54 protein-coding genes are annotated in these 48,464 nt (G+C 69.9%); 22 read left to right on the top strand and 32 right to left on the bottom strand.

All coding sequences use genetic code 11. The features are described from left to right. Positions 1 to 208 precede the first annotated feature (208 nt). From AB0M73_RS41075 to AB0M73_RS41065, 3 genes are read right to left on the bottom strand one after another with little or no spacing between them, the layout of a single operon-like run. On the bottom strand, positions 209 to 1,090 hold the full coding sequence (locus tag AB0M73_RS41075; RefSeq protein WP_363903432.1) for a diiron oxygenase: 882 nt from the start codon (positions 1,088 to 1,090) through the stop codon (positions 209 to 211). Further along, the gene (locus AB0M73_RS41070; RefSeq protein WP_363903429.1) at positions 1,087 to 1,992 is read right to left on the bottom strand and encodes an alpha/beta fold hydrolase; all 906 of its coding nucleotides are present in this window, start codon (positions 1,990 to 1,992) and stop codon (positions 1,087 to 1,089) included. Before AB0M73_RS41070 ends, AB0M73_RS41075 begins: the two co-directional genes overlap by 4 nt. Next, positions 1,965 to 2,864, bottom strand: a complete 900-nt coding sequence (locus AB0M73_RS41065) for a diiron oxygenase (protein ID WP_363903426.1) — start codon at positions 2,862 to 2,864, stop codon at positions 1,965 to 1,967. The genes AB0M73_RS41070 and AB0M73_RS41065 overlap by 28 nt, the downstream gene beginning before the upstream one ends. A gap of 69 nt (positions 2,865 to 2,933) precedes the next feature. On the opposite strand from AB0M73_RS41065, the gene AB0M73_RS41060 reads away from it, so the two are divergent. Both AB0M73_RS41060 and AB0M73_RS41055 read left to right on the top strand, forming a co-directional pair. Continuing rightward, positions 2,934 to 3,704, top strand: a complete 771-nt coding sequence (locus AB0M73_RS41060) for a TetR/AcrR family transcriptional regulator (protein ID WP_198047265.1) — start codon at positions 2,934 to 2,936, stop codon at positions 3,702 to 3,704. After that, positions 3,682 to 3,996 carry a DUF4873 domain-containing protein gene (locus AB0M73_RS41055; protein ID WP_363903423.1) on the top strand — a complete coding sequence of 105 codons (315 nt, stop codon included), beginning with the start codon at positions 3,682 to 3,684 and terminating at the stop codon, positions 3,994 to 3,996. The genes AB0M73_RS41060 and AB0M73_RS41055 overlap by 23 nt, the downstream gene beginning before the upstream one ends. 69 nt (positions 3,997 to 4,065) lie before the next feature. On the opposite strand, the gene AB0M73_RS41050 is transcribed toward AB0M73_RS41055, so the two are convergent. Next, on the bottom strand, positions 4,066 to 4,287 hold the full coding sequence (locus tag AB0M73_RS41050) for a DUF3107 domain-containing protein (RefSeq protein WP_363903420.1): 222 nt from the start codon (positions 4,285 to 4,287) through the stop codon (positions 4,066 to 4,068). Positions 4,288 to 4,458: 171 nt separating this feature from the next. Further along, positions 4,459 to 5,115, bottom strand: coding sequence for a ferritin-like fold-containing protein (locus AB0M73_RS41045; protein ID WP_363903417.1), 657 nt, complete (start codon positions 5,113 to 5,115; stop codon positions 4,459 to 4,461). Between the two features lie 324 nt (positions 5,116 to 5,439). Between AB0M73_RS41045 and AB0M73_RS41040 the strand changes: the two genes are divergently transcribed. Genes AB0M73_RS41040 through AB0M73_RS41030 form a run of 3 tightly spaced genes read left to right on the top strand, consistent with a single transcriptional unit; the run spans position 5,440 to position 9,421 of the window. Beyond that, complete coding sequence (locus AB0M73_RS41040; RefSeq protein ID WP_363903441.1) at positions 5,440 to 7,095, top strand: DEAD/DEAH box helicase; 1,656 nt, start codon at positions 5,440 to 5,442, stop codon at positions 7,093 to 7,095. A gap of 5 nt (positions 7,096 to 7,100) precedes the next feature. Continuing rightward, positions 7,101 to 8,486, top strand: a complete 1,386-nt coding sequence (locus AB0M73_RS41035; RefSeq protein WP_363903414.1) for a hypothetical protein — start codon at positions 7,101 to 7,103, stop codon at positions 8,484 to 8,486. Positions 8,487 to 8,530: 44 nt separating this feature from the next. After that, the gene (locus AB0M73_RS41030) at positions 8,531 to 9,421 is read left to right on the top strand and encodes an alpha/beta fold hydrolase (RefSeq protein WP_363903411.1); all 891 of its coding nucleotides are present in this window, start codon (positions 8,531 to 8,533) and stop codon (positions 9,419 to 9,421) included. A 76-nt stretch (positions 9,422 to 9,497) separates the two neighbouring features. Here AB0M73_RS41030 and AB0M73_RS41025 read toward each other — a convergent pair whose 3' ends face one another. The 7 genes from AB0M73_RS41025 to AB0M73_RS40995 form a co-directional block, all read right to left on the bottom strand. After that, positions 9,498 to 9,803 carry a hypothetical protein gene (locus AB0M73_RS41025; RefSeq protein ID WP_363903408.1) on the bottom strand — a complete coding sequence of 102 codons (306 nt, stop codon included), beginning with the start codon at positions 9,801 to 9,803 and terminating at the stop codon, positions 9,498 to 9,500. Between the two features lie 23 nt (positions 9,804 to 9,826). Continuing rightward, positions 9,827 to 10,633 carry a PD-(D/E)XK nuclease family protein gene (locus AB0M73_RS41020; protein WP_052396641.1) on the bottom strand — a complete coding sequence of 269 codons (807 nt, stop codon included), beginning with the start codon at positions 10,631 to 10,633 and terminating at the stop codon, positions 9,827 to 9,829. A 46-nt stretch (positions 10,634 to 10,679) separates the two neighbouring features. Further along, on the bottom strand, positions 10,680 to 11,297 hold the full coding sequence (locus AB0M73_RS41015) for a MarC family protein (RefSeq protein ID WP_363903406.1): 618 nt from the start codon (positions 11,295 to 11,297) through the stop codon (positions 10,680 to 10,682). Next, a complete protein-coding gene (locus tag AB0M73_RS41010; protein ID WP_363903403.1) occupies positions 11,294 to 12,154 on the bottom strand; it encodes a PHP domain-containing protein in 861 nt (286 codons plus the stop codon). Before AB0M73_RS41010 ends, AB0M73_RS41015 begins: the two co-directional genes overlap by 4 nt. A 124-nt stretch (positions 12,155 to 12,278) precedes the next feature. After that, positions 12,279 to 12,950 (bottom strand): class I SAM-dependent methyltransferase, encoded by a 672-nt coding sequence (locus AB0M73_RS41005; protein ID WP_363903400.1) that lies wholly within the window; start codon positions 12,948 to 12,950, stop codon positions 12,279 to 12,281. A 153-nt stretch (positions 12,951 to 13,103) separates the two neighbouring features. Next, positions 13,104 to 13,664, bottom strand: coding sequence for a PH domain-containing protein (locus AB0M73_RS41000; protein WP_043719044.1), 561 nt, complete (start codon positions 13,662 to 13,664; stop codon positions 13,104 to 13,106). Positions 13,665 to 13,689: 25 nt separating this feature from the next. Continuing rightward, positions 13,690 to 13,848 carry a hypothetical protein gene (locus AB0M73_RS40995; protein WP_198047267.1) on the bottom strand — a complete coding sequence of 53 codons (159 nt, stop codon included), beginning with the start codon at positions 13,846 to 13,848 and terminating at the stop codon, positions 13,690 to 13,692. A gap of 148 nt (positions 13,849 to 13,996) precedes the next feature. Between AB0M73_RS40995 and AB0M73_RS40990 the strand changes: the two genes are divergently transcribed. After that, the gene (locus AB0M73_RS40990) at positions 13,997 to 14,419 is read left to right on the top strand and encodes an NUDIX domain-containing protein (RefSeq protein WP_363903437.1); all 423 of its coding nucleotides are present in this window, start codon (positions 13,997 to 13,999) and stop codon (positions 14,417 to 14,419) included. A gap of 90 nt (positions 14,420 to 14,509) precedes the next feature. On the opposite strand, the gene AB0M73_RS40985 is transcribed toward AB0M73_RS40990, so the two are convergent. Both AB0M73_RS40985 and AB0M73_RS40980 read right to left on the bottom strand, forming a co-directional pair. Next, positions 14,510 to 15,571 (bottom strand): DUF2332 domain-containing protein, encoded by a 1,062-nt coding sequence (locus AB0M73_RS40985; protein ID WP_363903395.1) that lies wholly within the window; start codon positions 15,569 to 15,571, stop codon positions 14,510 to 14,512. A 159-nt stretch (positions 15,572 to 15,730) separates the two neighbouring features. Continuing rightward, positions 15,731 to 16,234 carry a MaoC family dehydratase gene (locus tag AB0M73_RS40980; RefSeq protein ID WP_363903392.1) on the bottom strand — a complete coding sequence of 168 codons (504 nt, stop codon included), beginning with the start codon at positions 16,232 to 16,234 and terminating at the stop codon, positions 15,731 to 15,733. Between the two features lie 296 nt (positions 16,235 to 16,530). Between AB0M73_RS40980 and corA the strand changes: the two genes are divergently transcribed. The 8 genes from corA to AB0M73_RS40940 all read left to right on the top strand — a co-directional run bounded on the left by corA (position 16,531) and on the right by AB0M73_RS40940 (position 24,437). Continuing rightward, positions 16,531 to 17,616, top strand: a complete 1,086-nt coding sequence (corA, locus tag AB0M73_RS40975; RefSeq protein ID WP_043719046.1) for a magnesium/cobalt transporter CorA — start codon at positions 16,531 to 16,533, stop codon at positions 17,614 to 17,616. 269 nt (positions 17,617 to 17,885) lie between these two features. Continuing rightward, complete coding sequence (locus AB0M73_RS40970) at positions 17,886 to 18,881, top strand: hypothetical protein (protein ID WP_363903389.1); 996 nt, start codon at positions 17,886 to 17,888, stop codon at positions 18,879 to 18,881. Between the two features lie 182 nt (positions 18,882 to 19,063). Continuing rightward, positions 19,064 to 20,095: a hypothetical protein gene (locus AB0M73_RS40965; protein WP_363903387.1), complete on the top strand. Its 1,032-nt coding sequence runs from the start codon at positions 19,064 to 19,066 to the stop codon at positions 20,093 to 20,095. A gap of 34 nt (positions 20,096 to 20,129) precedes the next feature. Further along, entirely contained in the window at positions 20,130 to 21,131 is a 1,002-nt protein-coding gene (locus AB0M73_RS40960; protein ID WP_363903384.1) for a hypothetical protein, read from the top strand. Between the two features lie 117 nt (positions 21,132 to 21,248). Continuing rightward, complete coding sequence (locus tag AB0M73_RS40955; RefSeq protein WP_363903381.1) at positions 21,249 to 22,268, top strand: hypothetical protein; 1,020 nt, start codon at positions 21,249 to 21,251, stop codon at positions 22,266 to 22,268. A gap of 64 nt (positions 22,269 to 22,332) precedes the next feature. Continuing rightward, the gene (locus AB0M73_RS40950) at positions 22,333 to 23,307 is read left to right on the top strand and encodes a hypothetical protein (protein ID WP_363903378.1); all 975 of its coding nucleotides are present in this window, start codon (positions 22,333 to 22,335) and stop codon (positions 23,305 to 23,307) included. Between the two features lie 4 nt (positions 23,308 to 23,311). Continuing rightward, entirely contained in the window at positions 23,312 to 23,458 is a 147-nt protein-coding gene (locus tag AB0M73_RS40945) for a hypothetical protein (protein WP_363903375.1), read from the top strand. Position 23,459: 1 nt separating this feature from the next. Further along, entirely contained in the window at positions 23,460 to 24,437 is a 978-nt protein-coding gene (locus AB0M73_RS40940) for a hypothetical protein (protein WP_363903372.1), read from the top strand. Here AB0M73_RS40940 and AB0M73_RS40935 read toward each other — a convergent pair whose 3' ends face one another. The 10 genes from AB0M73_RS40935 to AB0M73_RS40890 form a co-directional block, all read right to left on the bottom strand. Further along, positions 24,438 to 25,493: a DUF2332 domain-containing protein gene (locus tag AB0M73_RS40935; RefSeq protein ID WP_363903369.1), complete on the bottom strand. Its 1,056-nt coding sequence runs from the start codon at positions 25,491 to 25,493 to the stop codon at positions 24,438 to 24,440. It lies immediately after the preceding gene. A gap of 77 nt (positions 25,494 to 25,570) precedes the next feature. Continuing rightward, a complete protein-coding gene (locus tag AB0M73_RS40930; protein ID WP_363903366.1) occupies positions 25,571 to 26,536 on the bottom strand; it encodes a hypothetical protein in 966 nt (321 codons plus the stop codon). A 126-nt stretch (positions 26,537 to 26,662) separates the two neighbouring features. Next, the gene (gene ugpC, locus AB0M73_RS40925; RefSeq protein ID WP_363903363.1) at positions 26,663 to 27,847 is read right to left on the bottom strand and encodes a sn-glycerol-3-phosphate ABC transporter ATP-binding protein UgpC; all 1,185 of its coding nucleotides are present in this window, start codon (positions 27,845 to 27,847) and stop codon (positions 26,663 to 26,665) included. Positions 27,848 to 27,854: 7 nt separating this feature from the next. Further along, entirely contained in the window at positions 27,855 to 28,688 is an 834-nt protein-coding gene (locus AB0M73_RS40920) for a carbohydrate ABC transporter permease (protein WP_363903360.1), read from the bottom strand. Then, complete coding sequence (locus tag AB0M73_RS40915; RefSeq protein ID WP_363903357.1) at positions 28,688 to 29,626, bottom strand: sugar ABC transporter permease; 939 nt, start codon at positions 29,624 to 29,626, stop codon at positions 28,688 to 28,690. Before AB0M73_RS40915 ends, AB0M73_RS40920 begins: the two co-directional genes overlap by 1 nt. After that, positions 29,623 to 30,900, bottom strand: coding sequence for an ABC transporter substrate-binding protein (locus AB0M73_RS40910; protein ID WP_363903354.1), 1,278 nt, complete (start codon positions 30,898 to 30,900; stop codon positions 29,623 to 29,625). The genes AB0M73_RS40915 and AB0M73_RS40910 overlap by 4 nt, the downstream gene beginning before the upstream one ends. Positions 30,901 to 31,103: 203 nt before the next feature. Next, positions 31,104 to 31,631: a general stress protein gene (locus AB0M73_RS40905; RefSeq protein WP_363903351.1), complete on the bottom strand. Its 528-nt coding sequence runs from the start codon at positions 31,629 to 31,631 to the stop codon at positions 31,104 to 31,106. A 77-nt stretch (positions 31,632 to 31,708) separates the two neighbouring features. Beyond that, the gene (locus AB0M73_RS40900; protein WP_363903348.1) at positions 31,709 to 32,905 is read right to left on the bottom strand and encodes an acyl-CoA dehydrogenase family protein; all 1,197 of its coding nucleotides are present in this window, start codon (positions 32,903 to 32,905) and stop codon (positions 31,709 to 31,711) included. A gap of 97 nt (positions 32,906 to 33,002) precedes the next feature. Further along, entirely contained in the window at positions 33,003 to 33,164 is a 162-nt protein-coding gene (locus AB0M73_RS40895; RefSeq protein ID WP_363903345.1) for a hypothetical protein, read from the bottom strand. A gap of 238 nt (positions 33,165 to 33,402) precedes the next feature. Continuing rightward, a complete protein-coding gene (locus tag AB0M73_RS40890; RefSeq protein WP_363903342.1) occupies positions 33,403 to 34,317 on the bottom strand; it encodes an aldo/keto reductase in 915 nt (304 codons plus the stop codon). Positions 34,318 to 34,435: 118 nt separating this feature from the next. On the opposite strand from AB0M73_RS40890, the gene AB0M73_RS40885 reads away from it, so the two are divergent. Beyond that, entirely contained in the window at positions 34,436 to 35,308 is an 873-nt protein-coding gene (locus AB0M73_RS40885) for an AraC family transcriptional regulator (RefSeq protein ID WP_363903339.1), read from the top strand. Here the strand turns inward: AB0M73_RS40885 and AB0M73_RS40880 are convergent. Together AB0M73_RS40880 and AB0M73_RS40875 are read right to left on the bottom strand one after the other, a co-directional pair. After that, positions 35,305 to 36,258: an aldo/keto reductase gene (locus AB0M73_RS40880; protein WP_363903336.1), complete on the bottom strand. Its 954-nt coding sequence runs from the start codon at positions 36,256 to 36,258 to the stop codon at positions 35,305 to 35,307. The genes AB0M73_RS40885 and AB0M73_RS40880 overlap by 4 nt on opposite strands. 192 nt (positions 36,259 to 36,450) lie before the next feature. After that, positions 36,451 to 37,401, bottom strand: a complete 951-nt coding sequence (locus AB0M73_RS40875; RefSeq protein ID WP_363903333.1) for a CoA ester lyase — start codon at positions 37,399 to 37,401, stop codon at positions 36,451 to 36,453. 130 nt (positions 37,402 to 37,531) lie between these two features. Between AB0M73_RS40875 and AB0M73_RS40870 the strand changes: the two genes are divergently transcribed. Together AB0M73_RS40870 and AB0M73_RS40865 are read left to right on the top strand one after the other, a co-directional pair. Continuing rightward, positions 37,532 to 37,897, top strand: a complete 366-nt coding sequence (locus tag AB0M73_RS40870) for a hypothetical protein (RefSeq protein ID WP_363903434.1) — start codon at positions 37,532 to 37,534, stop codon at positions 37,895 to 37,897. Then, the gene (locus AB0M73_RS40865) at positions 37,845 to 38,690 is read left to right on the top strand and encodes an aminoglycoside phosphotransferase family protein (RefSeq protein ID WP_363903330.1); all 846 of its coding nucleotides are present in this window, start codon (positions 37,845 to 37,847) and stop codon (positions 38,688 to 38,690) included. The genes AB0M73_RS40870 and AB0M73_RS40865 overlap by 53 nt, the downstream gene beginning before the upstream one ends. Before the next feature lie 119 nt (positions 38,691 to 38,809). On the opposite strand, the gene AB0M73_RS40860 is transcribed toward AB0M73_RS40865, so the two are convergent. Beyond that, a complete protein-coding gene (locus tag AB0M73_RS40860; RefSeq protein WP_363903328.1) occupies positions 38,810 to 39,631 on the bottom strand; it encodes a PhzF family phenazine biosynthesis protein in 822 nt (273 codons plus the stop codon). Between the two features lie 22 nt (positions 39,632 to 39,653). Here AB0M73_RS40860 and AB0M73_RS40855 point away from each other — a divergent pair, with 22 nt between their 5' ends. The 3 genes from AB0M73_RS40855 (at position 39,654) to AB0M73_RS40845 (ending at position 42,394) form a co-directional block, all read left to right on the top strand. Next, entirely contained in the window at positions 39,654 to 40,928 is a 1,275-nt protein-coding gene (locus AB0M73_RS40855; protein WP_363903325.1) for a CBS domain-containing protein, read from the top strand. Next, positions 40,921 to 41,490 (top strand): DUF1003 domain-containing protein, encoded by a 570-nt coding sequence (locus tag AB0M73_RS40850; RefSeq protein ID WP_363903322.1) that lies wholly within the window; start codon positions 40,921 to 40,923, stop codon positions 41,488 to 41,490. Before AB0M73_RS40855 ends, AB0M73_RS40850 begins: the two co-directional genes overlap by 8 nt. A 139-nt stretch (positions 41,491 to 41,629) precedes the next feature. Then, entirely contained in the window at positions 41,630 to 42,394 is a 765-nt protein-coding gene (locus AB0M73_RS40845) for an aminoglycoside phosphotransferase family protein (protein WP_363903319.1), read from the top strand. 24 nt (positions 42,395 to 42,418) lie between these two features. Here AB0M73_RS40845 and AB0M73_RS40840 read toward each other — a convergent pair whose 3' ends face one another. Then, a complete protein-coding gene (locus tag AB0M73_RS40840) occupies positions 42,419 to 43,564 on the bottom strand; it encodes an Mrp/NBP35 family ATP-binding protein (protein ID WP_363903316.1) in 1,146 nt (381 codons plus the stop codon). A 98-nt stretch (positions 43,565 to 43,662) separates the two neighbouring features. Here AB0M73_RS40840 and AB0M73_RS40835 point away from each other — a divergent pair, with 98 nt between their 5' ends. Next, positions 43,663 to 44,142 carry a MarR family transcriptional regulator gene (locus AB0M73_RS40835; protein WP_363903313.1) on the top strand — a complete coding sequence of 160 codons (480 nt, stop codon included), beginning with the start codon at positions 43,663 to 43,665 and terminating at the stop codon, positions 44,140 to 44,142. Positions 44,143 to 44,354: 212 nt separating this feature from the next. Here AB0M73_RS40835 and tatB read toward each other — a convergent pair whose 3' ends face one another. Genes tatB through sigE form a run of 4 tightly spaced genes read right to left on the bottom strand, consistent with a single transcriptional unit; the run spans position 44,355 to position 47,565 of the window. Further along, a complete protein-coding gene (gene tatB, locus AB0M73_RS40830) occupies positions 44,355 to 44,747 on the bottom strand; it encodes a Sec-independent protein translocase protein TatB (protein WP_043719078.1) in 393 nt (130 codons plus the stop codon). Positions 44,748 to 44,757: 10 nt separating this feature from the next. Next, positions 44,758 to 46,317 (bottom strand): trypsin-like peptidase domain-containing protein, encoded by a 1,560-nt coding sequence (locus AB0M73_RS40825; protein ID WP_363903310.1) that lies wholly within the window; start codon positions 46,315 to 46,317, stop codon positions 44,758 to 44,760. A gap of 31 nt (positions 46,318 to 46,348) precedes the next feature. After that, on the bottom strand, positions 46,349 to 46,966 hold the full coding sequence (locus AB0M73_RS40820; protein WP_363903307.1) for a zf-HC2 domain-containing protein: 618 nt from the start codon (positions 46,964 to 46,966) through the stop codon (positions 46,349 to 46,351). Next, positions 46,963 to 47,565 carry an RNA polymerase sigma factor SigE gene (gene sigE / locus AB0M73_RS40815; protein ID WP_043719082.1) on the bottom strand — a complete coding sequence of 201 codons (603 nt, stop codon included), beginning with the start codon at positions 47,563 to 47,565 and terminating at the stop codon, positions 46,963 to 46,965. Before sigE ends, AB0M73_RS40820 begins: the two co-directional genes overlap by 4 nt. Positions 47,566 to 47,755: 190 nt before the next feature. Between sigE and AB0M73_RS40810 the strand changes: the two genes are divergently transcribed. Beyond that, positions 47,756 to 48,373: an O-methyltransferase gene (locus AB0M73_RS40810; protein ID WP_363903303.1), complete on the top strand. Its 618-nt coding sequence runs from the start codon at positions 47,756 to 47,758 to the stop codon at positions 48,371 to 48,373. The last annotated feature ends 91 nt before the right edge of the window (positions 48,374 to 48,464 follow it).

The raw sequence follows: 48,464 nt of genomic DNA, 5'->3' as shown, positions 1-48,464 counted from the left end.
CCGGGTCATGCCCTCGGGGATCCGGTCACGGTGTCGTCTGGTCATCGTTGCGTCTCCTGATCACTCAGGTGTTGCAACGACCCCTAGAAACCACCATCCCAAGGGGGCGCACCCAGCTCCATTCTACCGCCGCGAACCCGATGGCGATCTTGGAAAGGATGGGGCTGTGGATAGATGCCCGGGGTGTGGATAACCGGGAAAGGGCCGGTCAGACCAGGTGGACGGCCTGCCAGAGCTTGCGGCTGGGGCCGTCGATGAGGGTGTTCTCGTCGAGGAACGACACCAGCTTGGAGCCGGCCCAGCGCAACGTCTCCTGGTAGTGGGGATTGGCCCACGCCACCCGGCGCGCCTCGTACGGATCGAGCCCGACGGAGCGGTACACCCGGGGATGGATCAGGGACCGGGTGACGATGTACGCGGTCCGGGCGAGCATGAAGCGGTGGTAGGCCAGCGCCGCCCGCGACAGGCCGGGAGTGCCGCGGAGGACCTCCTCGCGGGCGTAGCGGACGTGGCGGGCCTCCTCGATGACGTGGATGCGGTTGACCATGCGGACCAGCGGCTGCACGGAGGGGTCGTTCATGGACTCGCGCTGGAGGGCGTCCGTGATCTCCTCGGCGACGAGGATGCCGGCGAACATGGAGGGGCCGAAGGCGATGTCCTTGAAGATGCGGCCGAGGCGCAGGGCGGTGTGGCCGGGGCCGTAGGCGGGGCAGCCGACCTTCTCGATGAGACGGGCGAACATCACGGAGTGGCGGCACTCGTCGGCGACCTCGGTGAGGGCGTACTGGGTGTGCCGCGTCAGGGGATCGGCGTTGTAGGCGTGGCGGACGAGCAGCTCCATGAGGATGACCTCGAACCAGATGCCGACGCTGGCGATGCTGGCCAGCTCGTGCTTGGTGAGCTCGATGCGCTGCTCGACGGATAGCCCGTCCCACAAAGGGGTTCCGTAGAGGGAACAGCGGTGCGCGGGCAGGAAGTACTTGTCGGGCGCGAGGTCGGCGTCCCAGTCGATGTCGACGTCGGGGTCGTAGGACCGGTCGGCCGACGACTTGAGCAGGCGCTCGGCGGTGCGTTCCCGGTCGGCGATCATGCGAGTCCTCCGATCCTGGCGGTCACTTCGAGACTGCGTTCGAGCGGGAGCATGTGCCCGGCGCCGGGATAGATCACGAGCTCGGACGAGGGCAGTTCCCCCGCTATCACACGGGAATGTCCGACGGGCGTGAGACGGTCGGCGCCGCCGGCGAGCACAAGCGTTGGGATGTCACGGAAAACGGCCAGCGCGGCGCGGCGGTCGTGGTCGCCGAGGGAAGCCCGGAGGCCGACCATGGACGCGGGATGCACGCGGGCGACCTGCTCGGCGGCCGAGGCGACGTCCTCACGTCGGGGATGCCGACCGAACAGGAGCCAGCGCAGGCCGGGTTCGGCCAGCCGGGGCTTGGCCAACAGCGCCCGGTGCTCGACCCGAGCCAGTCTGGCGTTCACGGCACGTTCGCCGCGCATGACGACCCGGGCGACCGGCGCCGGCAGGCCCAGCGTCAATGCGTTCAAGCCGCCGGAAGACGTCGCCACGAAAGCGGCCCCGGTCACACGAGACGCAACCAGGTCCGGGTTTCGTTCGGCCAGGGCCATCATGGTCATGCCGCCGATGGAATGCCCGGCCAGCACGACGGGACCGGTGGGAACCCGGTCGGCGATCAACTCCGCCAGGTCGTCGGCCAACTGCGCGATGGTGGCCGTGCCGAAGGGAGCGGGCGCCGAACCGCCGTGCCCACGATGGTCGAAGCGCAGCACCCGGACGGTCCGAGACAGCGTCGACGCGACGCGGTCCCACGACGTGTGGTCCAGAGTCCAGGCGTGCACCAGGACCACGGTCGCCAAAGCGTCCCCCGGCCCCTCGTCGACCACGTGCAACGCGGTGCCGTCCGAGGTGACGAACCGGCCGCGGGCGGCCGTGTCCCACGGCGTCACCGAACGAGGAACGACTTGCGCCACAACGACATCCCCGGGTGACCGACGAGACCCACCTCGCCGAGGAAGCTCATGATCCGCTCACCGGCCCACTCGATGGTGTCCCGGTACTGCGGGTTGTTCAGCGCGGCCTCGGCGCCGACCTTCGGATCGATGCCGACGGAGGCGTACACCCGCGGGTTGATGATGCTGCGGCAGATGAAAAAGCCGACCAGGGCGGTGAGTTCGCGCTGGTACGCCAACTCGGTGCGCCCCATGCCCGCCATGCCCCGAACGACCTCCTCCCGGGCGAACCGGACGTGCCGCGCCTCCTCCAGCACGTGGATCCGGTTGACCATGCGGACCAGCGGCTGCACCGACTCGTCCTGCATGGCCTCGCGCTGCATGCGGTCCAGCACCTCCTCGGCGACGAGGATGGAGCCGTACATCGCCGGCCCGTAGCCGATGACCGGCAGCAGCTTGCCCAGCCGGTGCACGTGGCGCCGCGGCCCGTAGGCGGGGCAGCCGATGCGCTCGACCATGCGGGCGAACATCGTCGAGTGTCGACACTCGTCAGCGACCTCGGTGAGGGCGTACTGTGCGTGCCGCGTGGTGGGGTCCGCGTTGTAGACGGCTTTGACCAGCATCTGCATCAGCAGCACCTCGAACCACAGGCCGACGCTGGCCACACTGGCCACCTCGTGCTTGGTGAGTTCGATGCGCTGCGGCACGGTCAGGCCGTCCCACAGCGCGGTGCCATACAGCGAACTGCGGTGCTGCGGGAGGAAGTACTTGTCCTCGGCCAGCGGCGCCGCCCAGTCGATGTCCACCTCGGGGTCGTAGAACTTGTCGGCCGAGGAGTTGAGCAGCCGTTCGGCGGTCTTCTCCCGGTCGGCGACCTTCAACGATCGAGCCATCGCTCCTCCGCTCGGTCCAGTCGGATTAGTGTTACCGGAAGTAACGGTAACTCTGGTAGCGTGGGTCACATGGGTCGAGCTGTCAAGAGGTCGCCGGACGGCGGGGACGCACGCCGAGAGCGGTGGCGGGCGCACCGCGAGGCCAGGCGCGAGGAGTTCGTCGACGCCACCATCCGGGCCCTGACCAAGCACGGCCCCGAGGTCGGCATGGACGAGATCGCGGCCGAGGCCGGCGTGACCAAACCCGTGCTGTACCGGCACTTCGCCGACAAGTCCGACCTGTATCTCGCGGTCGGCCAGCGCGGCACCGACCTGCTGATGAACCGGCTCAAGCCGGCCCTGGTCGACGACGGCACGCCGTACGAGCGGATCTACCGCGCGGTGGACTCCTATCTGGCCACCATCGAGGAGTTCCCGGAGCTCTACCACTTCGTCGTGCGGCGCTCGTTCACCGACAAGCCGGTCGAGACGGACATCGCCACCGAGGACAAGCGGATCATCGCCAACACGTTGGCCCGCCTGCTCGGCGACTACCTGCGGGCGTTCGACATGGACTCCGGCGGCGCCGAGCCGTGGGCGCACGCGGCGGTGGGCATGGTGCAGAGCGCCGGCGACTGGTGGCTGGAGCGGCAGTCCATGACCAGGCAGGGCCTGAGCGACTACCTGACGAAGATCATCTGGTTCGCGGTGGACGGCCTGCTGCGCTCCGGCGGCATCACCATCGACCCGCAGACGCCGCTGAGCCTGGAGGCCAACCCGCCGCTGCGGCTCGTGCCGGGCAAGACGCCGCCGGCCAAGACACAGGGAGAGACCGGGGATGACCGACGAGCACGGGGATGAGGGCTACACCGGGGACGCCGTGCTCGTGGCCGGCGACCGCGAGGTGACGGTGCGCGCGGTGCTGCGCGGCTACTTCCAGCCGATCGACGGCCGGTACCACTGGTACGGCCGGCTCGACGCCGACCAGACGGTCACCGACCTGGTCGAGGGCGGCCGCAAGGAGTTGCTGCTGCGCACGCCCGAGGGCGAGGCCAAGGCGCTGCTGTCCGATCCGGACCCGTGGCAGCGCTACCGGGTCACCGGCACGTCCCGGCCGCCGTTCGCGGTGGAGACGGCGCCGGCGCACGACTGAGCACACGACAACGGCCCGGTCGGCAGCTGCCGACCGGGCCGTTGGCTGGTGCCGGCCTCGGCGGTCGACCTAGGCGAAGCCGACCTTGCGCGCGTCGGACGCGCCGATCTCGACGTAGGAGATCCGCGTCGACGGGACGACAAAGCGGCGGCCCTTGTCGTCGACCAGCGTCAGCACGGACTGCTTGCCCGCGAACGCGTCGGCGACGAGCGCCTCGACCTCGTCCGGCGACAGGTCGCTGTTGACGAGGAGCTCCCGTGCGCTCTCGACGACGCCGATCTTGATCTCCACGCTGACCTCCGGTCTGGAACATGCTCTCGTCGACCAGGCTAGTAGAGCGGACGACAACGGGCCGCCACCGACCCTCAGCCGGTGGCGAACACCCCCACCTTCCGCCACATGTGGCGCACATGTGGCCTCAGGAGTCGAATGTGGGCCACATGTGGCATTGAAGCGGGGGTGTCAGCCGAGGCCGAGGGCGGACATGCGCTTGGTGTGGGACTGCTGGAGGCGCTTGAACAGGGCGCCGATGCCGGTCAGGTCGCCGGAGCCGCGGATGATCAGCTCGGCCAGCGCGTCCCGCTCGGCGGCCACGTACTGGGCCTGGGTCAGGGCCTCGCCCAGCAGGCGGCGGCCCCACAGGGTGAGGCGGTCGCGGACCTTGCGGTCGTCCTCGCAGGCGGCCTTGACCTCGCGCTCGGCGAAGGCCGAGTGCCCGGTGTCGGCCAGCACCTCCAGCACCAGCTTCTGGGTCGGCTCGTCCAGCCAGCCGGCGACCTCCCGGTAGAAGTCGGCGGCCAGGCCGTCGCCGACGTAGGCCTTCACCAGTGATTCGTGCCACGTCCGCGGCGCGGTGGAGGCGTTGAAGGCGTCGAAGGCCTTCGCGAAGGGCGCCATCGCGTCCTCCACGGCCACGCCGTGCTCCCCCAGGTACCGCTCGAGCAGCTGGTAGTGGCCGATCTCGGCGGCCGCCATGCTGGACAGCGCCGCCCGCCCCGCCAGCGTGGGCGCGCTGCGGGCATCCTCGGCGAGTCGGTCGAACGCCGAGAGCTCGCCGTATGCCAACACCCCCAACAGATCCGCGACGCCGTCAGCCAGAACCTCGTCCGCCTCGCTCATGTCCGCAGAGCGTAGCCGCCGCCGGACGAGCCAAAACCACGTCCGGGCAGGTAGACTCCCGGGCTGACGCCTGGTAATGGCGGCGGCGCGACCTGGGCGGAGCCCACGAGTCCCACCGCTGAGCCCGGGTTGAACGAGCAGGGCGGCCGTTTGAGCCGCCGTGCGGAACAGGGTGCGCGCACGACAACCTCGTCGTCGCTCCCGCGGCCCGCCGGGCGAGACACAACGTCCCGGCCGTGGTCGAGCGGCCAAGCCAGGCCGGTGCGCGCTGGTACGAGAGAGGCGATCACTCTGACCGTCAGCAACAACACCCGGCTCGACCCGGTGACGCTGGAGCACAGCGAAGCGGGCCTGCCCGAGGTCGACACGTCCCATCCGCTCACCGCCGGCGCCCCCGTGCGCACCGAGGCGCCGACATTCACCGAGCTCGGTGTGCGCGAGGAGATCGTGCGCGCGCTGGCCGAGGCCGGTATCGAACGCACGTTCGCGATCCAGGAGCTGACGCTGCCGATCGCGCTCGCCGGTGACGATGTCATCGGCCAGGCGCGCACCGGCACCGGCAAGACCCTCGGCTTCGGCGTGCCGCTGCTGCAGCGCATCGTCACGCCGGCCGACGGCGTGCCGCAGGCGCTGGTCGTGGTGCCGACCCGCGAGCTGTGCCTGCAGGTCACGCACGACATCACCGACGCCGGCAAGTACCTCGGCGTGCGGGTCGAGGCCATCTACGGCGGTCGCCCGTACGAGCCGCAGATCGCGTCCCTGCGCAAGGGCGTCGACGTGGTCGTCGGCACGCCCGGCCGCCTGCTGGACCTGGCCGAGCAGCGCCACCTGGTGCTGGGCAAGGTCCGCAACCTGGTGCTCGACGAGGCCGACGAGATGCTCGACCTGGGCTTCCTGCCCGATATCGAGCGCATCCTGCGGATGGTGCCCGACGAGCGGCAGACCATGCTGTTCTCGGCGACCATGCCCGGCCCGATCATCAAGCTGGCCCGCACGTTCCTCAACCAGCCCACGCACATCCGGGCCGAGGAGAACGACGCCGGCGCGATCCACGAGCGCACCAAGCAGTTCGTCTACCGGGCGCACTCGCTGGACAAGGCCGAGCTGATCGCTCGCGCGCTGCAGGCCCGTGACCGCGGCCTGACGATGATCTTCACCAAGACCAAGCGCACGGCCCAGAAGATCTCCGACGACCTGGTCGAGCGCGGTTTCGCCAGCGCGGCCGTGCACGGCGACCTGGGCCAGGGCGCCCGCGAGCAGGCGCTGCGCGCGTTCCGCGCCGGCAAGGTGGACGTGCTGGTCGCCACCGACGTCGCCGCCCGCGGCATCGACGTCGAAGGTGTGACGCACGTCATCAACTACCAGTGCCCCGAGGACGAGAAGACCTACGTGCACCGGATCGGCCGCACCGGCCGGGCCGGCCGCGAGGGCGTGGCCATCACGCTGGTCGACTGGGACGAGGAAACGCGCTGGAAGGGCATCTCCGACGCGCTGGGCCTGAACATTCCGGAGGCGGTGGAGACGTACTCCACCTCCGACCACCTGTTCACCGACCTGGACATCGCCACCGACACGACCGGCCGGCTGCCGGCGAGCCAGCGCACCCGCGCCGGGCTGGCGGCCGAGGTCGAGGAGGACCTGTCCGGCGGCAAGAAGTCGCGTAACCGCCGCACCGGCCGCACCGGCCGCACCGGCTCGTCCGCGGCCACCACATCGTCGCGTCCGGCCGGCCAGAGCCAGCCCAGCGATGACGGCGAGGAGAGCGAGTCCAAGCCGCGCCGCAAGCGGAGCCGCACCCGCACCCGCGGTGGCGTCTCGCAGGGCGAGGCCGCGCCGGCGGAGGAGTCGCAGGCCAGCAGCGGCGACGACGCCGCCAAGTCGGACCGGCCCCGCCGGGTGCGCCGTCGGCGTCGCACGGGGGCCGATATGGCCGCCGGCGACCAGGCCAACACGGGCGACACGGAGCGTTCGGCAGACTAAGGCCCGTGGAGAGCCCCGAGCAGAGCGCACCCGTGGCCGCCGAGGTCGAGGAGGACGTGCTCGACGAGTCCGCCGAGCACGTCCCACCCCCGGCGCCCGCGGGTCCGCGCACGCGGTTCCGACGCAAGCGCGACTACGCCGTGGTCGTGCTGATCGTGCTGGTCGTCGCCGCTGTGGCCACCGTCTGGTGGCGCAACAGCGACGCGGCCGCCACGGCGTCGGTCACCAGCTCCGACACCAACTTCACCGTGCCGCCGAAGCCGGCCAAGGTGCCGGCCGAGTTCACGCAGCTGTGGCAGGCCCGCAGCGGCGCGACACCGGACCCGGTGATCGTCGGCCCGACCGTGGTCACGGGCGACAAGCACATCGTGACCGGGCATGACCCGGTGACCGGGGCGACGCGGTGGAGCTACGACCGCGGCAATCTCGACCTCTGCACGGTGACGGCGGCCTGGGGCAAGGCGCTGGCCGTCTATCACAAGACGCACAACTGCTCCGAGGTCACCGAGCTCGAAGGCACCACCGGCAAGCGGGCCGCGCAGCGCAACGGCGACGCCGAGCTGAACACCCAGCTCATGGGCGACGGCACCTACATCTCCACCAGCGGCACCCGGGTGATCGACACCTGGCGCTCCGACCTGGTGCAGACCCAGCAGTACGGCACCGTGACCGCGCAGGTCAACCACGACAAGCAGCCCCGGCTGAACTGCGTGTACAGCTCCGAGCTGGCCGGGCCCAACCTGCTCGGCGTGATCGAGCGCTGCCCGGACGAGCAGTACAACCGGTTCACCGTGCTGCGCCCGGGCGGCACCGAGGGCGACGGCGAGAAGCCGAACGTGCTGTTCAGCGTGCAGGTCCCCGGCGACGGCGGCCGCATCGTGGCGCTGACCGACCAGCGTGAGGCGATCGCGCTGCCCAACCCGAGCCGGCTGGTGATCTGGAACAACACCGGCTCCCAGGTGGAGACGGTGCCGCTGGACGGCGTCGACCTGTCGGCCACCCCGAACTCGCTGGTGCAGCCGATGGTGGCGATGACCTGCGTGCAGACGCCCGACCAGGCCGGCGCCTGCGAGCCCAACAGCTGGTCGGTCACCAACTCGGTCGGGGCTCGCCTGGTCACCTGGTTCACCGGCACCAAAACCATCGCGCTGTCCGCCTCCACCCTTGATCCTCTGTGGACCGTCGACGGCTCGTTCGGCCCCGGCACCGTGTACGCGGACCGGGTGCTGGTGCCCGTTCCGGGCGGACTGGCCGTTGTGGACCCGGCCAACGGCAATCGAGCCCCCGACGTGAAGGTGGACCGCAAGGGCTACCAGGGTCAGGTGCGGCTGGCCACGCTGGGCGATGTGCTGGTGGAGCAGCGGGGCGACACGCTCGCGGCGATGCGCTGATCCGGTACTACACGTCGCGGGCGGCGGTGCGGCAGACTCCAGCCATGAGCGCGTCACCGTCCCCGCTGACCCCCAACCGCGCCGGCCGGGTGGACCTGCCCGGCCGCTACGGCCCGATCGCCGCGCTGCGGGCTCCCGCCGTCGGCGCGGACCTGGGCGCGACGGCGCTGCTGGTGCCCGGCTACACCGGGTCCAAGGAGGACTTCGCGCCGCTGATCGACCCGATCGCTGACGCCGGCATCGAGGTGCTGGCCATCGACCTGCCCGGCCAGTACGAGTCGCCGGGGCCGGACCAGGAGTCGGCGTACCGGCCGTCGGCACTGGGCACGGTGCTGGCCGACCTGGTGGCCAAGATCGTCGCCGACGGGCGTCGGGTGCTGCTGCTCGGCCACTCCTACGGCGGTCTGGTGGTGCGGGCCGCGGTGCTGGCCCACGCGCCCGTGACCGGGTTGACGCTGATGGATTCCGGCCCGGCCGAGCTGCCCCCGGGTGACCGCCGCAGCGCCCTGGACTCCGGCGAGGCGATCCTGCGTGAGCACGGCGTGGAGGCCGCGCACCAGGTTCTGGAGTCGCGCGCGGCCGAGGACCCGGGCTGGACCGACACGCCCGTGGAGTTGAAGGAGTTCAAGCGCAAGCGCTTCCTGCGCTCCACTCCCGCCGGCCTGCTGGGCATGGCCGACGGCCTGCGCTACGAGCCGGACCTGGTGACCAAGCTGGCCGCCGCCCTACGCACCGCCGGCGCCTCGGCCCTGGTCATCTGCGGCGAGCAGGACGACGCGTGGTCGGTGGCCTCGCAGCGCGACATGGCCGACCGCCTCGACGCCGACTTCGCCGTGGTGACCGGGGCCAAGCACTCCCCCAACACCGAGAACCCCGAGGCCCTGCTCGGCACCGTCCTCCCCACCTGGCGCGCCTGGCTCGCCGACGCTCTCTGACCCCAAGTCAGGTTCGGAAGGCGTCATTCCTCCACTCGGAGTGGAGGAAAGCCCCCTTCCGAACCGCAAAACCGGGTTAGGACCACCAGAAGAGCCATAACGTCACGGCGGCGGTGGCCACGACGGCCAGCGAGGCCAGGGCGGAGACGACGCCGCGGCGGCGGTCGGCGATTCGTTGCAGCGCAACGGCGATCGCGGCGGCGAGGGCGTGCAGGGCGACGGCGCCCCAGCCGGAGCCGGGATATCCCTGAAGCTGGAAGAAGATCTGCGACCCCAGCACGACGAGGAAGAGCATCACCACGCACGCGGCGACCGCGCCGCCGGCGCCGCGCAGCACGCTGCGCCGTTGAACCTTCTCGGGCTCGGTCATCGTCTCGGTCACGTCACCTCCTGAGGTATCCGTGGTTACGGTGCGAGCATCGACCACGGTTCAAGGTCCTCCGCCACGGCCGAGCCCTCGGGGCAGCTCCGCCGGAAGTCGCACCACGAGCACTGCCGGCCCGGCTGCGGTGGGAACAGGATGTCGGGATCGCCGCCCGCGGCCAACGTGTCGCCGGCCACCGTGAGCTCGTCGGCGCTCTCCTCGGCGCGGGCGACGTGCCGGGCGAGCGAGTCGTCGGTGTGCTCCCATGCTGCCACCGTGCGCGTCGGCAGGTGGTGAAGCTCCACCCGGTGGCACTGCTTGCGCAGCGTGCGCCGGGCCGCGATCGCATACAGGGCAAGGGCTTGTGAGCCGCGGGCGTCATCGGTGGACAGCGCGTGGCGTCCGGTCTTGTAGTCGACGATGACCAGTTCGCCGTCGCGGACGTCGATCCGGTCGACCCGCCCTTCGGCGATGATTCGCCCGACCGGCGCGGAAACCCAGCGCTCCAGGCCGACCGGATCCTCGCTCACGTCGGTGTCCTCTACGTAATGCGCGACCCACTCCCGGGCGCGGTCCCGGTACACCGCCTGCTGGTCGACGTCGCGGAAGCCGTCGCCCTTCCAGGCGCGGGTGACCATGGCCGCGGCCTGCTCGGGTGTTCGGCGTTCGACGGGCAGGTCGAAGAAGGCCCGCAAGGCGTTGTGCACCACCGCGCCCAGGGTGTTGTGGGCCCATCCGCCCGCTTTGGGCGGGGTCGGCCGGTCCAGGTAGTTCATGCGGTAGCGGCGGCGGCAGTCCGTCCAGGTGGCGAGCTTGGCGGGCGTGACGCGCACCAGTTTGGGCGGCATGCTCTCGAACAGTCCGAGCTGATCTGGCACCGGCCCACCGTAGCGGTCACACCGCGCCGTCGATGAACCCCTTCACCGACTCGGCCACCAGCTGCACCGCGATGGCCGCCAGCAGCAGACCGGCGATCTTGGCCAGCAGCACGATGCCGCTGTCCTTGATCAGCCGGATGACCAGGCCGGAGTAGCGCAGCACCAGGTAGTTGATCAGGTGCACGGTCAGGATCGCCGCGGCCAGCGCGAAGTAGCTGGCGATCTGCCCGTTGGCCTGTCGCACGAACACGATCGTCGCGGCGATCGCGCCGGGGCCGGCCAGCAGCGGCGTGCCCAGCGGCACCAGCGCGATGTTGACGTCCTCGACGGCTTCCGGCTGGCTGGCGCCCTTGCCCGTCAACAGGTCCAGCGCGATCAGCAACAGCAGCAAACCGCCGGCGCCCTGCAGCGCCGGGATGCCGATGCCCAGGTAGGACAGGATCGCCTCGCCGCCGATGGCGAAGGCCGAGATCACGGCGAGCGACACCAGCACGCCCTGGCGCGCCGCCCTGTCGCGTGACTCGCGGCTGCGCCGGCCGACCAGGCTCAGGAACACCGGGATGTTGCCGGTCGGGTCCATGATCACGGTCAGCGTGATGGTCGCCGTGAGGTACAGCGTGACGTTGAAGATCACCCGACGACCACCTGGCTTCCGCTCGCCTTGTCGACGAGCGCGTCCAGCATCTCGGGCGCGGTCGTCTCCTGACCGAGCCTGACGACCTTGTTGGTGCCGTGGTAGTCGCTCGACCCGGTGACGACCAGCGACAGGTCGGCGGCCAGCGCCCGCAGCTCGGCCCGGGTCGGCTCGTCGTGGTCGGGGTGGTCGACCTCCACGCCGGACAGGCCGTGGCCGGCCAGGTCGCCGATCACCGACGCCGTCACGATCGGGCCGCGGGAGCGGGCGAACGGGTGCGCCAGCACGGTCACGCCGCCGGCGTCGGCGATCATGTCGAGCGCCGTTTCCACGGGCGTGTCCGTGCGCGGCGAGTGGTAGCGGCTGCCGGTGCCGAGGTACTTCGCGAACGCCTCGTCGACGCTGCGCACGACCCCGGCCCGGATCAGCGCCTGCGCCAGGTGCGGCCGGCCGCCGGGCGAGTCCGCCGGCAGCCGGCCCATCACCTCGTCGGGGTCGACGGCGAAGCCGTCGGCGGCCATGCGCTCCGCCATCCGCCGCAGCCGCTGCCGTCGCTCCGCCCGCAGCCGGCTCTGCTCGGCCTTCAGCGCCGACGACTCCGGGTCGAACAGGTAGGCCAGCAGGTGCACGGTGCAGGTGCCGCCGCGGCCGTCCGGCGACTTGCACGACAGCTCCGCGCCCCGGATCAGCCGCATGCCCGCCGGCACCGCCGCCGACGCCTCCGCCCAACCGGCCGTGGTGTCGTGGTCGGTGATGGCCACGGCGTCAAGGCCGGCGGCGGCCGCCGCCGCCATCAGCTCCGACGGCGAGTCGGTTCCGTCGGAGCAGGACGTGTGGGCATGCAGGTCGATGGGCACAGTGCTAGTTTGCCCCGCCTCCGGCAGGGCGGCTCGGCCCCTATGGGGCCGATGCCTCGCACTCTGGTCTGATGGCTCCGTCCCGCACCCGCGACAACCGCGAAATACGCGGCTGCGAGCCTCGTCACGCGTCGCGCTTGGCCACCAGGATCACGCCGGGGCCGCTGAAGTCGTCGCGCGGCAGGCGCAGGTCTGCGGTCAGGCGCAGGCCGGTCCCCTCGATGACCGCGGCCAGCTGCTCGGGCTGCCAGCGGTACGTGGTCCAGTTGACCGGGACGCCGCCGTAGCACTCGGTCCGCTGCACCTCGCCGTCGCCGACGTGGGTTCCGATGATCACCTGGCCGCCCGGCACCAGGGCCTGGGCGTAGTTGGCCAGCACCTGGGCCAGCACGTCGCGGGGCAGGTTGAACAGCGACCACCAGCCCATCAGGCCGCCGTACGAGGCCTCGGGCAGCTCCAGCTCGGTGGACGAGGAGACGCTGAACCGGCATTCGGGGTGCAGCCGACGGGCGTGCTCGATCATGCGGGGCGACAGGTCCACGCCGGAGACGTCGACACCACGCTCGGCCAGGTAGGCCGTGACGGTGCCCGGTCCGCAGCCGACGTCCAGCACGGGGCCAAGGCCGCGCACGGCCTCCGCGTACACGTCCAGCGCCGCGCACAGCCAGGGGTAGCGGCGGATGTCGCCCATGCCCTGGGTCTGGAGCATCTCGACGTAGTTGTCGGCCACGCGGTCGTAGGAGTCGCGGACGAGGTCGAGATCGGCGGGTTGGGTCACGGGGAGGGAGGAGGACATGGCGGCGACCCTAAAGCGCACACATGGCTGCCCGAGAGCGGGACTCGCCGATGAAACCGGGACTCACCCTGCCCGAGAGCGGGACTCGCGGGGGACACACGAAGACCCCGGCCGCTGGGGTCGGGGTCTTCGGTCAGCTGAAGAGAGAGTCTTCTACGGCACCATCTTCTTGCCGCGGGCGGCGCGCTGGGCCTTGATCATCGAGAACCGCTCGGCCTGGGCCTTCTTGTCGCCGAAGACCAGCTCCGAGATGGCGTCGTAGACCTCCTCCGGCCGCGGCAGGTACTCGATCTTGTTGAGTGCCTGGATCTGGCCGGCCGACTCCACGATGAGCGTGCCGTAGCCGAACATGCGCCCGCCGAGGCTTCGCTCGTAGGTGAGGTCGGTGACCTTGGTGACCGGCATCATGGCCACCTTGGTCACGAACACACCGCTGGTGATCATGAAGCGTTTGTCGGTGACGACGATCCGCTCCACCCACCACTCGATGACGAAGTAGGCGAACCGCAGCAGCACCAGCAGCGCCGCGTACCACAGGATGTTCTGGAAGACAGTGGCGTCGGACGGCAGCAGGTGCGAGATGAGGACCCCGCCGGTCAGCAACGCCGCCGCCTCGAAGATGTCCCAGAGCAGTGTGGCCCAGTGCCGACGCACCCGGATGACCCTGCGCTCGGTGCCGAGCAGGTACTCGTCTGGATCCCTGGGTGCGAACACGTGAGCGTTCTCCTCCCGCCGGGTGCTAGAACAGGTTCTGCACGAAACTGATCAGCGCCTCGGCCCCACCACGAAGTGTGCCAAGAACATTGTGCACCAGTCCGGCAGCCTGTGTGGGTGCGCTCACAAGGAAGAAGAGCACCAACGCAACGCCGGCCCATACCAGGAGCTTCTTCAGGTTCACGGCGACCAACCCCGTCCAAGTACTTTTCGCAGCCTTCACACCCTCGCTGCACAAGGTTGTACCGCACCGAGGTTCGCTTCGGGAGGTTTGTACTGCGCTCGGGTCAGCGCTGGTCGCACGGGGCGGAAGTTGGCTACGCTCCGTGTTCATGGTCTCTGGTGGCGCCGAGCCTACTCGCTGTGTCGGCGGAATCGCACACGACCCGCAGGGCCGACTTTTGCTCGTTAAGCGCGGCAAACCGCCTGGTCAGGGCTTGTGGTCGATTCCGGGCGGCCGAGTGGAGCAGGGCGAGTCGGACGAGCGGGCGGTGCGGCGCGAGCTACTGGAGGAAACCGGACTCAGAGTCATCGTCGGTCACCTGATCGGATCGGTGCTCCGTCCGGCCCCGGTGGGCGTTTTCGACATCCATGACTACTCCTGCCAGGCAATAGGCGGCGTCCTCCGGGCCGGGGACGACGCCGCCGACGTGGCCTGGGTGGACGCCGAGACCTTCGCCACACTGGAACGCGGGAGCCTCCTCACGGAGGGTCTCTTTGAGGCCCTGACCTCGTGGAACGTCCTCCCGAGATGATCACCGCTAGATCAACAGCGCGAGGGTGCGGCCCACCGGAAGAACTGCCTGAAAGCACCAACATCCACTACGGCGACCACGCTGCGGGTGTCACCCGGTGGGTGGCAACCACTCCAGCCGCTGGCCGTGACGGCCCGTCCGGGCCAGCGCCTGGGCCTGGGGATGCCCGTCAAGCCATCGGACCAAACCGAGCACGCCCTCCCCCGGTTCACCCGGAAGATCAACGCGGCTCGGCATCAGCACGTGCAGCGCCGAGTCGTACGGCTCGTCGCTGGCCCACCACAGCGGCCGGCCGGCGGCCAGCTTGCCGAGGGCCGCCACGTAGTCGCCGGCCCGCTCACCGAGCCGCAGCCCGCTGTTCACGACGACCAGCGGCAGCTCCGCCGGCACCCGCCCGGCCGCCTCGGCCAACCCGTCCACCGGATCGCCGGCCATCAGCTCCGGCGCCTCCTTGGCCAGCATCGTGGCCGCCACGCCCAGCCAACGCACCCGCTCCGGCTGGTCGGCCCACACGCAGGCCTCCAGCCAGGCGAACTCGTCCGGGTCGTCGGCGTCCACCGGATGCGCGTCCAGGCCGATCCTGGCCTTGACCGCCAGCTTCTTGGGCAGCGCCGGCGGGTCCCCGCCGAGCACGCAGTGCAGGCCCAGCGGCGCCTTGGTCGGGCCGGCGACGAACTGCCCGGCGGCGCCGGTCTGGTAGCGGTAGCCGAACTTGTCCATCAGCAGCAGGAAGCCGGCGCAGGAGCCGACGGTCAGCAGCGCGACCGGGCCGCGGGCCTGCTTGGCCGCCAACGCCACCGCCGGGTACAGCAGGGCGGCCTTGCGCACGTCATCCGTACGCAGGGAGCGCGTCGCCACCAGATCCCGCACGCGGTCGGCCCGCTCCAGCACGAACTGACGCCACAGCGGCCAGGTGCCCTCGTCGGGGCCGGACGCGCCGCCGAGGGTGGCGTAGTAGGCCGACAGCGGGTGGATGGGCTCGGCCTGCACCAGCCGGTGCACCGCCGCGAACAGCAGCTGCGGGTCGCGGTCGCCCAGCAGCGCCGCCACCTCGTCGTCCTGCGCCGCCCGTGAGGCGAGCAGCTGGTAGAGCGGGGACACCGCGCCGGCGTCCCCGTCGGCGAACTCCCGCAACCGCGCCTGCGCGCTCACTGCGGCACCTCGCTAGCGCTCGGTGTCCGCATTCGCGGACGCACTGCATTGAATGATTCACTCGCAAGCTCGCTCACTGCGGCACCTCGCTAGCGCTCGGTGTCCGCATTCGCGGACGCACTGCATTGAATGATTCGCTCGCAAGCTCGCTCATGCCCGCTACAGCTTCGGCTCGGGGCGGCCGGGCTGCTCGCCGCCGCGACTGTCGCCGTAGGACCGCTTGGGCACCATCACCTTGCGCCGGTACACGCACACCACCGTCCCGTCCTGCTTGTAGCCGCGGGTCTCGACGTACACGATGCCGCGGTCGTCCTTGGACCTGGACGGAGTCTTGTCCAACACCTCGGACTCGCCGTAGATGGTGTCGCCGTGGAAGGTCGGCGCGATGTGCCGCAGCGACTCGACCTCCAGGTTGGCGATCGCCTTGCCCGAGATGTCCGGCACGGACATGCCCAGCAGCAGCGAGTAGACGTAGTTGCCGACGACCACGTTCTTGCCGAAGTCGGTGGTCTCGCCGGCGTAGTGGGCGTCCATGTGCAGCGGGTGATGGTTCATGGTCAGCAGGCAGAACAGGTGGTCGTCGTACTCGGTGACCGTTTTGCCCGGCCAGTGCTTGTAGACCGCGCCGACCTCGAACTCCTCGAAATAACGCCCGAACTGCACGTCCACCTCCAGGTGTGGCCCGGACCTCCGTGTCCGGGGACGACAGTGTGGCCCCGTGAGGAGTAGTCTCTGCAACGGTGTGTGAGCGACTCCACCGCGTCGGTGGGAGTCCAACGGCGGAAGTCGAACGTCGAGCCGTCACACTGCCGTCGACCTTAGGAGGTGAGGGACGCCAGATGTCCAGTGCCAGTAGTAGGTACCGCGTCCCCGCCGTCCAGGTTCATCCTTCCGTGTAGTCAACCTGGCCCGGCCCGGACGCGTTCGCCCTGTTCGAACCGTCCATCCTCGGAGGCCGTATGCCCAGCCTGCCCTCGTTCAGCGGACTGCGCGGACGGTCCGCCCGCACCGCCGGGCGGGTCGCGCCGCCCATTCCGGTGCCCCTGTCGGCGTACGTCGTGGACTGCGGCGTCTACATCGACGGAAAGCGCCTGCCCGGACGCTGGACGCACACCGACGCGGTGCGCGAGGTGCGCAAGCGGCACGAGGGTTTTGTCTGGATCGGCCTGTACGAGCCGGACGAGGAGCAGATCCAGGGCGTCGCCGACACGTTCGGGCTGCACGAGCTGGCCGTGGAGGACGCGGTGCAGGCGCACCAGCGGCCCAAGCTGGAGCGCTACGACGACACGCTGTTCATGGTGCTCAAGACCGTGCACTACATCGAGCACGACGCCCCGGGCACGGCCAACGAGATCGTCGAGACCGGCGAGCTGATGGTGTTCCTGGGCAAGGACTTCGTGGTCACCGTGCGGCACGGCAAGCACGCCGGCGTGGGCACGCTGCGCCGACAGCTGGAGGCCGACGAGGAGCGGCTGGCCATGGGCCCGGCCGCGGTGCTGCACGCCATCGCCGACATGGCGGTGGACGCCTATCTCGCGGTGACCGAGGCCATCGAGGACGACATCGACGAGATGGAGGTGCAGGTCTTCGCGCCGCGCACCGCCGTCGACTCCGAGCAGATCTACCTGATGAAGCGGGAAGTGCTGGAGCTGCGCCGCGCGGTGATGCCGCTGGCCGCGCCGCTGCGCCGGCTGTCCGAGGGCTACATCACGCTGGTGCCCGAGGAGGTCCGCTCCTACTTCCGGGACGTCGAGGACCACCTGACCACGGTGTCCGAGCACATCGCCAGCTTCGACGAGCTGCTCAGCACCCTGATCGACGCCGCGCTGGCCAAGATCACGCTGCAGCAGAACACCGACATGCGCAAGATCACCGCATGGGCCGCGATCATCTCCGTGCCCACCATGATCGCCGGCATCTACGGCATGAACTTCGAGGACATGCCCGAGCTGCACTGGCGCTTCGGCTATCCGATCGTCATCGGCGTCATCATCATGAGCTGCCTGCTGCTGTACCGAATACTCCGCCGCAATCGCTGGTTGTGAACCCTCACCCTCCTGAGCGACCGGAGACCTCCCATGTCCAAGATCCTGGCCAATCCGTTGTTCTGGGTGCTGACCGCGGTGCTGCTCTGGCTGGCCGCCATCACGCTCATCATCGCCCGCCAGAACTGAACGCTTCCCTTGCCGCTCAACTATTTCTCGGCGGTTCCGCCGAGAAATAGTTGATCCGGACCCGAGGCATCCAGCGGGCCGGGCGCACGTCTTTCCTCATGTCGGACCAACCGGGTCCGAACGTTGAGGGGGGAAACCCGATGCTGCGCACCAAGTTCCGCATGATCGTGCCGGCCGTGCTCGCCGCCGCCACCGTGGCGCTGACGATGGCGCAGCCCGCACAGGCCGCCGGCGCCGACCCCGGCGACATGCAGCTGATCACCAGCAGCGGCACCGACCTGTCACACACCATCCGGAACTTCTGGGGGAACTGGACGCCGTTCGGCACCCTGCGCGGGTACTCGGACGTGCACGAGCTGACCTCGACCTACCACTTCGGCGAGGAGCACGCCTTCTTCATGCACGACAACAACCAACTGGCCCACCTGATCCGGCACAGCGACGGCACGTGGGACACAGTCGCCTCGACCCCTGCCCTCCCCACCTGGACGGCCCAGCTCACCAGCACCGATGTCGACGGTCACCTGACGCTGATCGCGGAGGGCCAGTCCGGGGCGGTGCAGATGACGAGCGAGACCGACGAGGACACCTGGACCGCGTGGTCGAACGTCCCCACCGATGGCCACCCCGTGGTCGACATCGCGGCCGTCGCGGAGGGCGGCACGCTCAAGGTTGTCGAACTCGATCAGGACCACCGCCACATGGGTGAGTTCGAGCGCTCCTCGAACGGCACGTGGACGTCCGACGGCTGGACGTGGATCGCCCCCGACTCGGGCATGTACGCCATGGAGATCGCCGCGGCCCAGGTCGGCAGCACACTTCAGGTCGCCGCTGTGGAGACCGACTGGCAGTCCAACGCCGTCTACCACACGACCCGGCCCGACAACGGCCCATGGCAGACGCTGCCCGGCAACTTCACCGGCACGATCTACCGGACCGCCTCCGACGCTCCCTGGCACGTCGCCATCGCGCCGTGGGAAGGCGCCCTGCAGATGGCCTACAGCACGAACAACGGCGACCTGATGCACACCATTCGCCGCTCGGACGCTACCTGGCAGACCCCGGGCCGGGTGCAGTCCACCGCCGGCAACGTCACCGCCGGTTCGGTGACCATGGCCACCAACTCCGTCGACTGACCCGTCGTACACCGATGCCCGCCGTCCTCGTGACGGCGGGCATTTTTGTGCCCGACCCCTTTCGGCGTAAGAAAAAACTGATCCGAGGCCAGGGCAACCGAACGCCCCAAGGACACGTCTCCTCTATGTAAGCAACACCAAGCGAGCATCACTCAAAATTCATTTCCCAGGGGGGAATCCCGATGCACAGCAAGAAGATTCACGCGGCGGCCACTGCGGCACTGGTCGGCACCGCGGCGCTGGCCCTGGCCGGTCTGGCCCAGGCGGCGCCGGCCCAGACGAACGCGGCGGACCCGTACGACGTGCAGGTGGTCACGACCGACGGCAACAGCAGCCTGGTGCACACCATCCGCCACGGCAACGGCAGCTGGCAGAGCTTCGGCCGGATCGGCGACTACGAGGGCGTCACCGGCCTGACCTCCACGCTGGTCAACGGCGAGGAGAACATCTTCTTCCAGCACACCACCGCCAAGGGCAAGTTGCTGGCCCACCTCGTGCGGCACGCCGACGGCACCTGGAACAACGACGCGAGCACCCCGGCGCTGCCGGGCGGCACGACCGTGGACGACCTCGCGGTGACGACCGTCAGCAACCAGATCAACCTGGTGCGCCGCAGCGGCAACGATGTGGAGCTGTCCGTCCAGGGCGTCGACGGCAATTGGTCGGCATGGTCGGCCGTGCCCACCGAGAGCGAAGGAGTGCGCAGCATCGCCGTCGCCGCCTCGCAGGAGAACAACCAGCTCAACGTCGTCGAGCTCACCGCCGACGGCAAGACCGTCGCGGACTACCGCCGGCTCGCCGACGGCACCTGGACGCCCCATATCGTGACGCAGTCCAACCCGAACGGGATCGCCGTGGCGACCGAGATCAGCGCCGCGATGGTCGGCAACGACGTTCAGGTCGCGGCCATTGAGATCGACCGCAGCTTCGCGGGCGTCTACCACACGATCCTGCACACCGGCGGCACCTGGGACCCGTTCCGCGACATCGCGGGCGCGGTGCCCGCGGTGTACGGCTCCCCGGCGCACGTCGCCATCACGAACTACCCGAACGGCTACGCCAGCAGCGCCCAGCTCGTCTACACCACGTCCGACGGCTCGATGTACCACACCATCCGCGACTACTACGGCAAGTGGGCGCCGCTGGGCAACGTCGAGAACGCGGCCGGCAACGTGATCGCCGGCCAGGTCAGCATCGCCGGCCAGAACTTCTGATCCGACAACAAACCCGCGGGGGGAGCGAAGCATCATGAAGACCGCGAAGTTGCGCCGGGTTCTGCCGCTGGCGCTGGCCGCCACCGCGGCGCTGGGCCTCGGAATCGGATCGGCCGCACAGGCCGCGCCGGCGACGGAGGGCGACGTCCAGCTGCTGACCACCGACGGCAACACCGGCCTGGCCCACACCATCCGCGGTTTCTGGGGCAACTGGCAGCAGTTCGGCCACCTCGACGGCTACAACGGCGTCACGGCCATGGCCTCCACGTATCACTTCGGCGCGGAGCACGCCTTCGTCCAGCACGACGGCGGGCGGCTGTCCCACCTCGTCCGGCACAACGACGGCACGTGGGATGACCCCGACGTTCTCACGGTCCCGGCCGGCGGAAAGCTGGACGGCCTGTCGGCCACGGACGTGCAGGGCCGTCTCACGCTGGTGGGACTGCGCAACGGAAAAGTGCAGCTCTCGACCGTCCAGGACGACGACAGCTGGTCTTCGTGGGCCGATGTTCCCTCCGACGGCAAGAACATCAGCAGTGTCTCCGCCACCACCGACGGCAAGGGCACGCTGATCGTCGCCGAGCTGGACGGCGCCGGCAACTCCGTCGGCGTGTTCAAGCGGTCGGCCGACAACCAGTGGGGCAAGGGCAGCTGGAACCCGGCCAGCCCCAACGCCACCGCCAACGCCACCGAGATCTCCGCGGCCTACGCCACCGGCCAGCTCCAGGTCGCCGCGGTGGAGACCGAGGTCGACGGCGCGTACCGGTCGGTGTTCCACTCCACGCTCAACGACAACGGGCAGTGGAAGCCGTTCCAGCCCCTTTACGGCGCGATCGGCTCCAGCCCCGGCATCGCCGCGCACGTCGCGGTGGTCCCGTGGGAGGGCGACCTCCAGCTCGCCTACAGCACCACCGACGGCCGCCTGTTCCACACCATCCGGTTCCTGGACGGCAGCTGGCAGAGCTGGGGCGACGTGGAAGGCGCCGCCGGCAACATCACCGCCGGCCCGCTGACCATGGCCTCCAACACCTTCTGAGCCTGGCGGGAAAACGCCCGCCGTCTTCGCGACGGCGGGCGTTTTCCCTTCCGGGGCAACCTTTTCCCCGTCGCGGGCGTGTAAGTGGCGTCACACCGATCGGGGAGGGGAAACGGAGTGAAGACCAAGTTATGCGTGGCCGCGGCGCTCGTCGCGGCAACAACACCGGCATTCGGCGCGACGGCACAGGCCGCGACAGCGCACCCCAACGCCGCGAATCCGCAGGACGTGCAGATCGTCACCACCGACGGGGCCGGCAGCCTGGCCCACACGATCCGGCACGGCGACGGCACCTGGCAGAACTTCGGCCGGATCGACGGCCGCAACGGCATCACCGCGCTGACCTCCACGCTGGTCAACGGCGAGGAGAACATCTTCTTCGAGGAGAGCAGCGGGGTCCCGCCGCACCTGACGCACCTCATCCGGCACGCGGACGGCACATGGAACCTCAACGGCACCGTGCCGGCGTGGCCGGACGGCGTGTCGTCGACGGGCAGCCTGGTGGCGACCACGGGTCAGGGCCGGCTGAGCCTGGTGCTACTCAAGGACGGCGTGCCCCAACTGTCCACATTGGGCAGTGACGGCGTGTGGTCGGAATGGTCGGCGGTGCCCACCGGTGGCCACTGGGTGCACCAGATCGCCGCCACCGGCGACCGCGACACGACCACCGTCGTCGAGCTCGACATGGACAGCCAGACCGTGACGTCCTTCGTGCGGGGGGCCGGCGACACGTGGTCGGGTGGCAGCAGCACGCCGGCCAACCCGAACCCGAACGCCTACGCGGTCGAGATCACCGCCGCCCAGGTGGGGCCCGACCTCCAGGTGGCGGCCATCGAGTGGGTGGGCGGATGGCCGTCGGTCTTCCACTCGGTCCAGCACGGGAACGCCGGCTGGGACCCGTTCCGCGATCTGACGGGCGCGGTGCCGGTGTTCAAGGGTGAGCCGTTGCACGTGGCCATCGCTGCCTCCCCGGCGGGCTTCACGGACGAGCTGCAACTCGTCTACACCACGGCCACCGGCGGCATGTACCACACCATCCGGCACAGCAACGGGGCCTGGCAGCCGCTGGGTGACGTGGAGGGCGCGGCCGGGCACGTCGCCGCCGGCGCGGTTTCCATCGCCGGTCACACGTCCTGAGGCAACCCGGAGCGGACATACGGCGTGTTCCTCTCGTAGGTGTCACCCAGGGGAGGAACACGCCATGGCTCATCTGGCCCGATTGTTCGTTCCACTGGCGCTCACCGCCACCATGGCGGCGGGCGCCGTGCCGTCGGCTCAGGCGGCTCCGGCCGCGGTCGGCGACGTGCAGATGATGGGCGTCACCGGCGGCAGCCAGGTCTGGCACACCATCCGGTACGCCGACGGCAACTGGCAGCTGCCGTGGGGCGTGCTGCCCAACACCGTCTACGCCACGATGCTCAGCACCGTCATGATCGACAACGTCGAGCACGCCGTCTGGCGCACCCAGTCCGGACACCCCTACCAGTACTCGTACGTGCACATCATCCGGTACGGCAACGGCACCTGGGAGTACGCCGACCTGCCGTACGACCCGGTCGACGGGGGCCTCACCGACGCGCAGGCCGTGGCTGACATCGGCGGCCGTCTGGCCATCGTTCGCAAGCAGGGCAACACCTTGCGGCTGGCGATCAGCCGCGGCAACGGGACCTGGAACGACTGGGAGACCGTGCCCACCACCGGGGACATCGGCAGCTTCGCGGTGTCCGGCAACGGAAGCGCGCTGCGACTGGCCGTGTCCACCGCGGACGGAGTGCGGGTCGGCGTGTACGACCGGTCCGCGCAGGGCACGTGGTCGGCTCCCAACTGGACGCCGTTCAACGGCGGCTCCGCGACTCAGGTCGCCATCACGGAGGTCGGCTCCGACCTCCAGGTCGCGGCCGTGGCCCAGAACGGCGACAGCGCCAGCATCTGGCACTCGATCCTGCACAGCAACGGCCGCTGGGACCAGTTCGGCTACGTCGAGGGCGCGGCCGGCACCGTGCCGGGCGTGGTCAGCGTGGCCGTGACGGCGTCGCGAGGCACCATGCAGCTGGCCGTCTACACCGGCGCGTTCGGCATCTACCACACCATCCGCTACAGCAACGGAACTTGGCAGCGCTTCGACGAGGTGCCGGACAGCGAAGGCATCGCGAACGTCTCGATCGCCGGAGAGTGACCCGGTGGCGCTGATCGGCGACCATCGCGACTTCGACACCACCGCCAACGGCACGACCATCCGCCACGCCGACGGCACGTGGCAGCACTTCGGCGACGTCAACGACATGGCCGGTCCCACCGACTCCGGTCTCCTCACGATTGCGAGCTGACATGCGTGCGCTACTGGTTTCCCTGACGGCCGGCGGCCTGCTGGCCGCCGGCCTGGCGGCCCCGGCCGAGGCCGCGCCGGCCGCGACCGGCGACGTCCAGGTCGTCACCCCGGCCGACATCAACCGCCTGCACCACACCATCCGGCACGCCGACGGCACCTGGCAGGCCTGGGGCACCACGGATCCCCTCGGGGCCGACGAGCCCGAGCAGTTGGCCTCGGTCATGATCAACGGTGTCGACCACATCGTGTACTACGCCACGACCGTGCACATGCCGCCGAGCTTCCACCCGTACCAGGCGCTCCGGGACTCGACCGGCAACTGGGGGAACGACACCCTGCCGACCGGGGACTTCTTCGAGGCCGCCGTGGCCAACCTGGACGGGCATCTCGCACTGGTGGCCAAGTCGAGCCCGACCGAGCTGCGGCTGTCGGTGCAGCAGGGCGACGGCTCGTGGTCGGCGTGGGAGACCGTGCCGACCGGCGGGTACGAGCTGGGCGCGATCGCCGTCACGGCCAACGGTGGCGTGCTGCGGGTCCTGGTGTCCGGCCTCAACGACACGCGGGTCGCCGACTACGACCGGGCCCCCAACGGCGCGTGGTCGCAGCCGAACACGGTCACGGTCAACGGCCCCGGCGCCGTCATCCAGCTCCAGGCGACCCAGGTCGGCGGCGACCTCCAGGTGACCGCGGTGGGACAGGGCGGGCCCGGGCAGCTGCGAGTCGTGCACGGCATCCGCCGTGCCGACGGCACCTGGACCACCTTCGGCGATGTGCTGAACGCGGCGGGCGCCATCGCCAACGTCCGGGAGATCTCCGCGACGAACTCCCGCGGCGAGCTGCAGCTGGCCGTCACCACCTCCGACGGCAAGCTGTGGCACACGATCCGGCACGCCAACGGCACGTGGCAGCACTTCGGCGACGTGATGGCCGCGGCCGGCCCGGGCTACGCCCTCGACGTCGCCATCGCCGGGGAGTGATCAGCCCCAGGGCCGTTCCTCCCAGGTGAACGGCAGCCCGTGGCCCCAGCCGTGGCCCAGCCGCAGCGACAGGCCGGCGGGCCACAGCTTCAGCAGCAGCTCGAAGTTCCCGTTGGCCCGTCGCGGCTCGTAGACCAGGAGCGCCAGCGGGGCGCTCTCGGTGGCGCGGGCCGCCGCCCCCGCCAGGGCGGCGCGCCCGCGTTCACGCTGGGCCGGGGACGCGTACTGCCACATCACCGAGTGCCAGACGACGGTCAGCACGCCCTCGGGCAGCTCGGTCAGCCGCCGCTCCAGCCACTCCGATCCGTCGGCCCGCTCGACCGGGACGGGATCGGTCTCGGCCAGCCGGATCGCGGCCCGCAGGCGCTCCATCCGCGGCACCATGTCCGCCCAGACGTACGAGGACAGGTGCAGCTGCCCGGCTTTGGTCGTCACGTCGACCGGGTGCGTGTCGCAACCGGCCCGGCTCTCCAGCCCCAACGGCCGTTCCAGGTCGGCCGGCGGAAGGCCCGTCCACTCCGGGTTCAGTCGCAGCTCACTGGACGGGTCGCCGAGCACGGTGCCGTCGGCCAGCTGGTAGGCCACCTTGTGCGGGCGCAGGTTCAGGCCGCCGCTGGAGCCGACCTCCAACAGCCGCACCGGCAACCCGCCGACCCGTTCCGACGCCACCAGCAGGCCGCCGTACAGGGGCCCGTTGCGGCCCGGCTCGTTGGTCTGCACGGCGTTGGCCCGCACCAGACGGCGCACCTCGGCCTCGTGCTCCTTCAACGCCGCCTCGGCGTCCGACCACAGCGTCTCCAGCCGGGGCGTGCCGCCGACGCTCGGGTAGTGCGCCGCCAGCTCCGGGGCGCGGCCGTCGAGCACCAGGTGGTGCAGGGCGGCGGCGAAGCGCAGCCCCGGCACGGTGCCCGGGCGGTCCCGCTCCGAGCCGGCCATCGCCAGGTTGGTGACGCCGCCGGACTCGAGGTCGTCGGCGGCCGAGTTCAGCAGCGCGTGCGTGAGCGGGCTGCCCGGCAGGCACGAGGCTGAGATGTCGCGGAAGAGCTTCGCCAGCACACCGTGCACGCTAGCCCCTCATCGCCTGGCGGTCATCGCGGAAGTCCTTGCTTTCCCCCACAACGTGGCCGCTCCGGTCAGCGCGTGACCTCCGGTAGCGGGCGGACGTGGTCCATCACCCGATCCGCGTAGTTGTCGAGCAGCCGCGTGCCCACCTGCTGTGAGTACCCCAGCAGCGCCGACCACAGCAACAGCGCCGCCTGGGACGTGATACAGGTCAGCCCCTCGGCCACACCCGCGCTCAACGCCAGCACGCCGATCACCGCCAGCGCCGAGCCGAGCAGCACCTTGATGATCGCCTGATAGCCGATCAGCACGTACGGGGACAGGCTCGGCCGCCGGCGCAGCAGCAGGACCACCGCCGCGACCATCGCCCCGAACGCCCCGAGCAGCTGCACCAGCCACACGTCCAACGGCCCCGGTGTCTTGGCCCCGGTCGCGCAGGCCTGGATCTTCTCGTCCCCCGGCAGGTGCGCGCACATCGGGAGGAACCCCGGCCGCAGCAGGCCGATGACGCCCAGCACGGTGTTCACCACGAACAGCAGCGCCGCCGCCGCGATCATCTTGTTGCGCAAGGCCCGGGCCGCCGCGTGGGCGTCGTCGGAGGCGTCGAAGGCCGCCCGCAGCGCGTCAACCACCACCACACGGTCGGCCGTGCCGGCGGGTCGCCCCGGCTGCAACGAGTCCAGCGCCTGGCGCCGCAGGTCCTCCTCCGGCAGGTAGGCCGCCACCCGCTGGCGCAGGCTCGGCATCCGGCCGGCCAGATCCGGCAGCGCCGCCTCCGTGCACACCTCGGCCTCGTGCAGGGCCCGCCACGCCCGTTCGATGTGCCAGCCCGACCACCACGACGCCGGCAGCCGCCACCAGCGCTCCCGCAGCTCCAGGACGCGGTCCACCACCGCCAGCGACTCGGCCGCCGACCGGCGCTCCCGCTCCGTGCCGCCGACGCCGTCCAGCTCGGCCAGGTCGGCCCGGGTCCGCCGGGCCCTGGCCTCCACCGTGAGCTGCCAGTCCGTCAGCCGGGCCCGGTCGCCGATCGCCATGTGGATCACCCCGCCCCGATGGTCGCACCAGGACGGACCGGAAATCAGCGCCCAACCGGGGGTGATGCAGGGAAGGACGCCTTACCCTCGTTCAACGCGGGTAAGGCGTCCTTCCCTGCATGCTCCTTAATCGGCCGAATAGGTGAGGTTCGCTCCAGAAGCGGGGTCGAACAGCTGCACCTTGTCGGCGTCGAACCACACCTTGAGCGGCCGGCCCTCGGCCACGGTCGAGGCCGCCGACAACCGCGTGACCACCTGGTTGCCGCTGTCCGGCACGCCCGCGGAGCCGGCGTCGGCGGCCAGGTCGGCCAGGTCGCCGGCCTGCGCGCCCTCGCCTTCCACGGAGAAGTAGGCGTACTTCTCCGAGCCCATCGACTCCAACACCTCGATCTGTGCGTCGAACGTGGCGCCGCCGGCCAGCGCCGCCGGGTCGATCAGGGCGGCGTCCTCGAAGTGCTCCGGCCGCACGCCCATGATCACGTCACGTGGCGCGTTCGCGGCCTCGGCCGTGCGCCGCACCCGGTCGGTCAGCGTGACCGGGCCCAACGGCGTGGACAGGGCCCCGTTCTCCAGCGTGGCCGGCAGGAAGTTCATCGACGGCGCGCCGATGAAGCCGGCCACGAACAGGTTGGCCGGGTGGTCGTAGAGGAACTGCGGGGCGCCGACCTGCTGCACGAGCCCGCCGCGCAGCACCACGACCCGGTCGCCCAGGGTCATGGCCTCGGTCTGGTCGTGCGTGACGTACACGGTGGTGGTGCCCAGGTGCTTCTGCAGCCGCGACACCGAGGTCCGCATCTGCCCGCGCAGCTTGGCGTCCAAATTGGACAGTGGCTCGTCCATGAGGAACGCCTTGGGGCTGCGCACGATCGCCCGCCCCATGGCCACCCGCTGCCGCTGGCCGCCGGACAGGTTGGCCGGCTTGCGGTCCAGGTGCGGGGTCAGGTCGAGGATCCGGGCCGCCTCCTCCACCTTGTGCCGGACCGTGTCCTTGTCCACTTTGGCCAGCACCAGCGGGAAGGCCATGTTCTCCCGCACGGTCATGTGCGGGTACAGGGCGTAGGACTGGAACACCATGGCGATGTCCCGGTCCTTGGGCGCCCGCTCGTTCATCCGCTGCCCGCCGATGCGCAGCTCGCCGCCGGTGATGTCCTCCAGCCCGGCGATCATGTTGAGCGTGGTGGACTTGCCGCAGCCCGAGGGCCCGACCAGGATGATGAACTCGCCGTCCGCGATCTCGATGTCGACCTCGGACACGGCCAGCGCGCCGTCCGCGTAGCGCTTGGTCACCTTGTCCAGAACGATCTCGGCCATACCGGCCTCACCCCTTCACGGCGCCGGAGGTCAGCCCCGCCACGATGCGGCGCTGGAAGAACAGCACAAAAAGCACGATGGGAATCGTGATCACCACGGCCGCCGCGCAGATCTGCCCGGTCGGGTCCTCGAACTGGGACGCGCCGGTGAAGAACTGCAGGGCCGCGGGCACCGTGCGGGAACGGGTGGTCGCCGTGAGCGAGATGGCGAACAGGAAGTCGTTCCAGCAGAAGATGAACACCAGGATCGCGGTGGTGAACACGCCCGGCGCGGCCAGCGGCGCGATCACCCGCCGGAACGCCTGCCCCGGCGTCGCCCCGTCCATCTTCGCAGCCTTTTCCAGCTCCCACGGGATTTCCCGGAAGAACGCCGACAGGGTGTAGATGGCCAGCGGCAGCGCGAAGGTGATGTACGGCAGGATCAGGCCGGGCCAGGTGTCGAACAGGTTGATCGACCGCTCGATGGAGAACAGCGGCGACACCAGCGACACCTGCGGGAACATGGCCACCAGCAAGGAGAACCCGACCAGCACGGTCTTGCCGGGGAAGTCCAGCCGGGCGATGGCGTAGGCGGCCATCGTGCCCAGCACCACGGCGATCGCGGTGGCGATCAGCGAGATGCCGATGGAGTTGACCAGGGCCAGCAGGAAGTCGTCGGTCTTGAAGATGTCCAGGTAGCTCTGGAAGGACCATTCCTTGGGGATGAAGGAGCCGTCGCCGATCGTCGCCTTGGACTTGAACGACAGCGACAGCGTCCACAGCACCGGCACCAGCGCGTAGACGACCACGATCACGTCGATGATCGTCCACTGGACGCGCTTGCCGGTCGTGATGACGGCCATCAACGCCTCCCCGAGTCGGAACCGGGCGCGGCGGTGCCGAACACCTTGATGAACACGAAGGCGATGACCGCCACCGCGATGAAGATCAGCACCGACATGGTCGAGCCGATGCCCAGGTTCAGGCCGCGGATCAGGTTGTCGTAGGTCTGCATGGACACCGAGCCGGTGCCCTGCGAGCCGCCGGTGAGGATGAAGATGTTGTCGAAGATGCGGAACGCGTCCAGGGTGCGGAACAGCAGCGCCACCAGGATGGCCGGCTTCATCACCGGCAGCATCACCCTGGTGAACCGCTGCCACGCCCCGGCCCCGTCCATCGAGGCCGCCTTGAGCAGGTCGTCCGGCACCAGCGCCAGCCCGGCCATCAGCAGCAGGGCCATGAACGGCGTGGTCTTCCACACCTCGGCCAGCACGATCGCGCTCAGCGCCGGCAGCTTCTGGGTCAGCACGGCGGTGTCCGGGCCCAGCAGCGTGGCCAGGTAGCCGGTGCTCGGCGTCCAGGCGAACTTCCAGCTGAACGCGGCCACCACCGTGACGATGCCGTACGGGATAAGGGAAACCGTGCGCACCAGGCCGCGGCCGACCAGCGTTCGGTGCATGATCAGGGCCAGCGCCATGCCCAGCACCAGCTCGATCACCACGGAGACCACGGTGATCAGGGCGGTGGTGCCGAACGCCGTCCACCAGTAGCCGTTGGACAGCACGGTGCCGTAGTTGGCCAGCCCGACGAACTCCTGCTTGCCCGGGAACCTCAGGTCGTAGCGCTGCAACGACAGCCAGACGGAGTAGATGATCGGCCAGCCGGTGACCGCCAGCATCACGATCGCCGCCGGCGCGCACAGCAGCAGGCCCAGCCGCCGCTCGGCCCGCTTTCCCTCACTCAGCACGGGTTTCGCCTTCGCCCGATGGGCCGGCCGCGCCGTGTCGATGGTCTGGCTCACGGGAGCACCCCCTTGGAGTCCAGCGCGTCCTGGATCGCCTGCTTCATCGCGGCCGCGGTGCTCTGCGGGTCGATGGCCGACGGCGGCGACAGCAGGTTCTGCATGATGGTGGAGACGTTCTGGTAGGCGGGCGTGATCGGCCGGCTGGCCGCGGTGGCCAGCTCCGCCTTGATGTCGTCCTTCATCGGGTACGCCTTGGCCATGTCCGGCGCGTCGTACACGCTGGCCACCGTCGGCGGCACACCGTCGTTGACCGCCGAGTAGTCCTGCATCTTCGGGCTGCGCAGGCACAGCGCCGCCTTGAACGCCTCGTCCTTGTGCTGCGAATAGGCGCTGATGGCCAGGTTCTCGCCGCCGATGGTGACCCGGGACTGCCCGCCCGGCGTCATGCTCGGGTAGCGGGTCCATTTGAAGTGCGGGAACAGATCCGGCTTGTCCTGCTGCATGGATGCGTAGACATAGGGCCAGTTCAGCTCGAACGCCGCGTCGCCGCTCTCCATCAACAGCGCCGTCTGCTGCTCCTGTGCGCTGGACAGGCCGGCGTCGGTGACGCCCGAGGTGGCGAACTTCTTCAGCATCGCCAGGGCCTGCACCGCTCCGTCGTCCACGACCGCCTTGGTGCCGTCGTCGGAGACGAGCTTGCCGCCGGCCGACGCGGTCAGCGTGTTGAAGCCGACGACGAGGCCCTCGTACTGGGCGCCGGTGAAACTGATCTTGTAAGGCTTCTTCTGCGACTTCAACTGCTGCGCGTCGGCGATCATTTCGTCCCAAGTGGACGGTGGCTTGCTCACCAGGTCGTCGCGGTACCACAGCAGCTGCACATTGGTGTGCTTGGTGGCGGCGAACAACTTGCCGTCAAAGGTGGCCGAGGCCAACGGCCCGGCGAGGACGTCGTTTTTCGCCTCGGCCTCGTTCGCTCCGGTCCACGGCACGATCCAGCCGGCGCTGGCGAACTCCGGCGTCCACGTCACGTCGACGCCGAGGATGTCCAGGCTGGTGTCCCCGGCCGCCAGTCTTCGCACCATCTGCTCGCGCTGGCCGTCCGCATCGCGCGGGGCCGTCAGGTCGACGATGTGGTACGCGCCGTTCGCCTGCTCGTTGCACTGGTCGATGACGTTCTGGAAGTGCTGTTCCGGCGGGTAGTACACGGTGAGCGTGACTCCCCCGCCGGCACTGCCTCCGCAGGCGGCCACCAGTGGTGCGGCCAGTGTCGCGGCGGCCAGTGCCACCGCGCCCCGTCCCCACCCCGGGCGCCGGCCGGTTGGCTGTGCCATCGGTCCTGCCTCCCTTCGCTCCAGGGGGCCGAACCCGCGCGCCTACCGGCGGACCAGGAGTCCACCGGACCAGTTGCGGCACCCCGTTGTGCGGTGGTGGCAACCTATGGCCGGCGTTTTGGCAGCCGCAAGCGATCGGGGCAACGATTCAGACACCGGGCGTGCCTATTCCCCGGATGTACCAATGCCCGCCCGCGGTCACCTCACACGGCGCCGCCCGCCGGCCGCATGGCCAGCTTGGCCAGCAGATCCCGGCCCTGTTCGGCGTTGCGTGGCTGACACAGCACGTCGTAGCGGCCCGCGACCAGCTGGCTGGAGGACTGGAAGTCCCGCCGGCCCCGCGTGGAGGCGTAGCCGACGGCCGCGAACACCGTGAAGAACAGGACACCCAGCACCAGGCAGACGGCGATCTGGAGCAGGCCGCCCGTCTGCTGGCCGCCCGTGAACAGGCTCAGCATCACGCCCACGAACAGGCCGAACCAGGCGCCCGAGGCCGCGCCGGCGCCGAGCACGCGCCGCCACGACAACCGGCCCGTGACCCGCTCGACCAGCATCAGGTCGACCCCGACAATGGTCACGTCCTGCACCGGGAACTCGCTCTCGGCCAGGAAATCCACGGCGCGTTGGGCCAACCCGTACTCCTCGTACGAGCCGATCGGCCAGCCGGTCGGCTTGGTCGGCAGGCGCGGCGGACCGGCCTGTCGGTCCGGCGATGAGAACGAACTCGTCACCGATATCACCCCGTTCACGGTCGGTGGTCTCCCATTGTCCTCACGACCAACGAACCACGCGAACCGGGCGTGCCGCATCAGCCCCGGGACTGGTACTCCCGGAGCAGCCCACGGCTGATGATGGTCTTCTGGATCTCGCTCGTGCCCTCGCCGATCAGCAGGAAGGGGGCCTCGCGCATGAGGCGCTCGATCTCGTACTCCTTGGAGTAGCCGTAGCCGCCATGGATGCGGAACGACTCCTGCGTGACCTCGGCGCAGTACTCGGAGGCGATGAGCTTGGCCATGCCGGCCTCGACGTCGTTGCGCTGGCCCGAGTCCTTGAGCCGGGCTGCGTTGACCATCATCAGGTGTGCCGCCTCGACCTTGGTGGCCATCTCGGCCAGCTTGAAGGCGATGGCCTGGTGGTCGGCGATCTGGCGGCCGAAGGTCTTGCGCTGCTGGGCGTACTCGATGGCCAGCTCGAAGGCCCGGATCGAGATGCCGCAGGCCCGCGCGGCCACGTTGACCCGGCCCACCTCGACGCCGTCCATCATCTGCGCGAAGCCCTTGCCGGTGGCGCCGCCGAGGACCTGGTCCGCGCCGATCTCGTAGCCGCTGAACACCATCTCGGTGGTGTCGACGCCCTTGTAGCCCATCTTGGCGATCTTGCCCGGAATGGTCAGGCCGGGCGTCACCTCGCCGTAGCCCACCGGCTTGTCGACCAGGAAGGCCGTCAGGTTCTTGTGCGGCTTGTCCGCGCCCTCGTCCGTGCGGACCAGGACGGCGGTCAGGTTGGACGTGCCGCCGTTGGTCAGCCACATCTTCTGGCCGTCGATGACGTAGCCGTCGCCGCTCTTCCTGGCCCGCGTCTTGATCGCCGCCACGTCCGAGCCCAGGTCCGGCTCCGACATGGAGAAGGAGCCCCGGATCTCGCCCGTGGCCATCTTCGGCAGGTAGTGCGCCTTCTGCGCGTCCGTGCCGTGACGGGAGATCATGTGCGCGACGATGAAGTGCGTGTTGATCACGCCCGAGACGCTCATCCAGCCGCGCGCGATCTGTTCCACCACAAGGGCGTAGGTCAGCAGCGACTCGCCGAGCCCGCCGAACTCCTCGGGGATGGTGAGGCCGAACAGCCCCATCTCCTTCATGCCCTCGACGATGTCGGTCGGGTAGGCGTCGTCGTGCTCAAGGGCCTGGGCGTGCGGGATGATCTCCTTGTTCACGAAGTCGCGAACCGTGCTCAGGATCTCCTGCTGCACCTCGGTGAGACCGGCGGTCTGGGCGAGCCGGGCCATGGTCGTCCCCTTGTCGTCGCTGACTGGTTACCGGTGAGTATCCCCAACCAGCCGACGTCTCACCCTGTGAAGGTGCTCACCCGATCGGTTCAGCTGCTCAGCTGGCCCGCACCTGCACCGCGTCGCCGCAGGACCGGCACTGCTCCGCGAACACGTACACCGGCTGCTCGCATCCCCCGCAGGGCACGAAGCTGCGCTCCAGCAGATCGTCGTGACGCCGACGGCGGAACAGGTGAATCCCTCTCGAGTGCTTGGACATGACCCCAGCCTGAACCGATACCGGGGGTCCAACGCAAACCAAGGTTGCCTTCTGTGCGTTATGTCACCGTGATCAAACACACCCAGTGACCGAATACCACGATTTCCGTAGTCTGATCTTTGATCCGGCTCACAAACGGTAACACGTTCCTAGCGGTGCCGAATACATCGACAACGCCAGGAACGCGGTAAACCGCCGGCTCCGCAGTCCCGAAAGACTGCCCCGGAGGACATCCGGCTCACGGAGCCTTCGTGGGATCGCCCGTCGCCCAGGCCACCCCGTCACCGCGATCCATCTTCTCGATCGCCGCCATGTCCTCGTCGTCGATGTCGAAGCCGAAGATGTCGGCGTTGCGCCGGACGCGCTCGGGATCGGTGCTCTTCGGCAGCACCGGATATCCCTGCTGGACGGCCCAGCGCAGCAGGACCTGCGCCTCGCCGACGCCGTACTTCCGGGCCATCACCTTGAACGGGGTGTCCGCCTGCGCGCCGTCGACCTTCATCTGGTCCGACTTCGCACTGTCGTGCCCGTCGGCGGTACGCCAGGTGGCGAGCGGCACCAGGCTGCTGTAGGCGATGGGCGTGATCGCGTTGTCCCGGAGGTAGCGAACCAGCTCGGGCTTCTGCGACCACGGATGAAGCTCGACCTGGTTGGCCGCCGGCGCGGGCAGGCCGGCCGCGGTCAGCTCCTCGATGTGCCCGATGCCGAAGTTGCTGACGCCGATCGCGCGCGCCTTGCCCTGCCGCTGCAACTCGACGAGACCGCCCCACTGGGCGAGTCGGTGCTCGCGTTCGATCGGCACGTGGATCAGGTAGAGGTCCACGTAGTCCAACCCGAGCCGTTCGAGGCTCTCGTCGAGCGATGCCACCGTGGCTTCGGTGGTTTTCGCCGGCTGCCCCCAGGCCGGATTCCCGGGCCAGAGTTTCGTGGTGACGAAAAGATCGCTCCGCGCCAGCGCTTCGGACTCGAGCGCCTGCCTGATGCCGACGCCGACGCCCGATTCGTTCTGATAGCCCTCCGCGGTGTCGATGTGGCGGTAGCCGGCGCGAACAGCCTCACTCACCGCCGCGGCAACCGCGCCGTCATCGATGAGGTACGTGCCGAAACCGAGGTAGGGGATTTCGACGCCCGCGGTCAGCTTTGTGGTTCTCATTCGTTTCTCCTTGACACTCGACCGGCAACCCGCCGAAACGGCTTGCCCACTCATACACATTTTTGAGAGAATGCCCTGGTCCCAGCGGCCCTGCCGGGACGTCAACGGAGGCCGAACCGTGCACCTGGAACGACTCGTCGACGAAGCTTCCCGTCGTCTTGCCATGGCCGCGAATGGCCGTCACCAGGTCGTCCGGCCGATCAACGGCCTTCACATCCTCCGACACAGCGCAACCGGCACACTGGAAGCCTCGCTCTACGAGCCCGTCCTGTGCCTGATCCTGCAAGGCGGGAAAGAGGTGATGACCGGTGAGCGGATGTTGTCGCTCGGTCCGGGCGAGTGCCTCCTCGTGAGTCACGACCTGCCGGTGTGGTCCAGAATCACGCAGGCCCCTTATCTGGCCCTGGTGCTCGAAGTGGACATCGCCTCAATCAGAGAACTCCACGACAGCATCGCCGACTCAATGCTCGACGATGACCACGCCCGCGCGGCGGAGACTCATCAGGCCGATCCCGGGCTGTTGGACGCTTTGTTCCGATACCTGGCGATCGCCGACACACCCGCGGACGCGAAGGTGCTCGGCACGCTCACCGCGAAGGAAATCCATTACCGCCTGTTGACGGCTCCTTTCGGCGGCATGCTTCGCAGTCTCGTTCGCCGCGACAGCAATGCGAGCGCGATCGCCCGCGCTATCGGCTATATTCGCGACGACATCCGCTCGCCGATCTCCGTGCCGGATCTCGCGCGGCGGGTCGGCATGAGCGCGACGTCGTTCCACAAGCACTTCAAGACGATCACATCGACGACGCCGCTGCAGTACCAGAAGGAGCTTCGCCTGCTTGAGGCGCGGCGGCTGCTGAAGACGGGCGGCGCCATGGTGACCACCGCGGCGTACGACGTCGGCTACGAGAGCCCGAGCCAGTTCAGCCGCGAGTACACGCGCAAGTTCGGGTTTCCCCCGAGCCAGGACCTGGCCGACGCGGCCGGCTAGAACCGACTGCCGACCACACCATCATCGATAAGGGACTCGAGCCGACGCCGGTGCTCCGTCGACAGAGTCACGTCGCCCGCTGCCCAGTTCTCCGCCAGGCGTTCGGTTTTCCGCGTTCCCGGTATCGCCGCAAGCGAGTCATGGCGCGACAGCACCCAGGCCAATGCCACCTGTGCGGCGCTGGCCTCGAGCTCCGCCGCGATGTCGGAAACCCCGGCGGCCAACCGGCTGTTCGTGGCGATCGCCTCCTCGGTGAACCGCGGATTCGCCAATCGCCAGTCGCCGGGCTCAAGGTCGGCCCGCGACCGAATCGCCCCCGACAGGAAGCCTCGACCAAGCGGGCTGTAGGCGACAAACCCGATGCCCAGGCGCTTGGTCGTGGGCAGAATGTCGACCTCGACGTGTCGCGACCACAGCGAGTACTCGGTCTGGAGTGCGCTGACGGGATGCACCGCATGAGCGCGATCGATGGTTTCCGGGTCCGCTTCGGAAAGGCCGATGTAGCGCACCTTTCCCGCCTCGACGAGTTCGGCCATGGCGCCGACCGTCTCCTCGATCGGCGTGCCGGGGTCGACGCGATGCTGGTAGTAGAGGTCGATATGGTCGGTCCCGAGGCGCTCCAGCGAGGCATCGCAACAAGCTTTCACGTAGTCCGCCCGCCCGCTGACGCCTTGCCAGCCGCCGTCCGTGTCGCGGGACACGCCGAACTTCGTCGCCAAGGTGATTCGGTCGCGGCGGCCCTTGATCGCCTTCGACAACAGGATCTCATTGGTGAACGGGCCGTACATGTCCGACGTGTCCCAGAACGTGCACCCGATGTCGGCCGCCCGATCGAGAACGCGAAGATTCTGCGCCTCCGATGACGAGCCGTAGAACTCCGACATCCCCATGCAGCCCAATCCGATCGCGGGCACCCGGAGACCCGCCGATCCGAGATCGACCTCTCTCATTTCGCTGACGCCTTCCTTTGGAGGTGGTCACCTTATCCACCCCCAGGACCGCGCCGCCTGCCCGTTCCTTCGCATCGTATGCCTAATACTCCCGACACCGGTGACGTCGCCGAAGGCACGCTTGAGCTCCGCGACTGACGCCCGAGTCGGCCGAGCTCGAAATGGTCGAGAGGCCGAGATCCCTCGGCCGGATCACTCCACCGGCGGGGTCCACTTGTCGGTGCGGGTCATGGCGGCGGCGCGGCCCTTGCCGGCGATCACGAGGGCCATCTTGCGGGAGGCCTCGTCGATCATCTCGTCGCCGAGCATGACGGCGCCGCGCTGGCCGCCGCGGTCGGAGGTGAAGAACTCGTAGGCGTCGAGGATGTTCTCGGCGTGGTCGTAGTCGGACTGGTCGGGGCTGAAGACGGCGTTGGCGGCGTCGATCTGGCCGGGGTGCAGGACCCACTTGCCGTCGTAGCCGAGGGCGGCGGCGCGGCCGGCGACGCGGCGGAAGCCGTCGACGTCGCGGATCTGAAGGTAGGGGCCGTCGATGGCCTGCACGTCGTTGGCGCGGGCGGCCATCAGGATCCGCATGAGGATGTAGTGGTAGGCGTCGCCGACGTCGTAGCCGGGGGGCTGCTCGCCGACGACGAGGGACTTCATGTTGATGGAGGCCATGAAGTCCGCCGGCCCGAAGATGATGGTCTCGACCCGGGGCGAGGCGGTGGCGATGGCGTCGACCTCGACCAGGCCGCGGGCGTTCTCGATCTGGGCCTCGATGCCGATGCGGCCGACCTCGTAGCCCATGGTCTTCTCGATCTGGGTGAGCAGCAGGTCCAGCGCCTGCACCTGCTGGGCGGTCTGCACCTTGGGCAGCATCAGGCAGTCCAGGTTGGCCCCGGCCCCCTCGACGACCTCGACCACGTCCCGGTAGGTCCACTCGGTGGTCCAGTCGTTGACCCGCACCACCCGGGTCCGCTCGCCCCAGCCGCCCTCGTTGAGCGCGGCCACGATGGTCTTGCGGGCGGCCGGCTTGGCCAGCGGCGCGCAGGCGTCCTCCAGGTCGAGGAAGACCTGGTCGGCCGGGAGCGTCCGGGCCTTGTCGATCATCTTCTGGCTGGAGCCGGGGACGGCGAGGCAGGATCGGCGGGGACGCGGCACGGCGGTACCTCCCAAGAGGAAGTCAGCTCGGTACTGACCGGTAACTTACGGCGATGCTGGCACGGCCGGAGGGTGCCCGCCATTCGCTGAGTCACCCGTCACAGCCCCGTGCGAAGCTGAACCGGTGGAGATGACCCGTCTGCTCGACAACGCCCTGCGCAAGGCCGCCGCCGTGTGGATCACCGTGGACTCGGGCCCACGGCTGGTGTGGGCGCTGTGGCGCGACGGGGCCCTGTGGGTGGCGGTCGGCGGCGACGAGCAGCAGGTGCCGGGCCTGCGCGACGGCGTGACCTGCACGATCACGGTTCGCTCCCCCACCACGCACTCCCACCTGGCCGACGTCCGCGCCACGGCCGCCCTGGTCGAGCCGGAAAAAGAGGTGACGGACGCGCTTCGGGCCGCCAGACTCAACGCCGAGCCGGCCTGGACTGAGGTGTACCGACTTGATCCGGATTCCCAAGGATTTCACGGACACGGTGCTGAGCTGGGGCGATGACAACGCCACCCGCTGGCTGCTCGGCCTGCCGGAGCTGTACGCCGAATACCTCGACCGCTGGGACCTGACGTCGGCCGGCGCGCCGCTGAACGGGTTCTGCAGCGTGGTGCAGCCGGTGCGACGAGCCGACGGCACGCCGGCGATGCTCAAACTCGGTCTGCCGCACGAGGAATCCGAGCACGAGTGGCTCGCACTGTCCATATGGGACGGTGAAGGGGCCGTGCGACTGCTCGACCATCACGGCGAGGAGGGCGTGCTGCTGCTGGAGCGGCTGCACCCGGAAACCCTTACCGGCCAACCCATCGAGGACGCACTGCTGATCGCCGGGGACCTGCGCCGACGGCTGCGGCGGCCCGGCCCGGACGGCATGCGCACCCTGCGGGCCAACGCCCGCCGCTGGGCCGAGCAGTTGCCGACCGCCGAGGGCATTCCGCGCCGGATCATCGACGAGGCCGTGGACATCTGCCGCGCCCTGGGGCCGGCCTCGGGCACCGTGATGGTCAACGAGGACCAGCACTTCGAGAACATCCTGGCCGGCGACCGCGAGCCGTGGCTGGTGATCGACCCCAAGGTGCTGGTCGGCGACCCCGAGTTCGGCCTGGCCACGCTGCTGTGGAACCGCTTCGAGCCCGATCGCTTGCGGCACCGCCTCGACCTGCTGGTGGAGATCGAGGAGCTCGACGCCGACAAGGCCAGGGCCTGGTCCTTCGTCTCCGCGGTGGTCAACTGGCACCAGGCCGACGGCTGGGTCAACACCACCTGCCAGTCCATAGCCACCACCCTCGCCACTTAACACCCCGCGAGTCACGCTCTCCGGCAGTGCGAAATACGGTTTCGAGCAGTTCTGAGACCTGCGGCGCAGTTCTGCCCGAAACCGTATTTCGGTGTGTCTGAGAGCGTGACTCGCCGGGGTTAGAAGGTGAGTTGGCCGCTGGCTATGTGGACGACGTCGCCGCGGACGGTGGCGGCTTCGGGGGTGACGGAGCAGTACAGAGTGGACGGTCGGCCCATCTCGATGCCCTGGCGCACAACGATGTCGGCCGTCTCGGCGATCAGGCCGCGGTCGATGGCGAACACGCACAGGCCCAGCGCGGCGGAGCCGGTGGCGGCGTCCTCGCCCTGGTAGCCGAACATCCGGACGTGGGCCTCGCCGTCGACCAGGGAGAAGACCTCCACGCCGTGGTCGACGCCGGCGGCCCGCATCGCCGCCCGGTCGGCGACCGCCCGGCCCACGGCATCGGGCTTAACCCCCAAGTAGGCGAATTCCAGGCCACAACCGGCATGACCGGGGTCCACATCGGACAGATCGTCGACGGTCAACCCGACGGCGGCCGCCACCGCGGCGCGATCCAACCGGGCGCCGACCGTGCGCCGGCCGCCGCTGATCCGCGAGCCACGGGCGTCGACGACGACGGGCAGCAGGCCGGCCAGGCACTCCTGGACGGCCGGCCCGACGCCGATCACGCCGTCACGGGCCAGCAGCCAGGAGGTGCCGACGCTCGGATGGCCGGCGAAGGGCAGCTCCTCGGCGGGGGTGAAGATCCGCACCCGGTAGTCGGCCCCGGGCTGGGTCGGCGGCAGCGGGAAGGTCGTCTCCGCGTAGCCGAACTCGGCGGCGATGGTGCGCATCTGCCCGGCGGACAGCGCGTCGGCGCCGTGGACCACGGCGAGCTGATTGCCGGAGAAGGGGGTGTCGGTGAACACGTCGAGGACGTCGAAACGCAGCGTCGGCACGGGACAACGTTAGCCTTTGCCTGTGGCAGCCACAGACAGGATTTTTGTCGCCCAACTGGCCGGATTGCCGGTATTCGGCCCGGACGGCGAGGCGATCGGCAAGGTGCGCGACGTGGTGGCCAGCCTCCGGGCGGACCGCCTGCCGCCGCGGGTGCTGGGCATCGTGGTCGAGCTGGTGACCCGGCGGCGCATCTTCGTGCCGATGCTGCGGGTGGCCGGCATCGAGCCGCACGCCGTGGTGCTGTCCACCGGTTCGGTGAACATGCGCCACTTCCACCAGCGCCCCAACGAAGTTGTCGCCGTCGGGCAATTGTTGGACGCCCGGGTCGGCATCGAGGGCGGCACGGTCAGCGCCGTCATCATGGACGCCGCCATGGAGCCGACCCGGACCCGCGACTGGGAGATCAGCCGCGTGGCCGTCCGAGAGCGAACGGGGCGGCTGGGCCGCCGCGGCCCGGTGCAGGTGCTGCGCTGGGAGGACGTGGACGGTCTCGGCATGGCCGAGCTGTCCTCACAACCGCAGGGCGCCCAGCAGCTGCTGGCCCAGTTCGACCGGATGCGGGCCGCCGATGTGGCCAACGCCCTGCGCGACCTGCCGATCAAGCGCCGGTACGAGGTCGCCGACGCCCTGGACGACGAGCGGCTGGCCGACGTCATCGAGGAGCTGCCCGAGGACGACCAGAAGGATCTGCTCGGCCACCTCGACGACGAGCGCGCGGCCGACATCCTCGAGGCGATGAACCCGGACGACGCCGCCGACCTGCTGTCCGAGCTGTCCGAGCCGGACAAGAACCGGCTGCTGGAGCTGATGGAGCCGGAGGAGTCCGCGCCGGTCAGGCGGCTGCTGGAGTACTCCTTCGACACCGCGGGCGGCCTGATGACGCCCGAGCCGGTCGCGCTGACCCCGGACGCCACCATCGCCGAGGCGCTGGCCCGGGCCCGCAATCCCGAGCACACGCCGGCCCTGTCGAGCATGGTCTTCGTCTGCCGGCCGCCGACCGCCACGCCTACCGGCCGGTACCTCGGCTGCGTCCACCTACAGCGGCTGCTGCGGGAGCCGCCGTCCAGCCTGGTCGCCGGCGCGCTGGACACCGACCTGCCCCGGCTGCGGCCGACCGCGTCCCTCATCGAGGTGACGAAGTACTTCGCGACCTACAACCTGGTGTGCGCGCCCGTGGTGGACGACGAGGACCACCTGCTGGGCGCGGTCACCGTTGACGACGTGCTGGACCATCTGCTGCCCGAGGACTGGCGGGAGACCCTGCACCACGAGGAGGAGGGTGTCGCCAATGCCTGAGCTGACCTCGCGCCGGCGGCTCGACCAGCCCCGCGCGCCCCGGCGGTGGGCCATCGAGGTGGACCCGGAGGCGTTCGGCCGGTTCTCCGAGCGGCTGGCCCGCTTCCTGGGGACCGGCAAGTTCCTGTTCTGGCAGACGCTGATCGTGATCGTCTGGATCGCGCTGAACCTGTTCATGCTCAGCCTCCAGTGGGACCCCTATCCGTTCATCCTGCTCAACCTGGCGTTCTCCACCCAGGCCGCGTACGCCGCCCCGCTGATCCTGCTGGCCCAGAACCGCCAGGACGACCGGGACCGGATCTCGCTGGAGGAGGACCGGGCCCGGGCCGCCCAGACCAAGGCGGACACCGAGTTCATGGCCCGGGAGCTGGCGGCGCTGCGCATCGCCGTCGGCGAGGTGGCCACCCGTGACTACCTGCGGGGCGAGCTCGACCGGCTGCGGGCCGAGCTGGCCGGCGGCAAGAAGCGGGAGCGGACCCGCAAGTCCTCCACGCCCTCGGCCGAGCAGATCCGGGACGACCCGAGGTGGGACGACGAGGAGTCCGTAGCACACAAGAGTTGATCTTCGAATCGAGCTGCCCCCGAACCAGGAGAGCAGATCAACCTGGCAGTCGGGGTGAGAGCCGGGCGAGGCGGGCGTCAACGGGGCGAAGGGCGGGGCGATGCAGGCTTCTGACCTGCGAAAAGCGGTGACTTCGACATTGTCAACCGCTGCGGCGCTGGGCCTGGCCGCCCAGGACGCGATCGTGCTCAGCAACTCCAACAAGGTGATCCTGCGGCTGCTGCCGGGTGATGTCCTGGCCCGAGTGGCGCCGGTGGCGGATCAGAGCGCGCAGTTCGAGGTCGACCTCGCGTCACGGCTGGTCGGGAGCCCGGCGGCCGCCCTTGAGCCCCGTGTGGAGCCTCGCCCGTACGAGCGCGACGGGTTCGTGATCACGTTCTGGACCTACTACGAGCCTGGTCCGCCGGCCTCACCGGCGGACTTCGCCCAGGCGCTGCACCGATTGCACGCCGGAATGCGCGACCTCGACGTCCCCGCGCCGCACTTCACCGATCGGGTCGAGGAGGCCCGGCGGCTGCTGGCCGACCGCACCCTCACCCCGGACCTCCCGGATGACGAGCGAGACCTGCTCAGCCGCGTCCTGGACGGCGCGGAACGACTGACCGGCGGCCCCGAGCAGCTGCTGCACGGCGAGCCGCACCCGGGCAACGTCCTCACCACGAGCGACGGCCCGCTGTTCATCGACTTCGAGACGTGCTGCCGCGGGCCTGTCGAGTTCGACCTCGCCCATGCCCCCGACGAGGTCGCCGACCACTACCCGGGCGTCGACCAAGGCCTGCTGCACCAGTGCCGGACCCTGATGCTGGCGATGATCACCACCTGGCGCTGGGATCGCGACGACCAGCTCCCGGACGGACGCCGGCTGGCCGCCGAGTGGCTCGGCCGGCTGCGCACACTGGTGTGAGCAGCCGGCCGGTTCGGGGCCTGGTCAGCGGCCGGCGGGGCTCACCGACAGGAGACGGCCGGCGAGGCCGCGGGAGCGCACCGTGAGCTTCGCGGCCACGTCCGTCAGCACCTTCGCCGCCGGGGCCTCGGGGTCGGACAGCACGAGCGGGGTGCCGGCGTCGCCGCATTCCCGTAGGCGCGGGTCCAGCGGCACCTGACCTAGCAGCGGCACGTCCGAGCCGACCGCCTTGGTCAGGGAGTCGGCGACGGTCTTGCCGCCGCCGGCGCCGAACAGCTCCATGCGGCTGCCGTCGGGCATGTCCATCCACGACATGTTCTCGATGACGCCGGCCACCCGCTGCCGGGTCTGCAGGGCGATGGCGCCGGCCCGCTCGGCGACCTCGGCCGCGGCCTGCTGCGGCGTGGTCACGACCAGGATCTCGGCGTTGGGGATGAGCTGCGCGACCGAGATGGCGATGTCGCCGGTGCCCGGGGGCAGGTCGAGCAGCAGCACGTCCAGGTCGCCCCAGAAGACGTCGGCCAGGAACTGCTGAAGCGCCCGGTGCAGCATCGGGCCGCGCCAGACGACGGGGGCGTTGTTCTGCACGAACATGCCGATGGAGATGACCTTCACGCCGTTGGCCTGCGGCGGCATGATCATCTTCTCGACCTGGGTCGGCCGGGCCGTGGCGCCCAGCATGCGGGGCACCGAGTGGCCGTAGATGTCGGCGTCGACGATGCCGACGGACAGGCCGCGGGCGGCCATCGCGGTGGCGAGGTTGACCGTCATGCTGGACTTGCCGACGCCGCCCTTGCCGGACGCGACGCAGTAGACCCTGGTCAGGGAGCCGGGTTGGGCGAACGGGATGACCGGCTCGGCCGCGTCGCCGCGCAGCGACTTGCGCAGCTCGGAGCGCTGCTGGTCGTTCATCACGTCCAGCTCGACCTTGACGCCGGTGACGCCGGCCACCGCGCTGACGGCGGCGGTCACGTCCGCGGTGATCTTGTCTCGCAGCGGACAACCTGCCACCGTGAGGAAGACGGCCACGGTCACGGCGCCGTCTTCGCCGATGGTGACGTCCTTCACCATGCCAAGCTCGGTGATCGGGCGGCGGATTTCGGGATCCTGGACGCCGCCGAGGGCGGCCCGCACGGCGTCGGCACTGGGGAGTGGGGTCACGAGACCCATGCTACGAGCCGTTGTTACCGACCGGTCAGCCGGAGTTCTCCGAATCACGATAGGGGCACTGCGCGACCATCTGGACGCGTTCCGTAACATGGTGGGTCGTGCTGGACACAGGTAGGACCCGACTTCCCACCCGGACCGAGTTAGCCGTGTGGCGGTCATTCCTGCGGGCGCACGCCCGCATCGTCCGACATCTGGAGACCGAGCTCGTCGCCGAGCAGAGCCTGTCGCTGGCGTCCTACGACGTCCTGGTGCAGCTGGCCGAGGCGCCGGGACGTCGGATGCGGATGACGGAGCTCGCCGACGCCGTGCTGCTGTCCCGCTCCGGTGTCACCCGACTGGTCGACCGCCTGGAGCGGACCGGCCTCGTCACACGCGAGCGGGCCGACGGCGATGGCCGCGGCGTGGTGGCCGTGCTCACCCAGACGGGACTCGACCGGTTACGCAGCGCGTCCGGCGTGCACCTGGCCGGCGTGGTGCGTCACTTCGTCGAGGCGCTGGACGAGACCGCCATCGCCGCCTTCGGTCGCACGTGCGAGCAGCTCGCGGCGGCCTCGCCGCCGCTGCCCGACGCCCCCTGACGGATCACGGGGCTACGCCCCCGGCGGCGCGCACCGGGCCCTACCCTCGGCCGCTCGCTACCGTCACAGCAATCGTTCGCATCAGCGCCACCGATGACGTGAAGGGACCCTTCCTACACTCCGAGTGGAGGAATGGTCCCTTCCGAACACCAGACTCCGGCACGCAGAAGGGGCCCTCCCGATGTGGGAAGGCCCCTTCTGTGCGTCGTGGGTCAGGTGGCGTCCGGGTCGAACGGGGGACGCTCGCCCGGCGACAGCGGCCGCTGCTCCGGGCGCTGGGCGGCCGGCGGCTCGGCGGCCGCCGGGTAGCCGTTGGGCTTGTAGCTGGTGTCCTCGGTCGGGAAGTCCTCCAGCAGCGTGCGGGTCAACGCCCGTTTGGGGTTGAACTCGCGCAGCTGGCGCAGGTCCTCCAGCGGCTTGCGGAGCTCGTCGAACTCCGGGCCGAGCTCCGACCGGAGCTGGTCGCGAGCCCCCGTGGCGTAGTCCCGCACCTGACGTATGCCGTTGGCCAGCCAGGCGGCAGCACCGGGCAGTCGCTCGGGCCCGAGGATGAACAGGCCGGCGACGATCAGGACGAGGAGCTCGCCCCCGCTGATTCCGAACACGTCCCCCAGCCTAATCCGACTGCGTGGTGACCTGTAGCACCATCTGCCGCCCTTGCCTGACGATCGTGACCGGAACGGTCTCGCCGATGGTCCGCTCGATGATCGCGACGCTGAGTTCGTCGGCCGTGCGGATGGTCCGCCCGGCGAAGTTGGTGATCACGTCGCCCTCGGCGATGCCGGCCTTGGCCGCCGCCCCGCCCTGCTTGACGTTCTGGACCTGGGCGCCGTCGGTGGACACGGCCGAGACCGACCGCGCGTTGAGGCCGATGTCGGCGTGCTTGACCTGGCCGTCCTTGATCAGACCCTGGGCGATGCGCCGCGCGAAGTCGATCGGGATGGCGAAGCCGATGCCGATGGAGCCGCCGTCGGGGCCGCCGGCCGACAGGATGGCGCTGTTGATGCCGACCAGCGCACCGGTGTCGTCCAGCAGCGCGCCGCCGGAGTTGCCGTGGTTGATGGCGGCGTCGGTCTGGATGGCGTCGTAGGTGACGGGCGGGTCGCCGCCGTCGCCCGCGGCCTGCAGCGGCCGGTTGACGGCGCTGACGATGCCGCTGGTGACGCTGCTGGACAGGCCGAGCGGCGAGCCGATGGCGATGACCTCGTCGCCGACGGACAGGTTGCCGGACTTGCCGAGCTGGATCACGGTCGGATTGGTCACGGCGACCTTCACCACCGCGAGGTCGGTCTTGGGGTCGCGGCCGACGATCTTGCCGTCGGTCTTGGTCCCGTCGGCGAACACCACCCGCAGCGTGGCCGACGGGTCGGACGCCGCCGCCGAGACCACGTGGTTGTTGGTGAGGATGTAGCCGGCGCTGTCGATCATGACGCCGGAGCCGAGCCCGCCGCCGGTGCCGACCTGGACCTCGATCTGCACGACGGCGGCCTGGGTGCGCTTGACGATGTCGGCCACCGAGCCCGGCGCCGGCTTCTTGCCCGGGTCGTCGACCTGGGCCAGCGTGACGGAGCTGGTCAGCGGGTTGCCGGACTGCGCGATGCCCCAGCCGGCGACACCCCCGCCGACGCCGATCAGCAGCGCCACCCCGGCCAGCGTGGCCAGCGCGGCCGGCTTGACCCGGCGGCCGAACAGCAGCTCGGGCACGGACAGCATGGGGCCGGTCTTGGCGGCCGGCTTGGCCGTGGACTCGCCGTCCTTCTCGGCGCCGGCGGCCGGCGGGCCGAGGATCGCGCCGGCCCCCGGGTCACGCCACGGGTCACGGTCGGCGGAGTCCGGCCAGAACACGGGCTCAACCGTCGGCTCGGAGCCGTACGGGACGGAACCGGGCGCACGCTGCAACAGCACGTCGTCGGCACTGGCCGGGCGGCCGAAGGCCATGCTCAGCGCCTCGGGCGGCGGCGGGGCGAGCGCGATGGCGCCGTTGGTGGCGGCCGTGTCGGCGCGCGGCGCGAAGGCGCTGTCCACACCGTCGGGGCGGCCGAACTGGGCGGTCAGCGAGGGATCGACGGCCGGGCGGTCCAGCGGCCGGGGACCGATGCGGCGGCCCTCGCCGTCGTCGACGCCCGAGACCGGGGTCACCGGCAACTGTTCGGGGCTGGGCGGCTGCTCGTTCATCAACCGGAAGTGTGCCTCACCAGCGGTGAATTCACGGTGTAGGCAGCTGCGTGACCGTGGTCGGCGTGGTCGACGACTGCACCTGCATGACCTGGTTGGCGTCCACCGGCACGGTCACGTTGTCGCCGGACGGCGGGGTGTCGCCGTGCATGGTCACGATGGCGATCGCACCGAGCACCAGGCCCGACACGACGACGCCCGCGCCCTGCTTGGTGCGGCGGGAGACGCCGCGGTTGCCCAGGACGTTAGGACCGCTGCCGAGGGGCTGGGACGACCCGAAGGCGGGCCCGCTGCCGAAAGGGCGGAGCTTCTCGCTGGCCTTGCCCGGCCGCAGCACGGTGACCAGCTGGCCGTCCTCGGTGACGGCGAGGTTGTCGGGGCCGCTGGGCAGCTCCACGTCCTGGGGGATGGACATCAGCGAGGCCAGCAGGCCGGCCGAGGCGACCGGCGCGTTCGCCGACTTCATCGCCGACCGGGCGTGCCGCTGGGTCGCGGCCTCGGCGGCGCAGAACGGGCAGCGCGCCAGGTGCGCCGCCACACGGTCATGGGCGGTGGCCGACAGCTCGCCGTCGACGAAGGCCACCACCGCGTCCGGCAGCAGGTGCTGCTCCGGCAGGCTCGGCAGACTCCACCCGCGCAGCTCGGTCATCCCACGTCCTTCCGTGCAAGCTCGGCGCGACGCTCAAGGCTCGCGCGCAGGGCCTGCCGGCCCCGGTGGATGCGGCTGCGCACGGTGCCCAGCTTGACTCCGAGCGTGGCCCCGATTTCATCGTAGGACAGGCCCTCGACGTCACAAAGCACTACAGCGGCCCGGAATTCCGGCGGCAGCTCGTCCAACGCGGACTGGAGGTCGGGGTCCAGGTGGGTGTCCGAGTAGACCTGCTCGGGGCTCGGGTCGTCGCCCACGAGGCGGTCGGTGTCCTCGGGCAGGCCCTCCATGCGCAGCCGTGAGCGGCGGCGGGCCATGTCCAGGAAGAGGTTCGTCGTGATGCGGTGCAGCCAGCCCTCGAACGTGCCCGGCTTGTAGGAGGCCAGCGAGCGGAACACCCGGATGAAGGTCTCCTGGGTGAGGTCCTCAGCGTCGTGCTGGTTGCCCGACAGGCGGTAGGCGAGCCGGTAGACCCGGTCGGCGTGCTCGCGCACGACCTCGTCCCACGACGGCGGTGTCCAGGCGGCCTCGACCGGCGCGACGGCGACGGGGGCGGCGGCGACCGGCTCGGCGGCCGGTTCGGTCGTCTGAGTGCGCATCGGTGGTACGGCACCTCCAGCGGGCGGCTGCCCTTCGGTGGGGACAACGTGGCGGACGTCCCCGTTGTTCCCCTCTACTGTCGCCGCCGCGCTTATAACCATCGTGAGAGAGGCCTGAGAGCAGTCTGAGAATGCTCCGATGCGGGTTGTTCACCCAGAATGGCCCTCCGCGCCGCTAACCTCGCACATTGTGACGCTCCGGGACTACGTGGACGGCTACGCCGCCGAGGACGAGGTCACCTCGGCCGCACGGGCCCGGGGGACCGAGTTGGGCTGTGTGCCCGTCGGCGTCACCGGCGGGGCCGCCCTGCGTTTCCTGGCCGCGTCCCTGCAGGCCAAGGCCGTCGTGGAGATCGGCACCGGGGCCGGCGTGAGCGGCCTGTGGCTGCTCGGCGGCATGGCCCGTGACGGCGTGCTGACCTCGATCGACGTGGAGCCCGAGCACCAGCGGGTGGCCCGGCGGGCCTTCTCCGAGGCCCGGATCAGCCCCGGTCGCACCCGCCTGATCATGGGCCAGGCCCTCGACGTGCTGCCCCGGCTGACCGACGGCGGCTACGACCTGGTCTTCGTCGACGCCGCCAAGCAGGAGTACCCGCGCTATCTGGACCACGGTGTCCGGATGCTGCGCCCCGGCGGCGTCATCGCCTTCGACAACGTCTTCTGGAAGGGCAAGGTCGCCGATCCCGCCGACCGGGACGCCGAGACCCAGGCCATCCGCGAGACCAACAAGGCCGTCCGCGAGGACGACCGCCTGGTGTCGATCATGCTCCCGGTGGGCGACGGCCTCCTCGTCGCCGCCAAGCGCTAGCTGTACTGCCCCGGGAGGTTGTGAACGGGTGGACACGTGAGCCGATGATGTTGAAATGAGGGAGGGCCTCCAGGTTCGGTGTGGATTGCGA

The sequence above is a fragment of the Kutzneria sp. NPDC051319 genome, assembly GCF_040682195.1.
Lineage (GTDB): Bacteria > Actinomycetota > Actinomycetes > Mycobacteriales > Pseudonocardiaceae > Kutzneria.
Note: the sequence above shows the minus strand (reverse complement) of the source record. Positions and strands in the feature narration are given on the sequence as shown.

Bases quoted from the DNA above. Each gene is read 5' to 3' on its own strand.
- AB0M73_RS41075 (WP_363903432.1), bottom strand. From the start codon at position 1,090: ATGATCGCCGACCGGGAACGCACCGCCGAGCGCCTGCTCAAGTCGTCG.
- AB0M73_RS41065 (WP_363903426.1), bottom strand. From the start codon at position 2,864: ATGGCTCGATCGTTGAAGGTCGCCGACCGGGAGAAGACCGCCGAACGG.
- AB0M73_RS41060 (WP_198047265.1), top strand. From the start codon at position 2,934: ATGGGTCGAGCTGTCAAGAGGTCGCCGGACGGCGGGGACGCACGCCGA.
- AB0M73_RS41055 (WP_363903423.1), top strand. From the start codon at position 3,682: ATGACCGACGAGCACGGGGATGAGGGCTACACCGGGGACGCCGTGCTC.
- AB0M73_RS41045 (WP_363903417.1), bottom strand. From the start codon at position 5,115: ATGAGCGAGGCGGACGAGGTTCTGGCTGACGGCGTCGCGGATCTGTTG.
- AB0M73_RS41030 (WP_363903411.1), top strand. From the start codon at position 8,531: ATGAGCGCGTCACCGTCCCCGCTGACCCCCAACCGCGCCGGCCGGGTG.
- AB0M73_RS41020 (WP_052396641.1), bottom strand. From the start codon at position 10,633: ATGCCGCCCAAACTGGTGCGCGTCACGCCCGCCAAGCTCGCCACCTGG.
- AB0M73_RS41005 (WP_363903400.1), bottom strand. From the start codon at position 12,950: ATGTCCTCCTCCCTCCCCGTGACCCAACCCGCCGATCTCGACCTCGTC.
- AB0M73_RS40990 (WP_363903437.1), top strand. From the start codon at position 13,997: ATGGTCTCTGGTGGCGCCGAGCCTACTCGCTGTGTCGGCGGAATCGCA.
- corA (WP_043719046.1), top strand. From the start codon at position 16,531: ATGCCCAGCCTGCCCTCGTTCAGCGGACTGCGCGGACGGTCCGCCCGC.
- AB0M73_RS40970 (WP_363903389.1), top strand. From the start codon at position 17,886: ATGCTGCGCACCAAGTTCCGCATGATCGTGCCGGCCGTGCTCGCCGCC.
- AB0M73_RS40965 (WP_363903387.1), top strand. From the start codon at position 19,064: ATGCACAGCAAGAAGATTCACGCGGCGGCCACTGCGGCACTGGTCGGC.
- AB0M73_RS40960 (WP_363903384.1), top strand. From the start codon at position 20,130: ATGAAGACCGCGAAGTTGCGCCGGGTTCTGCCGCTGGCGCTGGCCGCC.
- AB0M73_RS40950 (WP_363903378.1), top strand. From the start codon at position 22,333: ATGGCTCATCTGGCCCGATTGTTCGTTCCACTGGCGCTCACCGCCACC.
- AB0M73_RS40940 (WP_363903372.1), top strand. From the start codon at position 23,460: ATGCGTGCGCTACTGGTTTCCCTGACGGCCGGCGGCCTGCTGGCCGCC.
- AB0M73_RS40930 (WP_363903366.1), bottom strand. From the start codon at position 26,536: ATGGCGATCGGCGACCGGGCCCGGCTGACGGACTGGCAGCTCACGGTG.
- ugpC (WP_363903363.1), bottom strand. From the start codon at position 27,847: ATGGCCGAGATCGTTCTGGACAAGGTGACCAAGCGCTACGCGGACGGC.
- AB0M73_RS40920 (WP_363903360.1), bottom strand. From the start codon at position 28,688: ATGGCCGTCATCACGACCGGCAAGCGCGTCCAGTGGACGATCATCGAC.
- AB0M73_RS40910 (WP_363903354.1), bottom strand. From the start codon at position 30,900: ATGGCACAGCCAACCGGCCGGCGCCCGGGGTGGGGACGGGGCGCGGTG.
- AB0M73_RS40900 (WP_363903348.1), bottom strand. From the start codon at position 32,905: ATGGCCCGGCTCGCCCAGACCGCCGGTCTCACCGAGGTGCAGCAGGAG.
- AB0M73_RS40895 (WP_363903345.1), bottom strand. From the start codon at position 33,164: ATGTCCAAGCACTCGAGAGGGATTCACCTGTTCCGCCGTCGGCGTCAC.
- AB0M73_RS40890 (WP_363903342.1), bottom strand. From the start codon at position 34,317: ATGAGAACCACAAAGCTGACCGCGGGCGTCGAAATCCCCTACCTCGGT.
- AB0M73_RS40880 (WP_363903336.1), bottom strand. From the start codon at position 36,258: ATGAGAGAGGTCGATCTCGGATCGGCGGGTCTCCGGGTGCCCGCGATC.
- AB0M73_RS40870 (WP_363903434.1), top strand. From the start codon at position 37,532: ATGACCCGTCTGCTCGACAACGCCCTGCGCAAGGCCGCCGCCGTGTGG.
- AB0M73_RS40850 (WP_363903322.1), top strand. From the start codon at position 40,921: ATGCCTGAGCTGACCTCGCGCCGGCGGCTCGACCAGCCCCGCGCGCCC.
- AB0M73_RS40840 (WP_363903316.1), bottom strand. From the start codon at position 43,564: ATGGGTCTCGTGACCCCACTCCCCAGTGCCGACGCCGTGCGGGCCGCC.
- AB0M73_RS40825 (WP_363903310.1), bottom strand. From the start codon at position 46,317: ATGAACGAGCAGCCGCCCAGCCCCGAACAGTTGCCGGTGACCCCGGTC.
- AB0M73_RS40820 (WP_363903307.1), bottom strand. From the start codon at position 46,966: ATGACCGAGCTGCGCGGGTGGAGTCTGCCGAGCCTGCCGGAGCAGCAC.
- sigE (WP_043719082.1), bottom strand. From the start codon at position 47,565: ATGCGCACTCAGACGACCGAACCGGCCGCCGAGCCGGTCGCCGCCGCC.